The following is a 57671-nucleotide window of genomic DNA, read 5'->3' as shown; positions in this document are numbered from 1 at the left end:
ACGAAGTCCTGTTGGTCCTGGACGCGACCGCCGGCCAAAACGCGATCAGCCAGGCCAAGGGATTCAGCGACGCGGCCGGTTGCACGGGCATCATCTTGGCCAAACTCGACGGTTCGGCCCGCGGCGGAGTGATCTTGCCGATCCGCCGCCAATTCGAACTCCCCGTCAAATTTGTCGGACTCGGCGAAAGCATCGAAGACATCGCAGAGTTTGACGCCGACAGTTTTGCCACCGCCCTCTTCGCCGATTGACATGCTTCACCTCCAATCCGAATCGACGCAACGTTGGCTTCAGCAAGTCGACGAAAACCTGCCCGAGATCTTGATCGATCACGCCCATTGCGAGCGCAAGGCGGCTTCGACGGCGATGAACCTGATGAACTCCTACACCGACAATCGGCCGCTGTGTGTCGAGATGACGCGGATCATCCAGGAGGAACTGGAACACTTTCACATGGTGATGGAGGTGCTCGATCGCCGCGGCATCACCTTCAAACGACTCGCCAGCGGTCACTACGGACGCGAACTCAACGCGCTGACGCGGCAGCGCGAGCCCGAGCGCGGCGTCGACCGCTTGCTGATCGCGTCGCTGATCGAAGCCCGCAGCTGTGAACGGTTTCGATTGCTGGCCGATCACGTTCGCCCACGCGACAGCGAACTGGCCGATTTCTATGCCGGGCTGTTCGAATCCGAAGCCCGCCATCACACGACCTACGTCAAGTTGGCCGAACAATTCGCGCCACGCGCCGAAGTCCTCGAGCGACTCGACCAACTGTCCGAGCAGGAAACGGCGATCATCGCCAAGGGCAGCCCGCTGGCGCGGATGCACAGCTGATCGAATTGTTTCACGCCGCAGTCGGCCGGGGTGAACGATTAAAGGCGATGTTTCACGACAGGGAATGGCCACGGAGGCCGTGCCGTGAAGTCACATCGCCGCTGGTGAATCTCCGTTGTCACGGTAAGGCGTGGCGATATGGTTGCCTGTAGCGGAGGCCCGGGAGGATCGACGGAGGACGTGCCGTTTTGACGTCACCCTCCTGGCAGGAGGGTCGAGCGAAGCGAGGGGAGGTCGATTGGTTGTGACGGAGTGATTTCGAGCCACAACGAACCCTCCCCGGCCGCTCGTCCCTCGCGTCCGACCCTCCCTAAAAAGGGAGGGTGACTTCAAGTCTTGCATCTTGAGCGGTCAAGCACAGGTTGAATCGGTGGAACCGATTCTTGGTCACGACGGAATGATTCCGATGACGCAACAGACGATCACGGGAGATTTCTCAAATGGATGCTTTCATCAAACGATGCGTTGTCACGGCGGGTTTACTGATCACGTCGCATAGCCTGGTTGCGGTCGACGCTGCGGCAGAGGCCCCCAAAATCCAGTTCGACATGCCGGCCGTTGCCACCGCGCTGGACTCGTCCCTGCCCGGACAGCCGCGTGAAGTTTCGGTCGAGTTGGTGTTGTCCTCGTTGATCGGGGGGCGGATCGATGTTTCGCCAGACGACGCACCGCCGATCGACCATCTGCTGGTTCACTGCAGCTTGCGTGACCGCTTGCCCGTGATCGATTTCTCACCCAAGACGGAGTTGCAATCGGATTTCGCCGGCCCGATCTCGGTGACCACCAAGGACGAGCTGTCCGATGCGTTTGGTCTGAGCGTCGACGGCGCCGTGCCGCACGTCGGTGCCGGACATTTCGGCGCCGACGATTCGCGCAAACGATCCGATCAGACACAGTTCCAACGTCAAGCGCCGTTGCAAGCGGTGATCGCATCGGGCACCACCGATCGCGGACGCGGCGTGTACTTCAAATTCCGCTGGACCGCCCAGCAGGTGCTCGAAGGGGAGAAACGATTTCAGATTTCATTCGCGGTGCCCGAATCCTGGCGTGGCGGACTGTTGGATCTAAACGTCACCGCACACGGCGTCGATCGATCTTTGTTCGGGTCGACAAAGCTTCGCGCCGTGGCGAAGCAAGACTTTGTCGTCGCCGTTCATCAGCAAGGCGATGCCGAGGCGGCCACGATCGCGCTGCGGCTTGCCAATCTGGATCGCAAGCTCGCGACATTCGCGCGACAGCACCCGAAGTCCGGTTCCAATGCGATCACACAACTCTGGCGCCGCGTCGTCCCATCCTCCACCGACCAGACCACGCCCTCGCAGTGGTATCACGGTGTCACCAGCAACCGGATCAACCCCTACACCGATCAGCAGATTCGGTCGTTGCCGATGCAAGTGCGTGTCGCCGTGCTCGGATACAGCGATGCGGCACGCGAATTGTTGGAACTTGGTCAGGGAGGGTCCTGACGGCGCGGTGTCGCGCTACATCGAAACGGGAATCGCGATAGAATCTGGGCAGTACCGAGTGAGCCAAACGCCAGCGTCGGGTATTTCAACAGCGCGTTGGTGTCTAGGCTTTAGCCGATCTTTGAGTGGGCAACGAGGGGCCGAGATCGCCTAAAGGCTAGACACCGACACACGTGGAATCCGGCGCGCCTCGTCGTTTCAACGACCGGTACGTTACAACCGATTCCACGGTCTCGCCATTCAATCTCGCTTCTTCCCACAACGCGACCCACTATTCATGTCTGATTCGGAGCCGAACGAAGTCGACCGCGGCGTCGACGCGTCCATGCGGATGTTCGAAAAATCGAAGGTCGGCGATGCGCCCGCACTGCAGCCGATCAAACCCTCCCGCGTCCTACTGGTCCTCGATGGATCCGCCCAAGACCAATCGGGCGTCGCGGCGGCGGGGTTCCTGCGCGAAACCTTCAACGTGGAAACGCTGGTCTTGGACGCCCGCCAATCAGCCGACGGAGACGTCACCAGCGCGGTGATCGAGTCCGTCTCGGGGGCGCGGCCGATCCAGCGGACGGGTGAAGAATCTTACGACATGATTCTGGCCGCACTGCAAACACACGCGGTCGACCTGGTGATTGTCCCCTGTCCGTTTGGACGCGATTTCGACAAGGTCGGCACCGATAGCGCCGGCACGGTCATCGACGTGTTGCTCTCGCGCTGTCCCTGTCCGATGCTGGTCATCCGCCGCGCCGACCAGACGCTGGAACAATGCGTGCATCAGGTTTCGGTCGTCGTCGGCGCTGAATGCGACGTGGAATTAAAAGCCGCCGCGTGGGCGTTCGGACTGTCAGCCGACGATGCGACGGTGACGCTGGACCTGGTCGTCGAGAAAGAACAGTACGAGAATATTAAATCGATCGTCGAAGCCCTTTCCGACGGCGCGACGCTGGACCCCGAATCGTTTTCCGACGCGTTGACCAAGACGCACCACTCGATCCACGGGGCGATGGCGAAGACGGCGACCGAGTTCGGACGCAGCTATCACTTGCGACCGCTCGCCGGCGAGGTCGCGCCGCCCAATCCGTTGCAAAACCGGGACAAAACGCTGCTGATCTTGCCGCTGGAAGTGGACGATCGATTCGGCCAGGGATTCGCTCAAGACCGGATTCGCCGCAGTCCCCATCCGGTGCTGGTCGTCCCCAGCCATGTACCGCAGGGGTAAGCGACCCCAAAGTCGCTTGCCGAATGGTCTTGTTAGCGGTAAACCGAGAACGACGGCACGGTGGCGATCACCGAACCCGCGGTGGTCGGGATCGGGGTGCCGAGCCCGTTGTCCGGTTGCAGCACGTTGGTTCGCATGCCGGACTGGGTGGAGCTGCGGAGCGGGGGTTCGCTGGTGGAGCGGCCGACGGTGTTGGACGCGATCGCCGTGACGGGCTGGGTGGCATAGGTCCCGTCGGTTGCCGTGGAAATCGGCTGCAGTCGTGCGGCGATTTCCGGGGCGACGTTGGATCCGATCGTCGGTTGCGGCATTGCGCGGGCGACCAGTTCCAGTCCCCTTTGTTCGGTGGTTTCGTAGCGGACGGTCCGTTTGGGCACGTCAACGGTCCGCCTTTCGGCCACCCAACGCGTTTGCGTCGTCGCGCGGTTGACGACTTCGCTGCGGGCTTCCCAGCGGGTCTCGGGGACTTGCCGATAGGCGACGGTGGGTTGCCGGAAGGGGTTCCAGCGGCCTTCGACGTAGGGCATCCATTTCATCTGCGTCACCGGCGAATAGCTGGTGCGGACTTCCGGGCGGATTTCGGTGACGGTTTCCGGACGGTGCACGACGGTTTCCTGGCGTTCGACGCGGTCCTCGACCACCGGACGCGTGATCCGTTGCGTCACGGTACGATAGATGTCGCCGGTCACCGGGTCCCTCTGCAATTCACCGGACGGGGCCTGGGCTCCAGCCCCGCCGGACAGGGCCATCGAGCCCGCCGCGACGAACAAGGTGGCTGCTGTCTTGCGTAACAATTCCGTTTTCCGGACGTTCATGCTCGTTCCTCCCCGCCCAAGACATTCCATGCTCGGCGTGAATGGTTCAATCTGATGAGAAAGGGCCGGCGACTGAAAGGCTTCCGTGCCACTCGATCGCCACCTTTCCAAAATCGGTTCGGATCCGTGCCAACTCGAAACAATACCTTCGCCGGAACAAAAAAAGATGCTCGATGAAAAGCTCCTCCGCCTGGTTCAGTGCCCGATTTCGGGGCAAACGCTGCAGATTTCGCCCGCCGCGTTGATCGTCGCGTTGAACGAAAAAATTGCCCAGGGATTGGTCCGCGATGCCTCCGACCAGCTGGTCGAAAGTGCACTGGACCAAGGTCTTACCACCGCAGATGGTGCGCGTCTGTATCCCGTCCGCGGCGGGATCCCCACCCTGATCGCCGACGCCGCGATCGAGTTGGAACGGCAAGAAGTGGGGTAAGCTTCCAGCTTGCCGATAGGGTCACGCTTCGGGTGACGTCTGGCAAGCAACGCATGCGTTACTGCAGCGTCTATCGGTAGATGTCATGCGAGAGAGCCATGGACCGTCTGGCAATCGGCTTCCCTGGATCGATCGAACAGACGATCTCCGGTACCACAGCAATGGATCACACCCACGGATGGCAGTGCGTACCCACGGATCCCAGGCTGCTTTTCATCCGTGGGTTCGCTCTGCCATCCGTGGGTTCATTTAAATCGGGCACTCGGGGCTGTCTTCAGGCTGACGCTTCCAGCGTCGCACTGCAACGCGCCGGTTTGACTCCGCGATCCAATCAGACGGATGACCGGCGCATGACGTTTACCGCTAGACGGTCCATTACGACGAGACGTCGTCGGGATCGCAAGCTGGAAGCTTACGCCACGGTGGTGCACCAGTGGTGCAGGGCTTTTTCGTAGCAGTCGATGCCGCGTTGCAGTTGGTCGATGGCGATCCATTCGTCGACGGTGTGCGCCTGGGCGATGCTGCCCGGTCCGATCACGATCCGCCGCGACAGTTCTCCCAGCACGCCGCCGTCGGTGGCGTAACAGACGGTTTGGGATCGAGTGCCGGCGATCGATCGAAATTGCGTCACGATCTCGCTGTCGGGGTCGGTCCACAGTGGGTCGCAGCCGGCGATCGGCGTCAGCGTCAAACCGAGCCGACGCGCGGCCGCGTCCGCTTCGGCAACCAACTCTGCACCGTCGACCTCCGGCATCGTGCGAAAACTGACCCAAGCGTCACTGCGTTCCGGCGTGATGTTGACAACGTTGCTGTGATCGCTGACGCCAAAGTTCCACGACAGCACCGGCGGATCGAATCGATCGTCCTGCAGCCTCGCATCATCGCGCGTCCGCTGGCAAAGCTCCAGCAGCTTGACCAGCATCGGCACCATCGCCTCGTTCGCGTTGGTCCCAAAGTTGGTCGCGCTGTGACCGGCGCGACCACGGCTGTGGACGGTGAACCCCTGGATCCCCTTGTGCGCGTACACGACATTCATCTCCGTCGGCTCGCCGATCACCGCGACGGGATCGGCGCGGACCAGGTCACGATAGCCGTCGCAATGATCGACCATGTGTTTGGCGCCGTTGAATCCGACTTCTTCGTCGGCGGTGCAAACGATCCAGATCGGCGCGGTTTGCTGACCGACATCGACGCGCGCGACCGCGGATAGCATCGCCGCCAGCGAACCTTTCATGTCACAGGCGCCGCGACCATAAACGCGTTCGTCGGTCACCACGGCATCAAACGGTCCCGCAGCGGCATCGTCGGTGCGAGGAAACGGCGGAGCCGGGGCACCGACCCACTTCTTGGCCGGCACGACATCGGTATGACAAAAATACGCGAGCCCCTGTTGCGACGACGGCGCCGCGTGGCGAACGACAGACGTCTCGTGCGGCTCGACGCCCGATGGTTTGCGGACCGCGACCAGGTTGGACTTGCGCACGCCGCGATCGTCCCGGTAACCACTGTGCCACAGCGTGAATCCCATCCGGGCGAGCGTGGCCGCGCACCAGTCGTTGATGTCGACGTTGCTTTTGGCGCTGACTGAGGGAAACGAAATCAATTGCTCCAGCGTCGTGATGGCCGAAGCGATCGTACCATCGGGATGCGGAGCTTCGATCGAATGTGGCATCTATTCGGGAAACAATTCTTTGGCGACTTGTTGCAGCATCGCCGTGTCAACTTGTTCGAGCTGGCCATCGATGGCGGCGAGCTGGGCAAACGTGTCGTCACGATACTCGACGCGCCACTTGGGGTGAATCAGACGATACAACGCTTGACCGGCGATCGTGTCGGGACGTTCGGGAGAAAGCGAGAAAGACGTGATCTTTTCGGTCAGCCGCGGCGGCATGTCATCAACGGTGAACGATCGGGTTCGCTTGTTGAACTGGATCGCCAACATCGTCGGCGAGACTTCAACGACGATCACCGGCAGACCCTCGACATAATCGAAGGTGCTTCCCGTGTTGAGTGTCGCCAACCCACGGCCGATCGCACCGCGATAAAAGGTGGCCAAGTCGGCGATGTCGTAGAGGGTGCTGGCGCGCTTGGATTGATCCGCATTGAGATCAAGTTTCAGCAACGCGTCGGCGGCGGGCTTCATCTGATCCCAAGCGGCCGAACGGATCAGCTGTTGGACCGCTTCGATCTTGGCCTGGTTGGCGGCGATGCTCTCCGGAGTCGTCGCGGGCGCGGGACTCGGGGTCGGAGTCATCGGCGTCTCGGGGATCGACATCCCGACCGGCGGCATCATGTTTGCCGGCGTCGGATTGGTCGGTGTTGGACTCGTTGGCGTTGGCGTCGGAGTGGTTGGTGTCGGACTGGTTGGCGGATCGACGTTGCTCGGTCCGCTATCGGGGTTCGTCGGCGGGACGCTGGTGGGATTGCGCAGCGAATCTGCGATCCCGCTGGCGGCCACGTTGCCGAGCACGCCATCGCGATCGGCCGCGGCGGGTCGCGGTCGACCCGGTTCCGGCATCGGCTCGGCGACCACGATGCCGTCGTCTGCGGGCAGACCGTCCGGACGCAACGCGATCTGTCCACCCTGGGTCAGGAATTGCAACAGGCCGACGATGGCTCCCAACATCACCAACACAAACACGGCGAACAGAAACAGTCCGGTCTTCTTGCGACGTCGTTTCTTTTTGGGTTTCGGTGGCGTCCATTGGATTGGTGCCTCCGCGCCGTTCACCTGATTGGACGTTTGACCGGCGGCGTGATCGCTGGCAGCGGATGGAGTCCCCAGCGGTGGTGTCCCCAACGCTGAGACGGGTGCTGAGGGCGCGTTGCCGCTGCGATCGGTTCCCGGCGTCGCCAAGCCGGGTGGAACCCCCAGCACGGCGGCGGCACGCGTGGTCGGCGCCCCGTCGGTCGGAGATCCGGGCGCGGAGGTCGGAAGGGGCTTTGAGCTGGGCAACAACGACGCCAAGGGATCGTCCGGCTGAGCACCAGTGCCTGGGGCAGTGCCAAAGGCGGTGTCGGGTGAAGGCTTCGCTGCCGTGTCGACCGCCACACCCAGGCTGGCGTCCAGGGCACGACGTTTCTGCGGATCTTCCAGCTGTTTTCGCGCCGCTTCGGCGAGTTTAGCGGCCTGTTTCCAGACGAGCGGATCGGCGGTGGGCTTTGACTCCTTCAATCCCTCGTAGACGCGTTGCATCGCCGCGGTGATCTTCTCCGCGTCCGGTTCTCCGTTTTTCAAACCGAACACTTGGTAGGCGTTGGGTTTGCCGGCCGACGTTTGAATCGGCAACAGGTCGGAGAGTTTCGATGCGGACATTTCTTTGGGGGCGAGGGGGGATCGGGCGTGTCGGCAGACTATTTTAGCCCGCTCGGGGCAAGCTGGCATTGCCGAATTGCCAGATCCAAAATCCCCAGGCAGACTAAATGGGGGACGCGTTCGTGTGGGGCTCGCAAGTAGGGCGAGAGCGTCACCGCGTCCCCGCCGCTGAGCACGATCCGGAACGCCCCGTCCGCGTCACCGTTTTCGCGTGCATCGGATGTTTGGGGTGATTCGGCGTACTCCCTTGCCAGTCGTTCGACGCCGCCGACGACGGCCGCCAGCACGCCCAATCGAATCGCTTGCCGGGTATTGGTTGCCGGTGCCATCGCCCGACCCCCGTCGGGGACGGTTTCCAGCGTCGCTTGCTGAAGCCCCTCGGTCCCCGTCACCAGGGCGGCATGTTGCAACCGGATTCCCGGCAGAATCGCCCCCCCGGCGAACACCGGTGGAGCGTCGGGAGAGCGGCGGACGCAGTCGACCGTCACGGCCGAACCGGCGTCGACGACGACCAGCGGCGGGTCGAAGCGGTTGGAGGCGGCATAGGCACTGAGCAGACGATCGATCCCGACTTTCTCCGGCGCGTCGACTCGGATTTGCAGCGGGACATCGTGTGACGACAGGTGACGCCAATCCACTTGCCGCGGAGGACCAGACATGGACCGACGCGATTCCCAGCAATCGCACACGGCATCGCGAAGGGGACGGCTGGCGGCGTGGTTGACCGTCGACACCCACCACGAAACCTCCGACCGGCCGGTTTGCTGCTGCACCCAGTGACAGACCTGTTGGTCCCACTGCGGCTGGTCCAGTGGAAACGTCTGGTAGCAGATGGAGCCGTCGGGGGCACTGGAATTCACAGCGCCGGCGAGCAGGTCGGATGTGTTGGCCAGCGCGACCTTGATCGCCGAGTTGCCGACATCGATCGCAGCAATCGTCTCAGCCGGCGTCACGGCGCGTCCTCGGCGGAGGAGTCGACGACGGGGTCAAAGTCCTTGGCTTGGTGCTCATCGGAAAGCTGTGCGGTCGCGCCCCGCAGGTGTGGCGGTACCTTCCGTTTTTCGGGCGCTTGCTGGGACTCACGCAACACCGGAATGTCCTCTCCGGCGTCCAACAGTGCCTTGCGGCGCTGCTGGACCCGTGTCATCACCGCTTCGGTCAACTCCGTCAAACCGGCTCCGGTGATGGCACTGATCAGCAGCACGGGCCGGCCGGTTTCTTCGCGCAGTTGCTCGGCGACCTCGGTGGCCTGCGGCAGCTCGCTCTTGGTGACGGCCAAGATCTCGTCGCGCTCGCCGAGCGCCTGATCGTAATGCGTCAATTCCGAGCGGATGGCCCGATAGTTGTCCAGCGGGTCGGACTGGTCGGTCGGTGCGGGTTCGACCAGGTGGACCAGCAATCCGGCGCGTTCGATGTGCTTGAGGAACTCGTGGCCCAGCCCCAGGCCGTCGCTGGCGCCTTCGATCAACCCCGGGATGTCCGCCAAGACAAAGGAGCGTCCTTCATCAAGGTCGACGATGCCCAAATTGGGATGCTTGGTGGTGAACGGGTAGTCGGCGATTTCGGGGCGGGCGCTTGTGATCCGGCTCAGCAGCGTGCTTTTTCCGGCGTTGGGTTTGCCGATCAGCCCGACATCGGCGATCGAGCGCAGTTCCAGAATGACGGTGCGGACTTCACCCTCCTCGCCACGCTGGAATTCACGCGGCGCCTGATTGGTGCTGCTTTTGAAATGGGCATTCCCCTTGCCGCCCTTGCCGCCGCGTGCGACGACGAAGGAATCGCCGTGGTGTTTCAGGTCCTTGATGACATACCCCTGCTCGGCGTCGATCACCAGGGTCCCCGGTGGAACGTACAGCGTCTGGTCCTCGGCCTTTCGCCCGTGGCACATCGCCCCCCGGCCTTGCCGTCCGCTGCCCGCCCGAATGAACTTTCGATTGGCAAACGCGGCCAGGGAATTGACCCCCAACCGGGCTTCCAGAATCAGGCTGGCGCCGTGTCCGCCGTTACCGCCGTCGGGGCCCCCGCGCGGGATGTATTTTTCGCGGCGCATGCTGGAGCAACCGTCCCCGCCCTTGCCGGCGTGAAGTTCAATTTGGACGCGGTCGACGAACATCGTTGTTATCGAAGAGAGTGGGAAATGGAATCCATCACTCTAACATGGCGGGGCCGCGCATCGCAGTGACCCCACAGCGGTTTTCGACGATTTCAAAGTGGTGCAGCAGATGTCCGGCGGTGAGCCAAGCGAGGGCGCGCACATTGATCCGCTGGCCGGCGACGGTCCCCGAGCCGTCCCAGGCGCGCGGGGAAAGCCGCTGCAGCAGCCCCAGATTCGCTTTCCTCAGGTCGCCCAGTTCGGCGGCCAGGCAAGAGAAATTCCCCAGTCCGAAGCGACTGTCGGCGGAGACGTTTTCGTCCCAATTGGGCAACGTCGGCCCACTTCCGTCGGCCAAACACATCATCCGATAGCCGAACATTCGCTCCGCGTTGGCACAATGCTCAAAGACCTGTCGGATGGTCCACCGGTATGGGGCGTGGATGCGGTCGACCTGTTCGGTGCTGATGCTGCTGGCCAAATCGCAGATCCAATGCAGCTGTTGTCGCAGGATCGCGATCGCGCACTCGCCTTCGACGCGGGCGATCAATTGGCCGTGATACTCGCTGTCGAACTCCTCGGATTCCGGACGGCGACTGGCAAGACGATTCATGGGGTGGGGTTTCCGTGCGGGGGAGGGTCGACCAATTGTTGCAGGGCGATCGCGGTCGACGCAATCGCCTGACCGTCGATCGTGTGCGGCCCGAAAAAGGGGTGAAACTGGAGGTCGACGCCGGCCGCGGCAAGCAAATCACGAAGCCGCTCGGCGGACTGGAACGGCAGGATCGGGTCCTGGGTTCCGTGCGACTGATAGACAGGGGTCTGCTGCAGTCGAGACAACGATTCGGTCCATTCGTCCTGGCAGATCACCGATCCGGAGAATTGGATCAACAAATCGGGCGCCGGAATCGGGCCGCGCAGTGCCGTGTCCATCGCCAGCATCGCACCCTGGGAAAACCCCCCCAGTGCGAATGGAATCGCGTCGGCATCGCAGCCCCGTTGATCGGCCAGTTCGTCGCGGGCGGCGTTGACCAATTCCGATAGGGCCCTGCGAGATTCCTCCAAACCCGGCGGGGTTTCGTGGTGCAGCTCCTCAAATTGTTGGGCCTGGATCGCGTCCATCATGCGCGTCATGTTCAGCATCCACCAGGCCCGCCCGGAAGGCATTCCGAGTTCGTCCAGGCTGTGCGGCGCGATCGGGAAAATGAAGCGAAATGATTCGGCGGTCTTCCCGAGCGCCTCGATCCACTCGCCGGCGATCCCGACCAGGTCGCTGCCCGGGGCGCCAAAGCCGTGGCAAAGGATCGCCAGTGCCGAAGGCGTCTGGGCCCGGCCGGCGTCGACCACGTAGCTGTCCAGTGATCCGTAGCGAGTTTTCCGTGGTTGGTTCATGAAGCGTTTGTCGGCGTGCAATTCCAGTTGACGCCCGAGAGTCTAACGCTCCGACCAGCCGGCGAGTAGCTACTCGATCGGCCCATCCGACTTCAGCGAGTGGTAGCTGGCGATTGTCAGCTTGTCCGCCTCGGTTTTTCCACTCGTCCAAATCACGCTGCCGCCACCGCTGGGCACGTCAAAACCGTTGTTGACGTATTGATCGCCGTTGGCGTCGTACAACGCTTGCACCGAACCGTCGGCCATCAAGCAGTTGGCGATGCCGTTGTGCAGCGGCATGATCCCGCGGTAGTCCTGGCGGGTGTAAAAGTTCAACTGCTTGTACCATCCGGCGGTCCCGATGCGGGGTTCACCGGCGGAGAAAACGGGCGTTTTCAGGAAATTCGGGTTCGGGGTCTCGGGGGTGCCGTCGCCGTCCAAGTCCATTTGCAAGGTGCTGCCGACCGGGCCGCCGACGATCGGCGTGGTGTACAGACTGCCCGCCGGCAGCCGATCGCCGATCGACGCGCTCAGGTAACCCGAGGGCGTGGCATCGCAGAGCAAGGGGACCGTTGACATGGGAGCCCGAGAGCCGTCCAGGTATTGCGTTTCCAGCGGCCCTTCGGTCACGTTCCTGCCACGCGGGTCCATGTCGGGACAGAGGGGATCGATCCGTGCCAGGTTTCCGTCGGGACCGAGATTGAATTCCGTCCGCAACATGAACCAGGACGCGGCGTAGTTGGTGTTGTAGCCCTCATCGATCATCTTTTTCTTGACCACCGCCGTGCGTTCGGGCGTCTTGGGTGGGATCGCCTGGTTCGCGATCTTGCGTGCGATGTTGGAAACGACCACGCCGGACGAATCGGTGTACGGTTCGCTGCCGAGCCGCTCGGATTCGTCGAAACAGGCATCGGCGACAAAATTCGTCAACGGCAATGCGACCATCTCCTCGACGGCTTTACTGCTCCGCGCCGAATTGCTCGGGCACAGCATCTCACCGGGCAGGATGCCCCGCGTCACCAAGTCGGACACCCAACCCACTTCCGTCGGCACGCCGTCACGTTTGAAATCAAAACTCCCCGAGCAAAACGCGCCGCTGGGGGTTTGCGTGCTGCGCGAAATCAGACCGATCCCGAATTGACGCAAATTGGATTGGCAAGCGGCCGAACGCGCCGCCTCGCGCGCCTTGCTGAGCGCGGGCATCGCCATCGACGCCAGCAGACCGATGATGGCGATCACGACCAGCAGTTCGATCAGCGTGAAACCAACTCGCGACAGAGAACGCCGCACGTGTTGGGGGTTCATGGATCCGGCCTTTAGAATTCGAAAGGTAGAGAGAATCGAAAGGTTTTGACAGTGTTCAATCAATCGGTGAAGGTGCTTCCTGGAACCAGGAACGACAATGCCAAAACGGTTTTCTCACGACTTCTTCACGGCTCCTTCATGCTTCCCACGCTTGAACTTCTCCTCGTTGCGGCGGGGCACTGGCGGAGCGGACCCGCTGCGCTGTTCGAACAGAAGGGGGCAAAAAATGGGTTGGTCAAAAAATCGAGCAAGAAAAACAGTTGTTCCCTACGCGCTTCCAACGCTCCCTCTTCCATTTTTTGACCCATCCATTTTTTGACCCTTTTTCCCGACGAAAACTGCTTTCAATGACTTTCCAGCCCCAACCTCGCGACCATCAAACTCGGCCGCTGAAACTGTTAGACTGTCCGCGTTATGACACAAATCGAGAACGAATACGACATCGCGGCTCAGTGGCGTCTCAGTCGCGCGCAGCTCGAATCCCTTCAGCTCAACCGGCTCAACGCGCTGTTGCGCGTCGCGATCGATAACCCTTTCTATCGCGAACGCTTTGGCTCGCTCGAGCTCCCGCTGCGATCGCTTGACCAGCTGTCCGAGTTACCGCTGTTGACCAAATCCGACGTGGTCGCACCCTCGCCGGGCGATCCCGGACGAGTGTTCGGATTGCCGCGTGAGTCCTATTCGCGGTTTCATCAAACCAGTGGAACGAGCGGCCACCCGATGCCGGTGCTCGATACGCAGCAGGATTGGCAGTGGTGGCTGGATTGCTGGCAACACGTTTTGCATGCCGCCGACATTCGCCGCAGCGACGTCGCCATGATGGCGTTTTCGTTCGGCCCGTTCATCGGCTTTTGGACCGCCAGCGACGCCTTGGTCCGGGCCGGCGCATTGGTGATCCCCGGCGGTGGAATGTCCAGTGAAACGCGACTGCAATTGATTCTCGAACAACGTTGCACCGTGGTCTGCTGCACCCCGACCTATGCGTTGCATTTGATCGCCGTTGCCGAAAAACTGTCCATCGATTTGACGCAGTCGTCCGTTTCACGATTGATCGTCGCCGGTGAACCGGGCGGCAGCGCCCCGGCGATTCGTTCAAGGATCCAGGCGGGCTGGAACGCAACCGTGATCGATCACAGCGGGGCAAGCGAAATCGGCGCCTGGGGATTCGGAAACCGTGACGGCACCGGTCTGCACGTGATTGAAACCGAATTCATTGCCCAGCGACTTTGTTTCGATGACGCCCACCCCAACGGACGTGTTGCCGGCGAAGGTGAGCAAGCGGAACTCGTGCTGACCGGATTGGGACGATACGGCGGTCCGGCGATCCGCTATCGAACCGGCGATATCGTGCGGGGCTACGAACAACACGACCACCCCTGCCGGTTCTTGTATCTCGATGGCGGCGTCCTCGGACGCAGCGACGACATGATGGTCATCCGCGGGGTCAACGTGTTTCCCAGCAGCATCGAATCGATCGTTCGGCAGGTGGATCCGACGGCCGAGTTCCGGATGATCGTGACCAAGCAGGGCGAAATGGACACGCTCGCCGTCGAAGCGGAATTGAGTGCACCCGATTGCCGGCAGCTTGCCGAATTGTTTCAAAAGCGATTGGCGATGCGCGTGGAAGTGACCCCCGTGGCCGCAGGGTCGCTGCCGCGTTTCGAAGCCAAAGCCAAGCGGTTGGTTGATCGCAGACCCAAGTGACCAGTGGCTGTCGGGCCAACGCGACGCGTCAGCGACCGGCGTGTCGGACCGGCAACCATGACGCGCCGCTGGCTGATGGCCCATGCCATTTACCTGGGCTCTGAAGGTGTTAGCGGAACGGCGCGAGCCGTCCGGTGGCGCTTCAATCACACCGTGAAAGACCGGAGGGCTCGCGCCCTACCGCTAACAAAAAACACCCCGCTTGGCGTCAAAGTTGATGGCATTGGGCTGACGCCACGTGCATGAGATGCGGAATGCTGAGATGCGGAATGCAACGCGATGCGTCAATCCGAACCACCTTTTCCCCCTGGCGTTAATCCGCCAGATCAGCATTGACCCTGGCGTCAACACGCCGTAGGATCTCGACAATGTCGCGAACTGAAACTCAGTGACGCGATAGGGTTGCACTCGAAACCAATAAAAAACGCACGGCGCCCGAGAGCGCCGTGCGGTGCTGGATTTCCAAACTTGCCCCTTGGGCATCCGGCATTGAGTAGTGGGTCTCAGCCATTTCTGATCACTTTTGCCCCAAGTGATCGTTTGGCTGAGGCCTTTTTTCTTACTCCTTGTGGATGTTAGGGACACCCAAAAATCGCTGCCAGAGCAGTCGGGACTAAAACGCAGAATTCAACAGTTCTTTGTCGTGTCGAAGGCCTCTGGAGTGGGGTGTGTGTGCCACCGTCTCGCCGGCTGGGACAGGTGCTGACCCCTTTTCCGCGGTACCCTAAGAATAAAAGTTGACGAAGCACTAGAGCGGCAGTGTCTTTAGGAACTGCTGACCGAATCGGCCGTAGTCCTGGCCATCGACGTCTCCGTCCCCGTCACTGTCAAAGGCGGCGTCAAATCCGACCATGCCTTCGGATTTCAAGAACGTCAGACCGAACCGGCCATAGTCTTGGCCATCGACGTCACGGTCTCCATCGCTGTCGCCGAGCAAGCGAAAGAACTGATCGGTCGGGTCTTCACCGAACACGACGTCACGGGTCATTTGTGCAGCGCGATCGTCGGCCGATTGGACCCCGGAAGCACTGACGACAAGCTCGTAGTTTCCGTCGACCAGGGAATTCCCACCGGGGCGAGTGACGACCGAGGGTCCTGGCAGAAACGTCAACTCGATTGCGGTCACGCCGCTGGAGTGATCCGCGACGTAGCTGAACGATTCGATGAGCTGGCCGGTGTCACGATTGCGAAGTGTGAACGCATTCTCGGGTGCCTGGACGATTTGGTTGAATGCCACGCCGACCGAGGTGACTTGTGAGCGATCGTTGCTGCCCCCGTTGATCTGGATGTCGTCGATCGCAACACGTGGCTGATAGTCGACTTCAAACGTTTCGGTGCGTGTCCCGCCGTCTTGGTCATCGATGGTGACTTTGACTTCGTAGCGGCCTGGCTGTTTGTACTGGTGATCGATGCTGAATGCGGGGGCGTCTTGGAGATTGATCGGTCGTCGCGTTCCATCGCCGAAGTCGGCCATGCCGAGGTGGAAATCAAAACCGGGATCGCCGAAGCTTCCGCTGACGACGATCGAACCCTGATCGTCGGTCGCGACCGACATCGCCGAAAGGTTCGGTTGGATATTCGAAACGTTGAACACCAAGGGTTCCGAAATGCCGACAAGTCCGTCATTATCGGTGACCTCCAGCGTGATCTCGTATCGACCTTCGTCGGGCAGTGTCAGCACCCAATCGGAGATGGTCGTGATAGGAGGAAAGGCAGCGGGCACCGGAAAACCTAGTCCCGTATCGCTTTGAATCTTCCAATTGAACTTGGCGATCGAATCGTCAGCGGCGTCGGCGACTGTCGCAGCGATGGTGACCGCGCTGCCTTCGGCGATGGGCAGATAGGTCGACGCGGTGAGCGTCACGACGGGAGCGGCATTGTTGGCTGTGACGGTGACTTGATCGCTGTACACCGGGCCCGTGCCGCCAGAGCCTTCATTGGCGGACACATCGATTTGGTAGACGCCGTCACTCGGCGGCGTCCACTGCAGCGTGTCGGTCGACTCACCGGCGAGAACCTCGCCGTTGACCCGCCAGACATAGTTGCCGAGCACCAGATTGGATTCCGCCTGGAACGTTTGCGTTTGGCCCTCGTCGACGACCCGATCGCTACCGAGATCGAGCGAACGTGAGACGACAAAGTCCACCGTGCGAGTCAGCATGGTTTCGTCAAAGGGGACACCTTTGTAAATCCGCAGGTGGTCCAATTTGCTATGCCCGGAATCACCGGTGCCATTGTCACCCATGATCAATCGATTCCCAAATCCGCCAAACTCTCTTCCTGTCAGTGGCAACGCATCAGGGTTCAATAGTTTTCCGTCACGCCAAACATAAAATGTGTCTGCTTGACCGGGCGGTTGAACGATGCGGAAATCGTGAAAGGCATCAGTGTTGGTTTCCGTTGACAGCATGATTGCCGGCGAACTGTTCCAGATAACACTGTTCTTCTTGATCAGCAAGAAACCGTTGATGTCCGAGTCTTGTGGGGCGACCAGGACGCTCATCGAGCTACGATTCCCCTCCGGAAAAACCGGGTCGTCAATGATTTTTACTCGCAAATCGATCGTGTACCCGGATTGGACGGTCATGCTCAGGGACGGCCAAATCGTTGTCGTTTCGAAATTTTCGCCGATGTATTGGTCTTCCCCATTGCCACCCAATAGCGTCAAGATGCCACCGGAAAGAGTGGGGTTACCGACCAAGGTCAAATCGCCGGACCCGTTGTTGTCCAGATCGATTGTCGACGGATCAACATCGAAATCGTATTGGTATCCCAGATCGTCGCGCAGTTCGACGGATGCCGGATTGCTCGTCAAGGGGGCCGGCAGTACCACTTCGATGCGATCGCTGCCGATGTCACCATCGATGCGGTAGTTTCCATCTTGGTCGGTGAACGTACATGCGACGACACTGCCACTGTCGGTGACCAAATGAATCACGGCTCCCCGAATCGGATCCCCTTCCTCATCGAATACCGTTCCGCGAACGATCTGCCCAATGCCATCGCCCAAGACGTCAACGGTGAATTCGCTCTGGCTCTCACGTCCCAAGCCGTCCCGCGCGACGACATTGATGCGAGGGCTCCTCGCCAGGTTGCTGGGATAGTTGAGGACCAGCTCCGACCCGACGACTTGGACGGTCACACTCGGCAGATCACTCGTCGCGGTAAACGTGACGGCGTGGCCATCCGCATCGACGAAGCCTCCCCCGATCAGAGTCAGGTCAATGCGAGTCTGCTGGATCGTGACCGAATCGATCGGCGTGATCAATGGCCGTGACGAGTTCGGCGTGACGTTGACAACGGTTTGAGGATTGGCATCCGCGATCTTGCCGAGAAGTACATCACGACTGTAGGCGTTGATCGGGCTATTGAGTAGCGAGATTGCTGTCTCCGGCAATTTCGGTGGGGCCACGGAATCGAAACGCACCGCATCGGCGATCGCGATCGAACCACTGGTCGCTTGCAAGGTCACCTGCAGCGGTCCGCCGGCAGAGGCAATGTCGGGAGCAAAACGTCCCAGCGACAACCAAGTTCGTCCGCCGGACAACGAGCTGTTCGGACCACTTGGTGGTCTGGATTGGTCGACAAGCACCGTTGTCGGCGCGCCGCCGTACGAAACCGCGTATTCGACGATCGCATCCACATCCGCCACGGCGGGCCAAGTCACAAAGACTTCCATCTCGTCCGTCGCTTCGATTGACCACGTCGCGGTTCCGTCGCCTTTCGTCACGCGATAGTCGTCGTTCCAAGCGGTGGCCGATTCACTGACCGAAGAGACTTCCGAAACAAATCGTTCCCAGGTTCCGGTGTAAGTGTCAACGTTGTCGTCATCCAAGACGGTGACACCGGCGAGTGTTCCCAGATCAACGATCGGGTTCGCGTCCAACACCAATTGCTTGAGGTTCGGTAATCCGTCGATCTCAACCGAAGTGATCTGATTGTCCGACAAGTCCAATCGTTCGAGATGTGTCAGACCTGGCGGAATCACGGTCAATTCATTGCCACTCAAGTCCAAGACGCGAAGATTGACCAACAACTCAATTCCCTGCGTTCCGGTCAACCCGAGTTCCGACAGGTCTAAAAGCTCAAGCTCAGCCAACTCGCTGGCGTAGAACGGTTGGCGAGCCACCTGACTGCCATCGGGCGTTGTGGTGACGACACGTCCCAAAGCTCTTGCGACGGCGAGTTTGAGCATCGGATCGACGGTCCCCTCCTGAAAGACGATCACGTCGGGACCCACAATTACATCGTTGCTGGGATTGGTGTCCGGAACAAAGGACTCACCGAGTTCCTGATCCAGATCGAACATTTCGACGACTTCGGCCTGGAATCGATCACGCCCTTCATCGCCAAATAAAACGTCTAGTCCCTGTCCACCGATCAACAAGTCTCGACCGGAGCCGCCATCGATACGATCGCGATCCGTTGCCGGATAGGCGTAGCCGAAATCGGGTGCGTCGAATTCAATTTCGAATTCGATATTCGTAATCGAACTAAAACTGCCCGGCCGTTCAACGCGCAAATAGTAGGTTCCCGCCGGCAGGTTTCTTAAATCCGTGATGGTCTTGTTCTGGCTATAGGCATTGCCATCGAGATCCAAGATGGACGCAGTGATCGGGCTTTGTTGCTGATCGGTTTCACTGGTCAACATTTTGATGCGAAGGTAGTCGCCACCGGTCGTTGTACCCTGGCCGTCACCGCTGGTTGTGAATCGAAACCAGGATGTTTCGCCGATTCCCAGGACAAAGGGATCGTCCGCGTTTGACGGGTCCGGTGAACGAAACACTTGCGGTTGACCGCTGCCCAGATCGACCACCGTACCGGAGCGGTTTTCCAGCACCGTCACCGGCGCTGTATCGTTCGGCAAGAATGTCCGATCAATTCCAGGAATGAAGTAGACCCGGCCCGCATCGGGCTGGACGCCATCGAGGATTCCGTCGACGCCGGCCGCACCAATGAACAGATCGTGCAAGCCATCGGCGTTCAAATCGGCAAGAGGTCCGTCCGCCAACGAACCGGCAAAATCGCCGAAGGTCGCCCCCGACAAATTTTGGAGATTCAGGTCCCAGAAGAGCGGTTGCCCGTAAGTGTTGTTGAGCACGTCGCCGGCACTTTCAATGTCACTGATGATGACGATTTCGCCACGATCATCGCGCCGGATGACAAAATTGGTCCCCAACGTCACGATCGATTGGCTGGGCGCTCCCACGACGAGGTCGATCTCATCGCCGAACAGATTGCCCGCCGTGGCGTACAAGGGGCCGGCGATCGCGGTTCCATGAATCAGTGCGCTGGCACCTTGACGCGAAACACGATAGGCCGCGTCGTCGTACGAATCGGTCAATTCGAGGGCCGCACCGGGAAAGGTGCCGAAATTGACATCGCCGTGATAGACGAGCAGCCCGCCCTCCAATTCACCCGCGCCTTCCAGCGACCGTGAGATCGCAAAATCACCATAGCCATCCCGATTCAGATCGCCCAATCCAAAGACGTCCTGTCCCAAGGCGACGCCATTGATGACGACGTCGCTATCGGTCACAACACTGAAGAACCCGTCCAGCTGGCCGGGGACTCGATGCTGCGTTCGTCCCCCCATGATCAGATAGGTGCGGCCGATCGGCATGTCGTCTGAATCGCGCAAAAAGAGGTTGGGCGAGGCGATGGCGAGATCGTCACGGCCGTCACCGTTGAGATCGCCGATCGCTTTGGTGATCACCGTCGCATCGGGATTCAAGCGATTGCCTGCGGGCACCACAAAATCGTCCGTGTCCCAATCCAAAATGTCGGCTTGTTCGAGTGGCAATTCCTGCGAACCATTCGGCTCGCCAAAGCCGAGTACGAGAGCACGCGCTCCTTCCAGAGCCGGATCGAATGAGACCAAGACTTCGGCGGTCCCGATACCATCCCAATTGATCAGCGACGTCGAAGTGGTCACGGCACGACCGCCCGAATCCAAATTCTGTCCCTGCAATAACTCGATCTCAAACACGGCGGAACTTCGATCGAGCTCGCGGTCGATGCCGAAGCCGCCACTGTAGATCTCCAGGTACGAAAACAATCGGTTTTGAAGCACCCCGTTCTGAGTGACCTCGCGAATTTCTTCACGAACCAGAACCAGATCATTGGCACCGTCGCCAGTCAGATCACCGCTGCCAGCGGCAATTTTCCGATCGCGAATGATCAGGTTGGCGAACTGCTCGACGGACTCGATGCCATCAAGCTCGAAGGGGCCAAAGTAGACATAGCTCACCAATTCCCCTTCGATGGCCACGTCATCAATGCCGTCGCCGTTGATGTCACCGATTGATCGGCCTGCGCTCAACCGGTTTCCCGCTTGAATGCCTTCAATCGTGACGGCATCACGCAACCGACTCGATGATTGCAAGTCAAATCCCGGAGGATCGGTACTTGGTTCCTGAGCCACAGATGGACTGGCGAGTCGAGGCGAGGCGAACTCGGCCGTCAGATGGGTGTCCGAAAGGGATCCATCATCAACTTCGGTGACCGCTCCGCCATAAGCCACCGACAATGCCCGACCGAGCTGTGAGAAAATGCCCAAATCGGAAACGCCGTCATCGTTGATGTCGCCCACGGAGCCAAATAGAGGCAAACGTGTCGGCAAGGACGCTGCAACATTGGGTTTTAGGTAAAGCGAGTCCGGCGATTCAAACATCAAACGATGGGCGCCCTCGAAGTCGGCGGGATTTCCCCGTAGATCGAGATCCGCATCACTAACCCATAGATCCGTGACCCAGTGCAGGTTCGGTGCGCCCGTGTTATCGGCCACCGTTTCGTTTTCGATCAACCGCGATGCCGCCAGATCCACCAGCCCGTCGCCGGTAAAGTCATCGACCGGTCGTAACCCTTGCGTTGCGACAGTGACGAGGTCGGGTGCGGATCGCAGGTTGCCGAGCACAAGGATACTGTGATCCAGGCTTCCGCCGCTGATCACCGCGTCGCTGGTTGACGAAGCGTCCAGTAGACCGGCCAGTGCCAAGTGGGCGGTTCCAAAGGATCCGGCGACATCCAAGGACATTAGATTGGATAGATCGCTTCCTCCAAAAACAATCTTCAGACGATCCGGCCCCAGGATCCCGACATCCATAAAACCGTCGTTGTCCCAGTCACCCAGTGACGACACGTGACGCAGGAATGCATCGGCTGTTGGTGTCACATCGAGCGTCACGATGTCGGTGACGGCAGTGGCACGGAAATCGTCACGCGGCCTTCCGGCGAACAAACGAGTCTGGTCAGCATCTGTCACCACCAGATCGTCAAACGCATCGCCATTCAAACTGCCAACAATCGCACCGCGAACCGGCGATTCGGACCGGGGCGAAAAGGCAAACCCGCTGATGGCGGTGGTGCGGCTGAATTCCGTTTCCAAATCAAGGAAATCGGGATTGCTCGCGGCGCCAAACAAGATCGTCACTCGGTTGTTACTGCCGGGCTCGGTTGTCGAGAGCACAAGGTCGCCGAAACCATCACCGTCTAAATCGCCGTTTCCGGTCACAAACGTAACAGTGTTCTCCGGTGCGGCGACCCCGACGGGATCGGCGAGGTGGCCGGGCAGTCGCAAGATGGTCCCTGAGCTGGTTTCAAATCCTTCGATTCCCAGGAAAGCATCGGGGTCCAAAACACCATCGTCGCCGTAAACCAATCGAGCATACGTGTAGGCTTCACCCGATTCGACGACGTTCTGGACCGCCACAATGTAGTCATTGATCGGGTTGCCTTCGGAGTCCACGTCACCATTGAAGTTTCCAACGGGAATCACCACCCCTTGTCCGCCCAAATTCCGACCATCGACGATCATCTGAATCTGTCCTGCGGTGCGAGCAAATCCACTTCGGGGATCCGCTTCGTGATCGGTCAGTTGGGAGAGCGATACCGAGGTCGTCTGGCCGAACGAATTCAGCAACTCGATGGCGTATCGGCGTGACGTGTTGAGGGGGGCACTGTCGTCGGGAGTACGATTTTCGACACGAATCAGGTAGTGCTGCGGGGAGTCGGCAAGTTCATCAACCGGAACGAGTGAAAGCTCGGCTTCGCTGCCGGTTGCCTCGGCATAGAAAAGAGAAAAAACAAGCGGCTCCAAATCGCCGGATTCCAATTCGACGATTCGAATCATGTCGCGTGTCAGGGTCGCGGTTTGTTGTCCGGCAAACTGCTGCATCGCCGCGGGAGAAACGGAATACCAATCGACCAAATCACCCTGATGAAAATTCAGGTTCAATGGTGCATTTGTCTCTAAGAATGGTGTGACGTCCGCCGCGAATTCAAACGTATCATTGACGCTCGCACCAAACGAACGCGTCACGAATTCGAAATCATCGGGCGTGATTCCGGTCCCTCCCATCAGGATGTCATCGCCGAGTCCCCCTGAAATCTGATCGTTTCCGGCGCCGCCGGCGATGAAATCGGAGCCTTCATCTCCATCAAGCCTTTCCCCAACGGGACCACCCAACAAACGGTCATTGCCTTGGCCGCCGACGACGTGAATGTCGCGGAAGAGGCTGGCACCGACTTGAACGTCTCCTTCTTGGATTCCCCAAGCGGCACCGGTGCCGTCACCGGGGAACACAAACGGCGTCTCGCCACCCGCATGCCAGGTGTCGTCGCCCGCCCCCAAATCGACTTCGAGCCCTTCGACATCCGTTGCAGCGAAGAAATGAAACTTTCGCAGCAGTGTTCCAAAGGTGCTTTCGCTCCCGGTTGCAGATTTTGCAAACTCCTGATTGGCGGTGTCCCAAACCAGCGTCGAGATTTCATAACGATTTAGCAAAGGGTTGAACCGAACCGCTGCGAAGTCGTTGATCGGTCGGTTCGTCGTATCGAAATCCCCGCCGAGGAAGACCACACGATCGTCGCCGGCGGCGCCCGCGTAGCGATCACTTTGGGTCGGCAGAAACGTCGTTGTGGTACCCGCCAATGTCGGCAGGAAGTCGGGACTGGTTTGAAACGTGTCGTTACCGTCTTGGCCGAACAGCAGGTCGCTCGCGCCGCGGTCGTCTCCACCGGTCAGCACATCGTTGCCGGGACCGCCGAAGATGAAGTCTTCTCCGGGACCGCCTTGCAGGACGTCGTTGCCGGGGCCGCCGAAGATCACGTCGCGACGCTCAAACTCGACGATCGCACCGAGATCGAGCAAGGATGGCGAGGCATTGCCCGGGAAATCGAACGAGAGCTCATAGATCGTCGTAGCACTGTTCGATTCGACCCGCAACGTGTATTCGACTCCGGCGGTCAAGTCGTACCCGCCCGCCACCGGGGTTTCCGCCGTCGTGCTGGCACCGGCGAATAGATCGAAGGTCATCCCGTCATCGATGCCAAGGCTCTCGATCGAAATGTCGACCAAGGCGTCAACGACGACCGAAAACTTGTAGTGGTCGACGTCATCGGGATGATCGATCGTCAGCCCCGTGTAGGTTGCACTGCTGCTGAGCAATGACGTCGGTGCCGCCGTCGCGGCGGCGGGCAGGCGCAGCCAGCCCCTGGCCGGATCAATCAATGGGATCGAGATCGATAGCGAAGTGTCTTCGGCCAGACTCGTCGTCGACAATGCGATCCGTGATCCTATCGCACGCGTCGCGATCACCAATCCTGACGCAGCGGTCAAGCCGAGTTGTCGATTGATGTCTTCAATCAAATCGTCGATCGACTCGTTCGGCTCGGTGCCGATCGCGTCGCCATTGGTCACGCTTGCCGGAACTTCGACCAACACGTGGTCTTCGAGCTCATTGACAATCAAGTAAAAACTCGCGTCCTCCCTCAGGATGCCGGTGGGCGATAACACGTCGCGCGTTCCCACGATCACTGCCGGTCCCATCAATGGATAAGCGCCGTCGCGATCATCGTTTCGATTGCCGATTTCATCGGTTTGGTCGATCAGGATCGCACGTCCGGAGGCGATCAGCACGCGATCGTCGCCTTCGCCCGCATCGACCCAAACGGTCTTCTGAACCGTCGGGCCGACATTGATGATGTCGTCGCCGCCGAGAGCGTCAATGATGATCGCGCGGAAGTCGTCTTCGGGCGGCAGCAATCGACTTAGAGTCTCCGCATCGCTAAATTTCTCATTCAGCGCTTCGCCGCGGGCGAACGGATCATCGCTCAACAAGCCGTCGGCCGAGAACACCGTGTCGGGATCCCAGATCAAATTGCCGTCGTCGTCGGTCGCGCGAAAGTCCAACCGGACTTGGGCGTCAAAGCTGGTCAGTTCGCCATTTCGGGTCAACCGGGTGACCAGGTGATGACCGAGCAGGATGCCGGGTTCGGTGACAAAGTCGACCGAAATCTCGTCCGCGGCGTTCGTTCCGCCGACATACCAGACTTGTCCGGTCGTCCGTGCGTATACTTTCCACTCGTCATTGGCGTCGCCACTGTCGAGCGATTCAAACGGCATTCCCGTTCGCGTGTAAAGCTGATTGTTGCCTCCGGCACCGTACAGCAAATCCAGCCCCGTTCCGCCGAACAGTTCGTCATCGCCGGGCCCGCCGATGATGCGGTTCAGCCCGGTGTCTTCGAGAACTTGCTGGCCGCCCGCGGTTTCAAACACGCCAAAGTCTTCGCTTCCCACGGGACCGGGATCGGACGACCAGGCGTACAATTGGTTCGTCCCTTGGCCGCCGAGCACATCATCGTTGCCTTGACCGGCGAAGATGACATCGTGATCGGTGACGCTGCCATTTCCATCGTCGCCCCACAAGCGGTCATCGCCGGCAAACCCCGAGATCAAATCGTCACCGCGTCCGCCATCGATGCGATCACGACCCGCAGAGCCGATCAGTGTGTCGTTTCCGGGTCCGCCGGAGATCGTTGAGACCCAATCACGACTGCGCGTCAAAAGCGCGGCGACATCGAGAGCCTCGGCACCTTGAACGAACTCGATTCGATCGTCACCGACTCCGCCGTCGATGCGAATCTGTTCGACCAGGGGACCTTGGGTATCGGCCCAGTTGGCGATCAATTCCGCTCCGTTGTAGACGACCTTCATCTGACCGCCCGGCGCCGCGCTGATGCGAACGTCGTCATTGGCGGACGTGCCTTGGATCAGCATCACGTCGGTCGCGTTGTCATCGTCGACTTCACCGTGCCCGTTGAACATGTCGCCGCCGGTGACCTGGTAGCCGGGATCCACGTCCAGGACCAGGAAATCGATGCCTTCGCCGCCCAGTAAAGTGTCGTTGCCGTCCTGGCCTTCCAGCCAATCGCCGTCGCCGCCGCCCCGCAGCAAGTCGTTTCCGCCGCCGCCATACATTTGGTCCTGGCCGCTGCCGCCGATCAAGGTGTCATCGGCACCGACGATTGCCGCGTCCGGATTGCGGCTGACATTGGGTCCGACGGCCCAATCGCCGCTGATGTAGTCCGCGCCCGACTCGCCGAATAACAATTCACTCCGTAGGTTGCCGTACAAGAAGTCACTGCCGTTGCCGCCAAACAGTTGGTCGCCCTTCGCATCGTCCGCGGTCGTTGTCGCCGCCCAAGCATACAGCGAATCACTGTCATCGCCGCCGAACAGCCGCTGTCCGTCGGTCGACCCTCCGGCGTCACCGCTGCCGCCGTACAGGGTGTCGCGGCCGGCATCACCATAGAGCTGATCGATCCCGGGTCCGCCATGCAGCACGTCGGCGCCTTCACCGCCGCGTACGACGTCGTCGCCGGCTTCGCCGAATAGATCCGAGTCATTGCCGCTGCCGCCGTCGATGTAATCATTACCCTGTCCACCCAGGATTCGGTCGGCATCGCTGCCGCCGAACAGCCAGTCGGTTCCCTGGTCGCCGCGAATCAAGTCTCGACCGTCGGCGGCGATGCCGCCGACACTTTGCCCGCCGAGGATCGTCGGCACGAACAACTCGATCGGCAAGACGTAGTTGCTGTAGCCGGGCGTCCCCGTGGCGCCATCGACCAGGGCGGTTGCTTCATCATAGCGCGATGGTTTTTCAAACAGAGACGGATCGCTGAGCGAGAAGTAGGATGCATCGTGGGTCGCGATGCCTCCCCAGACCAAGTCATTGCCCAGCCCGCCGCTCAAGTCATCGTCGCCCAGGCCACCGACGATCACATCATCACCGGCCAGTCCATCCACGACATCGTTTCCCGCGCCGGCATCGATAAAATCGTTTCCGAGCGAACCGTAGACGGTGTCGTTGCCGCTGCCGCCACGGAGGACGTGGCCGGGCAAAACCGAACTGCCCGAGGCGTCCTCGTCGGCCACGAGCAGGTCATCACCGGCACCGCCATCGATCTCGTCGACACCACTGCCTCCACGAAGCGAATCGTTGCCCGCATCTCCGCGAATCAGATCGTCACCACTGCCGCCGTCGAGATCGTCGTTCCCTGCGCCGCCGGAAAGCACGTCGTTCTGACCGCCACCGACCACGGTGTCGTCGTCGTCACCGCCGTCGATGTTGTCCATGCCCGACTGACCGAGCAACAGATCGTTTCCCGATCCGCCTTCGATTCGGTCGTCACCCAAGCCGCCTTCGATCCGATCGTCAGCGGATCCGCCGCGCAGCGTATCGTTGCCGCGACCACCCTTGATCCGGTCGGCGCCGTCGTGTCCGTCGACGTCATCGGCGCCGTCGCCGCCGAGGAGTTGGTCGTCACCGGATCCTCCGCGAAGTGAGTCTTCGTTCTTGCCGCCGTCGAGATAATCCGCACCGGCGCCGCCTTCGAGCGTATCGTTGCCGACGCCACCGGTTAACAAATCGTTGCCGTCCCCGCCCACTAAAAGGTCGTCTTGGCTTCCACCTGTCAGCGTGTCATTGCCGTCACCGCCGTAGAATGTGGTGACGCCGCCGCCCGCGGTCAAAGCATCATTGCCCGCACCGCCGTCGATCATGACGGGAATCGTGACGGCGTTTGCGATGGTCAGCTCATCATTTCCGGCTCCCGCGTTACCCCTAATCGACGTCACGCCGAGGATGTCTCCGGTGCGCATGCCCTGTCCTTGAACGACAATAGATCCCGGTTGTGATCCGGCAAGCACTCGGTAGTTGTCATCTCCGCTGGTAAACTTGAGCGTCAATTCATCGCCGCTTCGGCTCGTCAATGCCGCGAGTGCTAGCTCGGGATTGTTGCGGCTGAGATCAAAATCGGCCAGTGTCACGCGGGCAATCTGAAACTCGTCCGAGACGAACAGCACGCGATAGTAAGCATCCAATCCGGCTTGGACTTTGCCGCCAACGTCAAACACATGAATCGGTGAGAGCGATAGGTTCTCCAACTGCTCGGTTGCCCGCACGCGCCCGTCGTTGTTGTTGTCGTGCAAGTTGAATTCGACGTTGGCAAAGACCCCGCCGTTGACGCCAGCTTCGGCGATCAACACGTTCAGGCTTGCCCCGGCCGTCAGACTGCCGCGAAGATAAACCTCCGCGACATCGGTGCCTGTTCCGTCGGGATTCAAACGGTCACTGACGAAGAACCCGTCGGCCAACCGCGCGAGATCACCGCTCTGAAAGAACTGATTGATGCCCGACGTGTCATAGCCGAACGCAAAATCGGCTCCCGCGGTGATGCGTCCGCCGAAGTTGGCAAACAGCCCCGGAATCGGCGTCGGGAACGATTGGTTGTAGTTGAAGTCGACTTCCAATTTCGGCGCGTCGAACAAAAACAGATCGACGTCTTTGCCCAACAGCAACTTGAACGCCGTGGACGGTTTCTCCAGCAGCGGAAAACTCAACACGCTGGCGGTCTTGGACAGGTTGCTCTTGAATCCGCCACCCGGCGTTGATCCGGTTCCGATCGAATCCAGAACCGGTTCTTCGCTGAACGAACCGATCTTCAGTTCCTTTCGTATCGTGTCGTCGGTTGCGGCACCGGGTGAGTACGCACCCAACGCATCCGCGGCGACACTGAACTGCCCCAACGCGACCCATTGGTTGGACGTGTCAAACGCGTCAGGGCCGGGCAGACTGGTGATCAAGTCATTGACGTTGATCACCGAATCGAGAAACGGTTTGACTCTGGCATTCCCAAAGGTTGTGGCAATGTCCACCAACGTCACGTCGCGACCGGCCAGATCACTGATCACGGGAAGACGCTGCTCTAGCACATCGATGACGGGCTGGATGGGCTCGAGCACGTCTTGAACTTGCCCCAACACCTCGCCGACGAACCCGCCAAAGAACTCGCCCAAGTTCATTTGGACGTTCTCGAAATTGACCTTCAGCGGTTCATTCGTTGTCGGAGTAAAACGCGTGTTCGTGGGGGCATCGGGAGCGGCAAGCCGGCTGCCGAATCCCCAATCGACTCGCAGATTGGTTCGCAAACTGGGCAGGATCTTTGAATCGCCGACGCTGGCCGTCAACAACAGGTCGGTCGTCGCCGACGCGACCAACTCATGATCGACAACATCCGAAAAGCCACCGGCGAACATTTCGCTGAGCGTCAACGTGTTGCCGCCGCTGGGATCGACGAAGGTGACGAAGAAGTCACCGTCGAAGCGAGTTTCACCCGCGCCCTTGGTGGCATTGATTCCCAACAGCGCCAGTTGTCCGCTCGCGTCGATCTCGGGAATCGTCGCGTCAAACGAAACCGTCAACCCCGAATCGGCCGTGTCAAAATAGAATCCTTCGGTCTTGCTGACGCCAAATCCGAGTCGAAACTCGAATCCGAAATCCAGTTGAACTTCCGCATCGATGTCAAAGTTTAATCCCGGAAGCCCCAAGTCAAAGTCCACCGGCACATCGATCGTGTCGATGGCCTTGCTCAACAAGATATCAAAGTCGACTTGATCGCCCGACGTCACGACGATCACGTCGGCGATAGAAATAAGGCTGTCACCGCTGAGGTCTGCCAACAGATTCAACCCGTCGGGGCCGAGGGCCGCAAAGAGTCCTTCGGCGACTTTCGTGGCGCCCTGATCGGCCAGATTCGAGACGTGACTCAACACCGATTCTTTGATGTCGACCAAGAAGTCGGCTTCGTCGGCCAGTGCGTCGCCGATGATCGGCAGCGGCACGCCCAGCACATCACCCTTCATCGTTTCGATCAGCAAATCGAACGCACCTTCCCAGCCGCCGACCAGTGACAGCAGGTTGTCACCGATGTCTCCGATCGCATCGATTTTGTCTTGAAAGGCTTGTTTGACGTCTTCGGCGTCAAAGACGGAATCGGCATTGAGATCGACCGGGTTGTCAAACGACGCGTCCCACAATCCGAATTGCAAGACGGGGTTGGTCAAGTCGGCTACGTCGATTTGGAGATTGATCGGTGCGGTCCCCAAGGGCGCTTCGATGGGCAATCGCACGAACGCGCCGCCGGTTGCCGTCGTGGTCAGATCCAGCGACTCGTCTAAGAAGAAGTAACGCCCGTCGGCATCATTGAACGCCAATTCAAACGTCGCCGGTGACAGCGGGTCGGTCGGAAACGCTCCGGGAATTCCGATCCCGGCAACGCCGTCGACGACTCCGATGCCGAACGGACCGAGCGAAGCTTCGAAGTCGATGTCGCTCGCCGAGGCGCCGGCACGGAGCGTCAGTTTGGTGCTGTTCGGGTCCGCCGGATCGGTGTACAGGAAGGGCTTGACGCCTCCCGAGTTGATTTGCACGCCGAGAGCCAGTGTTGCCACGGCAGCGGCTGAAAGCATCACCTCGGATGTCGCGCCGACGTCAACTAAATCTCCGATGCCCCCCAGCCCCAAGTCGTCCAAGCCTACCGACACCGGATACTTGGCTTGGACCATCTTGTCCAGCATCAAATCGAATCGTACCGAGATCGCTGGACTGTTGGACGTGTCGATGACCAATCCGATGGCGTCCGCCGGCAACCCGGTGACCTGCTCCAGTTTCGACTCCAATCCCTGCAGGCTTCCCGGTCCGGAAAGCTGCAATGTGTCCAGAATGGTCGACACGCCGGAGAGGAAGTCTTCGAAGTCTTCCGCCGGGACATGGATGTCTGGCATCGAGACTTCGAAGTCGAGCGTGTCGGCGAAGATGTGTTGCAAATCCTGCAGCGAAAACTTTCCGTCATCTTCTCCGCCCGGGTCATTGATCGGCGTCAGATCGCTCACCGAGGAAAAGAAGTCAAGCAGATTCGGCAGCGAGATATCGAACTCTGGAAAATCGATTTCGGGTATGTCCAAGTTCGAAGTCAGCGCGCCCGCCCGGGCTATTTGATTGACACCGTCACTCAACACGTCCAGCGTCGTCGAACCGATCGATTTGATTGCGTCGGTCAGGTCCGTCAGCAATCCTCTCAGCCCCGCCACGTCGGGCAAATCGACGTTCAAGATCGGTAGTGTGATCGAGTCGACCGAGAGCAGACGCTCCAAACCGTCGATCAACCCGCTCAATATGTCGGCTGCGTCAACGTCGGAAAGTGCATCTAAAACCGAGTCGATCGATCCGCTGAGCGCTGCTTGGATGTCACCACTGAAATCGGCGATGGTTGCCGTGAAACTCTCACCGGATGATCCGTAGTCATTTCCGCCGACGCTGCCGAAGACCGGCAGGGTGAATTCGATCAACCCGTCAACGTTGGTTTCGATCGTCGACTGCAGCCCTGCGAACATCTCCGCCAATGTCATTCTGGGTTGTGGCAAGGCGACCGACGTCGAAACATGGCTGGGTACACCCGCTTGGTCGAGGAGTTGTCCGCCATCGATCGAAACTTCGGTGAATCCCAAATTGGCGGTCGCCGAGAAACCCTCGCTCTGCATCGCGACTGTTCCGCTGGCAATCGGCGCCCCGGCGATCGATTCGGCAAACACGTGATCCGCGATCGTATCGCCGTGTAGGGGCAGTCCCTCGATGACGGCGGGTCCCTGTGCATCTTCGGTGGCAGTGAACTCGCCCAGTATTCCGAGCAGGAAGCCGGTCAACGAATCGCCGGCTGCTCGTACCGCAAACTCCGCCCCCTCGTCCACGCTGCGATCGGTCAACTGCAATCCGACCGTGATGCCGTTTTCTTCGCGAAGTGATGCGGTTAATTTCGGCGAACCATCCGGCAGCGTCGGTGCAGCGTTTTCCAAACGGGCAACGACATCGTCTAGATCGACGGCACCGTCGAAATCAACGGCGAACTCGGATCCATCACGCAAGCGAATCGTCACGTCGTGGCCGGCTTCCGTTTCGATCCCCAACGCGACCAGTGTTGTCGCAGAGCTGATCGTGGTAGCGGCGTCACCGGCACCGAGCGGCCGCATATCAATGCCCAATCGAAAGCTGCCGTTGACGGTGGGCGTGAAAGTGACTTCACCCGCGGCTTCAAAGCCGACGAAGTCGCCGATCTCGAAATTGAATTCGAGGGCATCGTCCGTTCCCAGTGAGAACGCTTTGCTGAAGTCGACGTCAACGGTCAGTGTCTTCGTCGCCGGTTCATAGTTCGGGTTGCTGATTCCCGCCGAGGCTCCGAAATCCAACGCGTCCAGTTCTTGTGCGTTAGAGAAGGCCAATCGACCCTCGTCGCCGACCAGTTTAGAAACGATCAACTCGTCGAAGACATCCTTCCATTTGACTAGGTCGGCATAGCGCAGCGTGTCTGCCAGGGGCAGGTTGCCGCTCAGTTTTTCCTGTGCAAAATCACCCAGCCATCCGCCCAATTGCTCAATGCCGCTGGCCAGATCCTCGGCGGATACGTTTGCGAAATCCTGCAAGCCGCCATCGGGTGCAAGAACGAGTTGCGGCTGCGACTGGCCGGCGAAAACCGCCGCGCCGGCCAGATCGAGGATCGTCGAGCCGTCGACGAGAGTCTGATTTCCGACGGTGCCTGACAGACCAAGATTGATGTCGAAATCACCTAGCGTCAGCGCGGTGACTAACGTCTCAAAGGATTCGCCAAGCAGACGGGCCGCCGAAACGGACTCGCCCGACTGTCCGATTCGGTTCTGCAGGGTGGCGTCCATGTTCACCGAACCACTGGCGGAAACACCCAAGAATCCGACGTTGGCGCCGAAACTGACCGAATCGTTCGCCGTGAATTGATTCTTTGCGTCGTCAAACCTGACCGCAAACGCGTCGAGCGGCGATGCGGTTTGGCGGCGATCGATTTCAATTTGCAGTTGCCAGTCCGTACTCGAGTTCAGATCGACTTCGGGTAGGTCTTCGCTGGCCGTCAAACCCGCATCGACGATTTCGTCACCGAGCACCAATCGATGCGTCTTCGGCGCCGGATCGTTCTTCACGTGGACGTTCAACGAAAGCAGTTGATCCGACGACGAACGGGTGACGGTCATGCCATCGGTCTGCAAGGAGTCGGCAACCTCGTTCCACGTCGGTCGTGGATTCGCAGCCAACAGAGCCTCCACCTTTGATTGCAATTTGTCGCGAAGGACCCCATCCAGGTCGGCCGAATCGGCGAACGTTGATTCCAGTGCGGGCATCGCATTGGCCAAGGGTGTCTCCGCTTCCAGTCGGGCACCGAACTGGGTGATTGCGGCAAATCCCTGACGCAAGGCTTCGGTGGTCTGGTGGTGCAACGCGTCGAGCGACCCAAACGATTCAAGGGCCATCGTGACCGGTTCGCCGCGAAACAGCGTTCCGCTGGTCGCGGCAATCACGGGCGATCCGTCCAACAGCAGATCGGTGGAGGGGCGGACGTCAAATTCGCCACGGATAAATCCCGAGGACGTCGCAGTGAGCTGCGGCGTGCCCGCCAACTCGGACGTGCTCAATCGATCGTCATTGCCGGTGTCTGCGCTGACCGTCGCGACTCCCGCGATCGCCAACCCGCCGGCGTCGGATTCTAACGAGAGCAATCCGTATTCGATCTCCGGCAAAAAGGTCTTCGTGTCTTCGCTGTGCGGAGGGAAACCGAGCAAGGCCAAGCCGCTGTCGCCGGAAAGGGCGATGCGTTGCACCGACGGCGAGACGCCGCGGAATCCCAGGCGGCCACCTGCGTCAACGGCCGTCAGGGCACCGGAAAAACCGGCGTCCATCAGCGGTTGACGCAGCGCGGCATTGAGCCGATCGACCAGCGGAGTCACATTTCCGGCGGTGTTGGCCGGAAGCGTCGCGGTGACGTTGGACGCATCGTTGATTGTCAGCGTGAACGTGATGTCTCGGTCGATTGCCGCGAATTCCGGCACCGCGCCGGTCGCAGTCACTTCGGCCGCATCGACGACGCTGAAATCCAGCCGCCCGATCTTGGTAAAAAATTCTCCACCGGCATCGACGCCGAACTGCAGCGCCAGCGTCACTCCGAACTCGGCCGAACTCATGCTCTCGTCGAACGACAGCCCCACGCCGTCGGCCGAGGAACCGAAATCGGGTCGATAGTCAACCGTCTGCTGGAGATAAACCGTTGTGTCAAAGACCAATTCGGTGCCGAGGATCGCACCGGTCGCGGGCGCCACCACGGCGGACTGATTTTCCAAGAACCCCACCACGTCATCCGTTGTCACGGCGCCTGATGCTTGTAGATACGACGTCAGTGGCGTGACAAATTCGCTGGTCAGTTTCGCAGAAAAATCGAGTCCTTGATTGAAGGATCGTCCGAGTGCCGCCAGCGGCCGGGACAGCAGCGGAGCGGATTCGACGTGCTGGGCGAAACCTCCGTCGGCAACTGCGAGTGCGCCCAGACCATCCCGCAGTTCCTGGTTCTTTTCCGGCGAAATCAAGTCGCCGGCGAGCAACTGGCGGGCTTCTAGTTTCTCGATCTTTCGACGGCGGTTGGTGAGATCGGACGTGTGTCGTCGTCTGCGATGTCTGCGAAGTAACATGAAATTGGACCAGTGGGGGGTCGAACGAAATCGCTCGGGAAAAAACGGTCAAGATCTCGCGAATTGAAATGAAATGAACAGCCCCTGTTCCGTCTGCTGCCAACCGCCTGCAATGCCCGCCAACATAATCGACCGCTCGATCTTGCACCGCCGCATCACCCAGCCTGGGTGGTATGGTGACGCTCGTGGGAATCCCGTTGATCAGCCCTTGGGATCTGCGAGGGATGACCGAGATCGCACGCGAAATCACTTCAGCAGGGAGCTTCACTTTCCGACCAGGGGATCTGGTCAGTGAATACCGGCGTGGTCTGGCGTCGTACCCCTTAAACAATTCTGTGTCGCCGGTTTTATTTTTCTTCTACAATCGTGTGGAATCACTGGACGTGCACTTTTGATCAGTGACCAGCTCGACGATTCCGTGCTGCAAACCGTCGCGTTGCTGCGGCTGGAAGGAGACAGCGTCGACGAGATCGCGCAGCGTCTCGGATGTGCCAAGCGGTCGGTCGAGCGGCGATTGAATCTGATCCGAACGATCTGGCAGTCCGACGAGCAATGATCAGCCGGATCAAACATCATCATCACGGCGAAGCATGAGCCCCGATTCACCTCTCGACGACGTTGAAGCACTTCGCGCGATCGAAGACGTCTGCACGCGATTCGAAAATGCCGATCCGAGCGAGCGCGACATTGAAGTGTTCTGTCAAGGATTTTCCGGCGAGCAGCGAACCGCATTGCTGCGTGAATTGATCGGATTGGATATGGAATTGCGGCGCCGCGCGGGCCAATCGTGTCAACTGTCCGACTACACGGGATTCACAGAGCTGAACCGGTCGCTCTTGGAGGCCGTTCCGTCGACGTTTTTGAACACAAACTTTCAGAACTTGGTCGACGACTCAGCGAAACCCACCTCGCCGCGCTATCAGGTCGGCGAGTTGATCGGCAGTGGCGGGATCGGCGACGTCTACCGAGTCGATGACACCTTTGGCCAACGCCCCCTGGCGCTCAAAACGCTCAAACGCCAATTCCAAGCACACCAATCAGCAATCGATCGCTTTCATCGCGAAGGCCTGCTGACCGGAACGTTGCAGCACCCCGGCATTCCACCGGTCTATGATCACGGGACGCTCGAAGATGGCACGCCCTTCTTCTCGATGAAATTGGTCGAGGGTCAAACGTTGCAGCAAATCCTAAAATCGCGACAAGCACAGCGCGACGACTTGGGGGACTTGATCGGGATCTTCGAAAACGTCTCGCAGACGATCGCGTATGCCCATTCGCAAGGCGTCATTCACCGGGATTTGAAACCGCACAACATCATGGTCGGCCGATTCGGTGAAATTCAGGTCATGGACTGGGGATTGGCAAAACGGTTGGGCGGCGATTCCGAATCGGATCAAGACGTTGCGACCGAGCCGACACGCAGCGCTGTCGAGACGGATCGATCGGCGGTCACGCAAGACCCGTCATCTGGCGAGACACCGCACGGCAGCGATTTGACCACGGCGGGTGATATTGTCGGGACGCCGGGCTACATGGCGCCCGAGCAAGCGCGCGGCGATGTCGATTGCATCGATGCCCGCGTCGATGTGTTTGGCCTGGGAGCGATCCTGTTTCAAATACTCACCGGTCAAACGCTTTTTCAGGGCGTCTCACGTGACGAAACCATCGAGCGAACCCGTCGTGGTGAATTGGTCGACGCGATGCGTCATCTCGACCAACTGCGAGGGGACGACACCCTGATTCTCCTTTGTCGTCGCTGTTTGAATCCCGACCCGGCCGGCCGGCCTGTCGATGCGGCGGAGGTCGCAGGGGTCACGCAAGACTATCTCGCGGGCTTGCAGCACCGAATACGCCAAGCGGAAATCGAACGCTCTCGTTCGGAAGTTCGCATGATCGAATCACGCAAACGGCAGCGATGGATCGTCGGATTGACCGGTGCGTTGGCGGCCGTCGCGATCTTGTCGTCGGTTATCGTCAGCGATCAGTGGATCAAAGCAAAGCGGGCTGCCGCAGCCGAATCGATGGCGCGTGACATCGCGGAACAGGAAGCGGAGGCGACGACGGAGGTCAACGAGTTTCTCGACGAAATTCTGACCTCAAGTTTACCAGAGCGTCTCGGCCACGACGTGACGCTGCGAGAAGTGATCGATCATGCCCTGCCGGTACTGGATGGCAAGTTTACCGGCCGGCCGCATGTCGAAGGATCCATCCGCAGAACACTAGGGGAATCCTATCGTTGGCTTGGCGAGCCCGACATCGCAGAACGGCAATATCGACTCGCATTGGCGGCATTTGAAGATGCCAACTCCTACAACGAACTCGAAGTCCTGGAGACCAAAGACCGGCTTGCCGGCGTGTTGCGTTCACGCGGCGACGAGGGCGACTTCGCAGAATCAAAACGATTGAGAACCGAAGTGCTCACGCGGACGCGAGAACTGCTCGGTGAATCTCACGAACGAACGATCGCCGCGATGAACAACTTGGGCACGGTGCTGATCGAGATGAACGAACTTGACCAAGCCGCCGAACTGTTTCGAGCCGCCTTGCGTCAAATCGATGCCTCACCCCATCCGGAACAATACTCCCGACCGGCGTTGTTGGTGAATCTGGCGGACGTCGATCGAATGAAAGGCCAGTGGGATTCCGCCGAAGCTATCTACCTGGACGTGCTCGGCGACCCACAAGCTTCCACGTACGAAAGCGACCTCGCGATGATTCAGTTGGGACAAATGTTCCAATCGGCCGAGCGATACGACGCGTCGCTTCACTATCTGCGTCAGTCGTTCGAAGTCCGCGAACAATATTACGGACCGCGGCATCCGCTGACCTTGTCGGCGATGCGAAAAATGTCGCGTGTGATGGACGAAGCGGAGCGATACGACGAGTTGTTGGAGTTGCTCGGCGAAAGTCTGGATCGACACGCCCAAGAGTATTTGCCGGCGGCGGGACCCATCTGCGAGGCGCGATCCCTGATGGCCAAGGCCCTGATCGGTCTGGGACGTGTTGAGGAGGCTGAGCAATATCTCGAAGAAACCATCGAACTGATCAGCAGCGAGCGCGGCGCCAAACACAAGTACGCTCTGGCCGCAAAAAAACAACTCGACGCACTGCGGACAGCAGACTAGCAAGCAGTACCAAGGCGTTCGGTCGAAGGCAGACAAGAAAATTGTTGACAAGAAAATGATTGATCGTGCCAAAATCGGGCCCGGAACATTTTCCTGTCACCCATTTTCCTGTCTATTTTTCTGCCCCCCATCTTTCTGCCAACTGCCCTCTGCAAAATCGACCGTTGCGCCACCCCCGGGATCGTCTCTTCGCTACAAGGACCTGCACTTTCAAGTACGATTCGACGATTGAAATGACCGACACGCCACGCCAGACGAATAACCACCCCGGATCGACGATCGACGCCGAAATCGCTGATCTGCTGGATCAATACCTCAGAGAGCGCGAGCAGGGTCGGGCCGTCGATCGCGACCAATGGCTCCGCGAGCACCCCGAATACGCCGAGCGATTGGCCGAGTGCCTACGCGCGGCGGAGTTGTTCGGCGGTGCGGAAACCGGCGGATTTGATCTGCCGGCCGAGCCCGTGCTTCCCGAGTCGATCGGTGATTTCGAAATTCTCTCCGAACTCGGCCGCGGCGGCATGGGCGTCGTCTACGAAGCCCGCGAAAAATCGCTCGATCGAATCGTCGCCCTCAAGGTGATGCGGTTCGGGATCGTCGACCCCCAGGCGCTCGACCGGTTCCGTCGCGAAGCCGAAACGGCGGGCGCGCTCCATCACACCAATATCGTTCCGGTTTACGCGACCGGACGCGAAGGCGACACGAGTTGGTATGCGATGCAGCGGATCGACGGCGAGAGTCTGGCCGCGCGGATCGGACGCTTCCGACGAGAGCAGACGCCGCCGCCACTCGATGCGATTCTCGACGTCGGAATCCAAGCCGCCGATGCCCTCTGCCACGCGCATGAGCGTGACGTGGTCCATCGTGATGTCAAACCGGCCAACTTGATTTTGGATCAGGAAGACCGCGTATGGTTGACGGATTTCGGTTTGGCCCGGCGACTGGTCGATGCCGGCGCGACGGTCACCGGCGCGATCCTGGGCACGCCGCGGTACATGAGTCCCGAGCAAGCGGACCTGCGTTCCACCGACGTGGATCATCGCAGCGACATCTATTCTCTCGGCGCGACGCTGTACGAGATGGCGACCACGCGGCCGCCGTTTGAAGGCGACGATCCGTTGTCGTTGATCACCAAGATCCGGAATGAAGACCCACCCGCCTTGCGCACCCTTCGCTCCGATCTGCCTCGCGATTTGGAGGTCGTCCTGCACAAGACGATGGAGAAAGACGCATGCCGCCGCTATCAATCCGCCGCACAGTTTGCGGACGACTTGCGTGCCGTTCGTGACGATCATCCGATCCACGCCCGCCCGCTTTCGACCTTGGAAAAAGCGGCACGTTGGACTCGCAAACATCAATCGCGTGTCCGAGTCGTCGCCGCCGCGATGGCGGTCACGGCGGTGTTGATTGCCGCACTACTGTCTGGAATCGATCAGTGGCGTGAACGTCAACTGGGATCGTTTCGCGTTCGCGCCGGCGGTGGACCCTACGAAGCGACCATCGTTCCGGTCGGTGAATCGGCCTTGTCGGATGCGACAATGGAAGTGACGCTTCCGATGCAAAACCATCGACAGCGAATCGCCGGTGACTATGACATGATGGTTGCACCGACGGGCCGATGGAGTCAGACGCTACGGTTGCCGATCACCCGAGGCATGCCCAGCGAGTATCGAATCACGAGCCGGCCTGACCCGTCCAAGCAGATTTCGATCAACGATGCAGCGGTCGTGACCGTCTCCGATGAATCGACTCCGGCGATCCTGTGGCGACGCGACGGCGTGCTGAAACGCGTGACATGGGACGCCGACCGACAGTGGGAACTCGACGTCCATTCCATCGACACCACGCTGACCGATCTCGATGGATCAAACGCAGACGAAACCGAGACAATCCCCGTCAATTTTGCCGACACACAACCGCCCGCAAATTTTGATCCCGGGCATCGTCACATCGACGACCAACCGCTGTTGACGCAAGGCGTTGCTGCACTGCGCACTCCGATCGACCTGGACGGCGATCAACGAACCGACACGCTGGTCGTCGCAACGGATCAACAAGCCTTGTTGGCGGTCGATCATCGCGGAAACATCTTGTGGTCGCGGTCCTACGCCTTTGCCAACCTGCCCAGCAAATCGACGTTGCCGAATCCGTACAACCCTCGCGCCAGACTCCGATTCCCGGGCATCTTCGATCTGCAGGATGTCGGCGATCGAGACGACGACGGAATCAGCGACCTGTTCGTCATGTTCGTGCACTATCGAATCGCTGTTCAGACGGATGTCTGCTTGGCCGTCGTCAGTGGAAAAACCGGTGCTGTGATCCGGCGGCATCATCAAGTGGTGAAGACACCCGCCAACGGATTCTGGCCGGCCGACGCCATTTTTCATCCCGACAAACACCAGTATCGATCGTTCAGCGGTCTGTCGTTCAGCGCGGACTCGGCGTTTCGCGCGGGGCATCGTCAGTTAGGTGATTTTTTTACCAGGCATACACGCAATGGAACCCCGATACGCGTCCCGGTCCCCAGCCCGCCCCAAGTCCTGCGTCACGACGACTCGCTGCACGTCGTCCTGTTGATCGGAGACCAATGTCATCTCATCGATTGGGATCAAACACCCGCGTCCGCGGTGACGATCACGTTGCCATTCATGCCCGCCCGAGCGCCCCGAATTGCCAACCCGCGCGGTGATGCAAGATTGATCTTTCACGATCACCAAGAATCTCGGAATAAGACGGCTCGATTCAGCGGCACGGAGATCTCCGCCTATGACTTAAGTGGCGTGCAGCAATGGAGTCGGCAAATGGATCATGTCCAGTGGCGGAATTCGATCGACCGCAACCACGCCGATTGGCCCTACGTCACCGACATCAATGGCGACGGAGCGGACGAACTCATCGTGCCCCGCAGCGGATACCGCAACGGCGTCGATTTGGGTGTGCAATTGTTAGACGCCGCGACGGGCATGCCGATTTGGACGGACCCGACGCCCTACACGGCGTTGCGATCCGTTGACGATGGCCTGTGCCGAATCACCGTGACCGATGACATCAATGATGACGGGTGCAGTGACATCGCCACGGCCGTCATCGCGGCAGAGGGATCAAGGCAAGCAGCGGCAGACCTTCCCGATCCAACGGCTTACGTTTACGTCGATTGGATCTCGGGAAAATCAGGCAAGGTCTTGGGCTGGGCAAGGCATCGGATTCCTGTGTTCGGCGACCAAATTCGCGTCGCCCAGATCGACGCGATTCGTAGCGGATTTCCCGAGACGCCATCGGGTACGATCGAAATTGATTTTGTCACCGGTGACCGCAGCTTGGACGTGATGCTGGAGTCAACGGTCATTCGTTTTCACCCCAGCCGTCCGACGCCCGTCGCCATCGCCGCGGGGCTGGATGTCTGTCCCAGTCCCACCGATTCGACGTCACCGGTGCGCGTCTACCGCCGCCGCGGTGGTCCCTTCGGCGTCGGTGAAGATCACCTGGTCCTGTTGCGGTCCCAGTCGTCGCCGCTGATCCGTTTGGGCGAGACCACCTTGCTGGCATCGTGGGCCGGTGCATCGGGCCGACCCCTGATTGCCGCGTCTGGGTTTCAGCCGACCCGCACCAGCGTCATCGATGCCGTCTCTGGTCAGACGGTATGGAACAGCGATCGCGCCGACGGCGGCACCTGGATACCCATCAAACATCATGACGGACGCGTTGATTTTCTGGTTCAGGATCAAACCGGAAACGAATCGCCGTCGCGACTAGTCGATGGGGAAACGGGCGCTGAATTATGCCGCTTGCAGGACGACGTGGGGGGCCGAGTCATCCTGGTGGAGTCGCTTGATGATAGAAAATCAATTCTGATCGTTGGCGATGGCCGACTCGCCCGCCGCACACCGGCTGGCGTGCTGGTGCAACCGGTCAATGCGTTTCAAATGTCGCTGATCAGTCGAACGACCGGCGAGATCCGTTGGTCGCACCCCTTTCTGTTCGGAGCGTCCCGCATCAACACTCCCACCGGTTACGACCATCTCAAGTTTGCGGACGTCAACGGCGACGGCGTGCAGGACATTGTCGGTCCCCACTCGCACGACGACCAACTGTTTCTCGCCGCCTGGGATGGTTCCAACGGCGAGATGCTTTGGGAACGTTCGGTCTATCAGCGACCGACTCGAAGCGATTATTGGATTCCGTTTGCATTGGTTGCCATCGATGGCCAAACACACGTCGTTTACTTGGGCGCCACATCCGCAGAGAACACGTTGCGAAAATTGGTGCTCTGTGGGCCCGACGGTAAACTCGTTGACTCGATCGAGCCGGAGAACGCGGAGTCCCTCGTTTTCGTTGATGGTGCCTACGCGAGCCGTTACCTGGCCATCGCCGATGCGACGAGTTCGGACGGCGCCCCGATGCTCGCCCTGAGCCGCGAAGCGAACGGGAAAGCGAGCTGTCAGATCTTCGACCTGAGCGGCAAGCAATTCCAAAGCATTCGGCAGTTCAACGAAACGGCGGAGAATTTTTATGTGGTCGGCATGTGGTTTTTTGACATCGACAATGACGGCGTCAAAGAACGCGTCGTGATGGACCGTGTCACTCCGCCGCAGGACGAATCGACACCCACGTCTGATCGCCGCCCGTCACTTGTCATCCGCTGCTACCCGATGCTGCAGGCTGATCCGCGATGCCGGATCACCATTCCCGATGCCAACGGCATCCAACGGGTCTACTGGAAATGGGATCACAATGTGCCGATCAGTTGGCTGCATCTCGACCAAAACCGTCTCGTCGCGATCGATTGGTCGCGACAGCAGATTTTGACCGAAACGAGTAGCGATCCAGAATCACCCTCAAACGTACCGCTCGTTTGCCGGTACGATGAGACGCACACTCGAATGGTTTCTCCAACGCTCGATGGGATCGCATTTCAAGACCTCCATTTCACAGCACCTCACGAAGCCGTCGTGGTGACGACGCATCGAGAATTTGATCCGCGTCGCATGCGGCCCTTGTTCGCTTCGATCGGAGGGGACATCACGCTGGGGCAATGGGGGCTTAATCTGCTTCGCGGCGGGCTCGCGTTGGGTATCTTGTTGATCCTGCCGCTTTGGTATCTAAAACGGACGCTGGCAGAACGACGCTGGAGTCTCGCGTGGTTGTTGTTGGCGCCGTTGCTGGTCGGCATTTGGATGGTGATCTGGCAAAGTCCATGGTTGCGCGAGCCCAACCTATTGATCAATCTATTAAACGGCGTCACCGCTTGGATGTGCGGCGTGGCATTGTTGATCGCATTGCGCGACAAACAAGACGGCCGGGGAGATTCGATCCGCTTGATGCTTTCGGTCGGTACGCCCGTCGTCTTCTTGGCCCTTGTCGTGTTTGCCTATCTGCTGCGTCCCGACCCGCAAAATTTGCGTCATACCGTCGACGTCGCAGGAATTGCTCGTGTCGCGTTGTTTAGCTTTGCCGTCGTGGTACAAATCTATTGGATCTTGCGAATTCTGGCTTCGGCAGTGCACCGGATCGGTAGACTGCTGGGGAGGCAAGCGGCGACGTGAAAGGCGGCGACGAACCGGCATCACAAAGCGAAGACTCATTGCGAGCGACTTGGTCGATCGGACCGCTGCGGCCGTGGCTGAAAATGCTCGCCGAACGCCAGTTGTCGCCCGCACTTCGCGGTCGCATCGACCCGTCGGATGTCGTTCAACAAACGTTGGTCGACGCCTGGCGCGGACATGAAGGGTTTCGTGGCACGACGCAAGCCGAACGGTTGGCTTGGTTGCGCACGATCCTGAAACGCACGCTGATGCGTTACGACCGCGATCAATTGCGTACGATCAAACGTGGGCAGGGACGCGAACAACAATTGCAAGCCGCCTTGGACCGTGACAGCATTCGGATCGAACAGCTGGCGATTGACCGGGAACCGAATCCGCGCTCGCGCGCCGACCGGGCGGAGCAAACATTGCAATTGGCCGCGGCTCTTGATCGACTGCCCAACGACTATCGCGAGGTGTTGACGCTGCGGCACATCGACGGTCTGTCCCACGATCAGATCGCCCAGCGGATCGGACGCTCAAACGCCGCGACACGGATGCTGTGGATCCGGGCGCTGGAGAAACTGAAAGCGGTTTATGGTGAGTGTTGAGAACGGGGAGAACGAGAAGAGGGTCAAAAAATTGGGTGGTCAAAAAATGAAGATGGTGCCACGGTGGGGACTTACCCGGTACTTCGAATTTTTTGACCAGCCCATTTTTTGACCAGCCAATCTTTTGCCCCACATGCCGCGGGGCTACTCGTTGACGTCGATCCGTTTCAGGAATTTAAAGATGTCGCTGTCGGTGCTCAGGATCAACGTGCTGTCCTCGTCGAGCATCTCCTGATAGGTCTCCATCGTTTTGATGAAGGCGTAGAACTCGATCGATTCGGGGCTTTGGTTGTAGGACTTGGCATAGATTTCCGTGGCCTCGGCGTCGGCGGCGCCTTGGATTTCTTGGACTTCCTTGTAGGCCTGGGATTCGATTTCCAGCAAGTCTTTCTCCTTGCGGCCCATGATTTTGGCTGCCTCGCCGGCGCCCTCGCTGCGGAAGCGTTCGGCGATTTGCTGCCGTTCGCTGATCATCCGTGAATAGATTCGGTCTCTGACGCTCTCGTTGTAGTTGATGCGTTTGAAACGAACATCCAACAGTTCGATCCCCAAGTCGGTGACCTTGCTGGCCGCTTGCTGAAAAATTTCTTCCTCGATTTTCGCCCGCCCCTTGTTGATCGGATATAGGATTCCGATGTTGCCGGGCGCGTCGGCGATGGTCTCGTCGCGGACCGGCTGGCGGTCTTTGGTGGTCCGGACCAACTCGATCAATTCGTGCTTGGCGATCGCATTGCGGGTTTCACTGCCCAGGATGTCGTCCAATCGCGATTGGGCGCTGCGTTCGTCTCTGAGACGCAGGAAGAACTGTTTGGCATCATTGATCCGCCAGCGGCCGAAGGTGTCGACGACGATGTACGTCTTGTCCTTGGTGGGCATTTCATTGGGGCGGCCGTCCCATTCCAGGATGCGTTTTTCGACACGCGTGACTTCCTGGATGAGCGGCAGTTTGAAGTGCAAACCGGCATCGCTGATCGGATCACCGACCGGTTTGCCGAACTGGGTGATGATGACCTGTTCGGTTTCGCTGACCGTGTAGGCGGCACTGTAGGCGACCAGTCCGACCAGGATCACGATGGCGGCGACCGCGGGGAATGTCAGACGTTTCATTTGGATCTCCGTGCTGCTTGCGGTGCCAGATTCAACAGCGGCAGGATCTGGTTGGCCTGGTCGTCCAAGATGATTTTCTGCCCCAGCGTCGGGACGACTTGCCGCATGGTTTCGATGTAAATGCGTTGCTTGGTCACTTCGGGTGCTTTGGCGTATTCGGCGAACACGGCGTTGAATCGCGAGACATCGCCCTGGGCTTCGTTGACCCGTTTGAGCGCGTAACCTTCGGCGGCTTGCGTCTTCTGATTCGCTTCCCCGCGTGCCCGTGGGACTTCTTTGTTGTATTCACCGTTGGCGACATTGATCATCTGCTCACGTTCCTGTTGTGCTTGATTGACCTCGTTGAAGGACGGTTGAACGGGCATCGGTGGATTAACGTTTTTCAACTGCACCTGGTCGATGCTCAGTCCCAGTTCGTATTTGTCGACCAATTCCTGCAGATGCAGCAACGCTTCGACCTCGATTTCTTGGCGGCCGATCGTGATCACTTCGTCGACCGTCCGATCTCCGACGACGGTCCGCATCACCGATTCGGAGATGTCACGAAGCGTTTGACCGGGATTGCGAACTTCGAACAGGAACAGTTTTGGGTCCCGGACGCGGTACTGAATCACCCATTCGACCGTGGCGATGTTGAGATCGCCGGTGACCATCGTGCGTTCTTCTTTTTGTTCGTCGGAATACTGTGACGCATCGGTCGCCCCGGGCGTGCCGAAACCGTATTCCTGTTTCAATTGACGCTTGACCCGAACGAAGGAAACCTCGTCGATGCCGAAGGGAAATTTAAATCTCAACCCGGGATCGACCGTTTTGACGTAGCGTCCGAACCGCAAGACAACGCCCTGCGATTCCGCCTGAACGGTGTAGACGCTTGTGAACAGCAGCGCAAGCAGCAGGATTCCGGGGATCAGCCAAGCCACATAGGGCTGAAGCCGCTCGAGATCAGACCAGTCGGGGCCGCGTGGATTCGAATTGCTCATGAATCGATGGAGTCATTTGAAAGGAGTCACGTTCCGCGGATTCTGATCCATGCCTCCCGCCGTCATCAGCAAGAACCAAGGGTCACCGCTCAAAAGGGTAGGTCTCAGCCGCCATCTGGTAAGGCTCTCAATCCCAAAAAAATCGCGATCTTTCTCAATCAAATCCGACTCGCGCCGTCATCGTCGGGGGCGAAGCGCGATGCGGACGGCGGCCGAGGGATGACGGCTATGGGACCACCATCACGCCGGAATCGGCCTGCGGGCCAGCCACGGGGCCCTCCACCGGTTGCATTACCGTGATGTCCTCGACGCTTTCGACGTCTTCCACCGGGACGCGGTTCATCCCAAAGTCTTCGACGTACTGAGGGATTGGCTTCACCGGTCCGCGGTTCTTGTTAAAATCGCGGACGGGCGTGAACAACAGGATTCCACCGACAATGACAAACCCCGCGGTGGCCGTAACGGTGATCCAAAGCAGTGGTGATCGCACTGCACCGGTCACGCCGGCTCCATCGCTGACGTTGGCCGGTGTGCGGTAGGGTTGGGCCTCTGAGAGGGATGGCTCGCCGGATTCGGGCCTGCCAAGATCGGGCTCGTGTGGCGACGAACCCGCCGAGGGCTGATTGTGATCTGACATTTTATTGTCCTCTCATCTTGAACCTGAACCAGCGGACGATCGAAACCAAGCTTCGATTATAGGGCGGCCGTCTCCTGAATCTCTGCCGATTGTATCGCGTGATGAATTCTTTTTACATTTCGCCCGCCTCGATCACGCCCACGCGTGTGGCAAAGTGCGTGGCGATCGGGTTCGTGTTTTGGATCGGCTTTCTGATCCTGAGTCCGTTTCCGCACTATTTGCCGCCGGATTTCGAATACGGGTTTTTGAGCAACAAGGCCGACTACTTCTATCGCTCGGGCTACTTCATCGGTTTCTACTTGCATATCGCCGGCGCCCCGATCGGATTGTTCGTCGGTGGGTTGCAGATGAGTCGAACGGTTCGAGAGCGGTATCCATGGGTTCATCGGTTCGCAGGCACGGTGTACGTCACCGCCGTGTTGGTTGCGGCTGCTCCGGGCGGCTTCATCATGTCGATGAAAGCATTCGGCGGATGGTCGACCACACTCTGTTTCGGATTGCTCGCGGTGGCGACCTGGTGGTCGACGTTGATCGGTTGGCGAGCGGGCCGGCGGTTCGATTTTTTAAGGCACCGGAACTGGATGCTGCGGAGCTATGTGTTGTTGCTCTCCGCCGTCGTGCTGCGGCTGGGGCATTTTGCGCTTCGGACGCTCCAGCTAACGCCGGAGTTGACTTATCAGATCGCCGCTTGGGTCAGTTGGGTGATCCCGCTGATCGCGTTAGAGTTGGCTCTTGGCATCTACGGTCAGCCAACGCTGCGACGCGGAGACCGTGGCGTGTAACGGTTCAAGGACGTCGTCGTCATCATCATCGGTCAGATAGTCGGTGATGACGCAATCGATCAACTCCATCGAGCGGTTCCGAACGAGGACCGGGGGTTCGGTTGGAATCACGGCTGTTTGCTGTCGCGCCAGATCGTTCAAGACGTACAGTGCATCCCGTGGCGTGATTCTGCCGTCGCCGTTGGTATCCAAAAACGGCGTTTCTGAACGGCCCGGCTCGCCTTCGGCAGATTGACGCCGGGCAATTGCATTGACGATCGCCAGCACGTCGCGCGGCGTGGTCTGGCCGTCGGCATTTGCATCGGTCGGCTGAAAGAGGTTGGTCAGCGTCTCGGTTGAGAAGAACTGGGGACCGTTTGTGGATTGAAACGAAAACAGCCGGTCGATGCGTTGTGGATCAAACAGAATGGCGTAGAGCCCGCCGGCACGCAGCGACGCCGTGGTCACTCCTTCGTCATGCCGGCCGATCGCAAAATGCTCGCCATTGAGCACGGCCACGGTCTCGTCGAGCGACACTGTTCCGATCGGATGAAGGGAAAGCAGGGTGTCTTCGACGGCGCGAAAGATGACCGCGGTGTACTGGTTGCTTGCCGGAATCGTGTGCAAGCGATCCGTCGGATCGATCGTGATGAAGTTGATCGGGGTCGAGGGTTGGAATGCTTGTTCAAAGTTCAACGTGATACGTTGGCTATCGCGATCGTCGCGCGAGTTCCCGAGCACACCTGATCCCGGTCGAACCATCACCACGATGTCAACGGTGCCACTGTATCCATGGCGTGGCATGACGGTTAAACGCCCGTCATCATTGATCGTTGCGGTGGCGTTCCTGCTGCCCCCGATCACTTCTGCGGAATAATTCACCGCATCGCCTTCGATATCGGTGCTGGTGATCTGGAGCGTTGCGGCTTGGTTGTTGGGGTAAGATTCCGCGACGGCGATGGGATTCAAAAAAGGCTGGCTGTTGTGGTTGTCTTGCGACACCTGCACCGCAAAGGTTACGCTAAATGTGGCTCCCAATTGGTTGGTCACCGTCACCGTCACGTTGGTCCGGCCGGTCGCGTTGCCGGTCGGTTTCAGCATCACGACCGAATTCTCGTCGTCGGTGAACACTTCGACGGTCTCGATCGTGATGTCGCTGGTCGGACGATCGGTGGGATTGACGGCGTGTTCACTGATCGCCTCTCGAACCGCTTCCCCTTCGACCAGTTGACCAAACACGCTGTAGTTGAAGTCCAAGAATCGCAGCGGGCCTTCGGTGACAAAAAATTGACTGTTGTTGGTGTCGTCGCTCGCCTTGGCAAACGACAGCACACCCGTGCGATTGTGCTGAAGTTCGGGATGATAATCGTCATCAAAGTCGGCCAACGTCGAACCGCCGTTTCCGATACCGGTCGGATCACCCGCTTGAATCACAAAGTCGTCAACCACACGGTGAAAATCGATTCCGTCGTAGAACCCCGATTCTGCCAATTCAATGATCCGACCCGACGCCACCGGTGCCCGCTGTTCAAATAACTCGAAAACCAGATCGCCATACGTTTCCAGGTCGATCCGGATCGAACGGTTGCCGGCGATCACTTGTGCATCAAGCAGATCGGGGTCGGCGACTGAAATGGTCACCGTCAGCGGACCCCCGTCGGGATCATAGGCATCGATGGGAACATGAAGCGGCGAGCCGATCGACACGGTCTGGTCACCGATCGTCTCGAACACCGGTCCGCCGGCAGTGGGAATCGGCACGCCGCTTCGCCGGCTGAGTTCGGCCAACGGCTGAATTCCGATGGCCCGAGAACCGTCCGGAAATTCCCACGTCGGATAGGCCGTGATGGCTTGATCAATTCCCGCTTGCGAAATCGATCGATCGGGATTCGTCATTTCAACAAACGGCAATTCGTTTGCGCCGTCTTCAAACAGTTCGGCCTGCAGCGTGCACGCCGGACACCAGGCCGCACTGTACAGCACCACGCCCGCTGACGCTAAATCCTTGGCGAACTGAACCAGATTCTGCTCCATGACGGCATCCCCCGTCGTGCGTGGCGCGTGTGCCACGTCAGCGGCGGAATGTTCGCGTTCGGAGATCGGCTGTGCCGCCAGCAACCGTCGCCCCTCAAGTTGCTCGACACGCAAACGACGGTGCCGAAACCGACTGTGTTCGGTGGACGGTGGCAGGGTGTATTGCATGCCAGGGGAGGATCGATCCGAGGAAAGGAAACGCGGGCAAGCGCCTCAGCATAATCAGCGGGTGGGGCGTTTGGGGACGTTTCAATGTCCCGCGATCGTCGCCGCACAAGCGTTCGGGACGGGGTGTCCCAGGGTGCTTGGCCAGATGGATCGAGAAAGCGCACGCAGAAAACGTGTGATTCCGGGCGGTTGTTGAGAATTTCCGCGGAAACCGAGGGCAAGTGCTATTTGACCTTCACGCCTTCGATTCGGAAGACGGCCATGTGGGTCGCGCCGCGGGGGCCTTTGCCGCCGGGGTACTTGTAGGTTTCCGAGTCGAGCACGAACTTGCCTTCGACCGTCACGGGGCGGGTCGCAAAGTCGGCGGTGTTGCCGTCGACCATGTTCACGAAGACACAGTCGTAAAGTGCCGCGCCGGGGCCGAAACAGCATTCTTTGTTGTCGCGGACGAGTACGAACTGCTTGAAGCCACGGTCTTGATAGGTGCTGGCGGGCAAGATGTAGCCGCGGAGTTTCACGTTCTTGCCGTTGATGGTTTTCAGGCGTTCGGTCCACATCGATTCGTCGAACGCGCCGTCTTTTTCGATGTCGAACTTCAAGTCGTCGAAATTGATTTCGCCTTTGGCCAACTGGGACGCGGAACTGAGTCGGATTTCGACCTTGGGCCGCGTTTCGGGATCTTCGGCCGAAGCCCCGTTCAAACTGACTGTCAGCGCGCAGACCACCACCATCAGCAATGAAAATCGGAATCGTGGAAGGTGGTGCATTTCGCTCGCTCGGTGGTTGGTGTCGCCTAATTCACTTTGTTCCCTTTTAACCGGTAGAACACTGCGTTGTCAAAATCGGTTTGTTTTCGGGGCACTTGATTGAGCGTGAATTTGCCGGCCAGTTTACGCCGCGTCATGCCGCCCTCGATCGTTTGGCCGCCGGTCAGCGTGACTTCGACCATCTCGCTGCTCTTGGGCTGGCCGCCGAAGCAGCAGGTCCCCAGGTCGCCGACCAGGACAAATTGACGCAGCATTCCGCCGCCGCTGGACGGATGAATGTAGCCCTTGATGAAGACGTCCTTGCCGTCGATTTCGAACGCAGTTTGCGTCGGTCGGTCGGGTTCGGCGTCGAATTTCAGTTTGTAGAACGGGACGCGAATGTGCCCCGGCGGGACTTCGGTCAGGTAGACGTAGGTGTGCATGCCGATGCCGCCGACCAACAACAAGGCGTTGGCTGCGACGGCAAATTTCGCCAGCCCCAGCCCGCTGAACTCATTGGGATAGCGTCGAATCGACCGAATCGAGATCAGCGAGAACACGACACCGAGCATCGCCAAGGTGAGCAACGGCTCGAACGGCGGAATCAGTCCCAACAGCGCGACGACGAACAACAGGATCGCTGCGATCGCGCTGCGGCTGAGCGCCCGATAGGGAAAGTCCACCTCATCGGCGGACGACGACATTTGGAGTTCAGTAGCCATCGATGGTTTGTGGCAGAGTGGTGGGGGATCGTCGACGGCGCTCACGCAAGCGGCGATGCTTACGCCACTTTGACCCCAGTGGCGGGGCCGCCGGTCAACACCAGAAACAGTGCCAAGACGATGGACGCCAAGGCGACCGTGATTACGTACCCCAGGTCCCAAGGGTTCGTTTTCTGTGCCAGGAGGGTTCGATTGCCGAGTTCGTTGGCGGTGACGTCGGTCGCCGCCAGAGAGACCGGAGCCGCAGCGGATGGGGCCGTCGCGATCGGGACGACGGCGGCATAGCGTGCTCCGCGTTGGGGCGTTTCAAGGGCCGGGCCGGATTGCGAAGTCGCCTCTTCGGCCGGCTTGGCGCGAACCGGGACCGGGATCGGGAAAAACGTCTTCGCCCGGCGGACCGCTTCGGGGTCAATTTTTTCGAGCTCCTCGATCGCCGCTTCGGCTTCGGGCAGGGGGCAGGCACGCATGTAATTGATGACGGGCACGCGGAGCCAGTTTTTGTCCTTTTCCGCTTCCTTGAACAACGTCGTCAACCGCTCGATCTGGCTCCAGTCCTTCCATTTGGCCAAGTCCGGAATCACCATGTCGGCCAGTTCGCCCCGGTCGAGGATCTTGTGCAGCGATTCAACCAGCGCGCTGCGGGGGATCACGTCGCCTTCGGTGCCATGAAAGCGAATCGCCATGATCGCAGCGTAGCTTTGGGGGAAGGGGGCTTTGTGGTTCGCGATGAACAGCTCATCGATCAGCGGCAATCCCGCCTCGCCGGCCAAGGTCAAGTAGCAGGCGATCAACGCGTCCAGGCCGCCGGTGACACTCTTGGCGGGGTTGCGGAGCATCGCTTCGAGCATCGGTAGGTCCTGCTTGCCGCCGCAGACGCCCAACATGGTGAAGTACAGACGTTTTCGGTCGGCACCGATTTCAGGCTGTTGGACCCACTCGATCAACTGGTCATGATCCATGTCGGGACCGATCTGTTGAATCACGTCGTAGGGTGCCGACGCAAATTCGTCATAGGCATCGCGTGAAATCAACGCCTCTTCGTCTTCCAGGTAGTCGCGGAAAAAGCGCAACCGTGCGACGTCGTCATCTTTTACCTGGCTGGCTTTGACGATGTAGGCTTCGGCCCGCTCGCTGACCGGCAGACAGGACCATTGCAAGTTGGGCGGGTCGACACCGGAAAGCAGGAATCGGCGTCCGACCTCGACTTTGCCGTAATAGATCGCGTCCACTTCCTGACCGACTTTGACATGTTCGGATCCCTTGATCACCTTCTCGATCCGCATCTTCACCACGCCGGTGGTCAGATTCCGCGTCAGCTCGCCATCGAGACTCGATGCGATCACGACGGCGTCCATGGTCAGCGATTGCTGGCGGATGGTCTGCTGGACGGACTCGCAAAACGGACAGGCCGCCGCGGCGGACCACGGCAAAATCACTATCAAGCCCAGCAGAAACGCGGCAAGGGCCGCCGGCCTCGCGATCGGGAAGGTTTTTGAAATCGTCAAAGTTTGACAGCATGACAGCAGGTTCGACCGGAGGCTCCGCCGTGACGGGTCTGACGGGAGTGGGCCTGACTGGAGTGGCTGAAGCAGTCGTGGGGAGGGACGCATTCGAGTCTGGTGGGGTTGGAGTGGAGCAATGCGGCGCGGCTGATAAGCCAATGCTTGCCGTTCAATAATAGGTGCTAAACGCCCCCGGTGAGAAGGCACAAATCGTTTCTCCTGGAAATCCCGGCACGATCGACTCAACCCATCCAGCTGTTTTTGCCGATACGACCGAAGATCCGGGCTATCCGCCCAGGAGCCGATGATCCAAAACACCCGTAAGTTTCGGCGTCGGCGGACACTTTTGAAACGACCAATGAACCGAGCCGATTGGCGACGCAGTTTTCATCGCGTCCCAGACCGGCCGACAAGGGGGAGAGCAGGAATGCTTCGTCAGTTGATCATCGCCGCCGTTCTGGTGGCATCGGCCTTCACTTTGGCCGGCGACGCGTCGGCCGACCAACGCGCGTTCGGCCAAGCCTGGGGCGGCAGCGCGAGCACACGCGATTGGAACCGATTCTACCACTATCCCTACGTCTATTACCCCCAGAATTTCTGGGGTCAGGAATACTATCGTAGTGCGGATAGCATGTACCACCGTTATCCGCCGGAGATGCGAATCCCGGTCTACAACAAAAAGTGGCACAACTACTACCCCAGCAGCCGCCGGTACCACTCCGGTCACCACTTCATCTTGGACGTGTTTTAGGGGCGGCAGCAGCGCGCTGGGCAGGCGTGCATGCCAACGGGTCGAGAAGCGTAGGGCATGCTGTGCATGCCACGGAGCCGTCAGGCACAGCCTGACCGACGCCAATACTCAAAAACCGCGAGCGATCGGTTGGAAGACGCACGAACCGCGTCACCGACAAATGTGGCGGTTTCCGCTACCATCAGTGTCATGGCCAACAGCACCAAGATTCGTCCGCTCGGTCGTTTAATCGACAAAGCGAACTCGCCGTTCTGGGTGATCGGCCCCGACGGGTGTCTGGTGTATCTCTCCGCGGCGGTCGGCGATTGGTTGACCGTCGAACCGGAATCGCTGATCGGGCGTCGTTGCTTGGCCGGCACCAGCATCACCGATGATCCGCTCGATTTCCTGGCCGCGTCACTGGCGGCGCCCCCGGGAATCTTGAAATACGGAACGGCGTCACTGCTGATCCAACCCACGTTTCCCGGTGCCAAGTCGCGCCGCATCGCGGCGCTGGACACGCGATTCGTTCGGCTCGGCCGAGACGATGAAGCCATCACGTTGGCCGTCGCGGGCAGCTTCCACGATCACGTGGCCGACCCGGTCATCGATGCCGCGGTCGTGTTGCGACGACAGCTCGACAGCTGGCGCCGTCGCCATGAATCGATCGCCCAGGGCGTTTTCGTCGGCAACTCGCGCCTGGCCCAGCGGATCGGCAAACAAATTCGTCTGGCCGGTTCGGTCCGCAGCGACGTGCTGATCCTCTCCCCGCCGGGTTGCTTCGCCGAATCCATCGCAGCCTCGGTGCACCAACATTCAGCAGCGGGTGAGCCGCTCGCCACGATCGACGGGCCGCTGATGGACGCCGAGTTGCTCGATGCCAGCCTGGCCGCGGTGATCGTCCACCTGGCGGATTCGGATACCTCAACGGCGACCGCGATCCTCAAGGGAATCGACCAGACGCCGCTGGAGGCTCAGCTCCGCCTGGTCGAACATCTGCGTGAGTCGAAACATCGATTGCGGTTGATCGCCATCGCCGGCGACCGCGCCGAAATCTCAACGACGGCCGACACCGAACCCCATCCCGAACTCGACGTGTTTCTGGAAGAATCGCTGCCGGTGGGGATCATGCCGCCGCTTGCCGACCATCTCTGTGGGCTGGCGATTCGTCTCAATCCACTCGCCGATCGAATCGCCGATCTGCCGTTGATCGCGACCGCCATGCTGGATCGACGGCGGGCCGGTGGAGACGGTCTGGCGGATCGCTTCGCCCGCGCCGCGCTCGATGCCATGGTGATCTACCCATGGCCCGATAACTTTCGCGAACTCGACCAAGCCGTTCGCCATGCGATGCGAAGCTGTCCCGGCCAAGTGATCGGACTGGAACACTTGCCGCTGGCGATTCGGTCGTACCGTCCCAACGAATCCGTGCCGAAACCGCAGCAAACGATTGATCTGGATCAGGTCGTCGCCCGGTTTGAGTCGGACTTGATCCGCGAGGCGTTGGAAGCCAGCGACGGCAACCGCGCCGAAGCGGCACGAAAATTGAACATCTCGCGTGCCCGTTTGCTCCGCAAGCTGGAATCGATCGATGATGGAGACTCGCCGTGAATCGTTTCGTGGCCGTCGCGCCGACCGGTCAGGCGATCCCGTTTTGGGTCTGCGAATCGGGCCGCCGCTGGAGCGACGCGGCCAAGCGATTCGTCGGCCCGTTTCAGCACGACGCCGACACGGAGGCGTGCGGTCAGGCTGTGGGATCGGGCCGGCCGACGTTCCACGTTCAGGTCTTCGAAGCCGCCAAAATTCGAGCACTACTGGCGGGCCAATCGGACCTCGTCCTGCTCTGGGAACTGTCCGCCGAGAACACGTCCGCGGTCGCCTTGCACATTGCCCAGATCGGCGCCTCGCGACCCGATGTGATGCAATGGGCCGCGATCGATGACGTTTCCCCACATCAATCCGCCAGCCTGTCGCTGCGGATCCGGGAACTCGGCGTGTCGGCCGTGCTGCACCAGCCCCAAGATCTGGCGCTGCTGGCGCGTCTCGTTCGCCGACGCTTTTCAACGCCGATGCAAACGCGTTGAAGCTGCGTCCGTTTCTACGACGTCCGAACGTGTAGGCGAGATTTAAAAAAATCGCGAATTCGGCTCATGAACCCGATTGATCTTGCCGCAGCCCGACCAGACCCCTATCTGTAGGGCACGATGGGCGGCGCGGATGCCGCCCGGAACCCCAATCAGGATGTTTCGAGCGGTGCTGGATCGGATCAACGGACGTCTTCTCAGTGGCTTGTGTATCGCAGCGGCGGTACTCGGGATCGCTGGTTGCAACCAGAACCCGTACCTGGCGGGGCCGGCGACCTATCCCCCGCCGACCAGTTCGTTCGGACCGACGGTCTCGCAGCAGGGCGTCAACCCGAACGACTCGCGGATGGCCGAACTCAATCGGCGGGTGCAACTGCTCGATGACAACAATCGCCAACTGCACACGCAACTGGCCCAGAGCGAACAGCAGGCTCAGGTGTATCGCGAGGAATTGAACCTCGTCCGCAAACAGCTCGCCGACACCAACCAACGGCTCGAAACCGCGTCGATCGCCGCCCGCGAAGCTGAGAACAAAGTCCGTGGATTCCAAGCTTCGACTCAAATGCGGGGCGGGGCTTCGATCCAGCCCAACACCAACCTCAGCCGGCTCGCCTCGCAGCTCAATCTCGGCGGGCTACCCGTTCAACAAGACGGAGACCGGATTCGAATCGCGATCCCCAGCGACCAGTTGTTCGCTCCGGGCACGGCACAGCTGATTCAGCAATCGGCGCAAGTGCTCGACCCCGTCGCCGCACAACTGCGAAGCCTGTTCCCGCGTCAACGGATCGGGATCGAAGGCTACACCGACAACGTTCCGGCAACGGCCGGTGGCTCGGCCGCCAGCCATCAACTCGCCTCGGCACAAGCCTCCGCGGTCTTGGACATGCTGACACGACGCGCCGGCATGCCGCTGGGACAATTCTTCATCGTCGCCCAAGGTGCCAATCGTCCCCTGCAACCCAATGCCTCGGCGGCAGGCCGAGCGGCCAACCGACGCATCGAACTGGTGATCTACCCGGAAACGTTTTAAGAAGTTTCAAGTTTCAAGTTCCAAGTTCGTTCAACCTGAAACCTGAAACCTGAAACTTGAAACTTGACTCTTGACTCACCCTACTCCGGCGGCAGATCGGCTGAAATGTCGAAGCGGCGCCAGCACCAAGCCGTCACTAGGATGGCGCTGACGGCCAACAGCCAGGTGCCGGCGACGGCGCCGAAGACGTAGACGGGGACCGAGATCGGATCGCTAAAGATCGATTTGCAGACCGACACCCAAACGAGCAGCGCCCCGACGGCGGCGGCGATCAATGTCGCCTTGCCGAGAAACATCACGTTGGCCCTGACGACCATTCCGAAACCCTGTGCGTTTTCGTGGTGCGGGTAGGCCAGAAACAGCGCGTTTTCGGTCGCAAACGTGAACACGGCCAGCGCCGAAAGCATGCCGCCCCAGCCGATGATCTGGGGCCAGCCCGGGCCGGCGACCGTTGCTGCGATCCCCAATGTCGTCCACTGGAATCCGACCGTGATCACGATCGGCAACGTCAACTGGCCGAGCACCGCATGGATCGGCCGCAGCGGTAACGATCGCAACAATAACATTCGCTTCAAGTCGCGTCGAAAGTCCAATCGCAGTGCCGGCGGTGCCAGCAACATCGTACTGAGCGCGATCCCGGCAACGACAAATGCCCATTGGTTCCCGACACGCCCGGTCAACAGCGGTGAAAGACAGAGCAGCGTCGGGACCAGGAAACTGAACAGAATGGTTCCGTAGTAGCGGCGGATCGAGAGTGCTTGTCGCCAGACCAGTGCCACCGATTCGCCCATCCGCCGCGGCAAAATGGCTTCGATGCGATCGGCCAACGTCTCGTCGGATCGCGCTCCGGCCGTGTCGGCGTCGCGGCTGGCCGGTGAATGGAAATCCCCCGAACGCAAACGTGCCTGTTCGCGAGCCAGCGTGGATCTTTCCGCCCAGCCATCGACACGCACCAGGGCCAGGATGGCGAACGGCACCAGCATCACCGACGCCAGCATTTGGACCGCCGTGTGAGTGGTGATGTCGATCGTGGTTGCCAACAAGGCGGCCGGACGCCAACCGATCGCCAGCCACTGAACCGCGTCGCAGGATGCGATTCGCCCGATCGCGCGAAAACTGTTCAGCACATAGACACCCGGCAAGGAACCGCCGGGCGTGATCGCGGCCAGTTGGCCAAAGAACTGAATGATGGCCGCCAGCGCGATCGCCGACAACGCGATCCGCGCCCCGATGAGATGACGTCGCGAAAGCCCACTGACGAAACGCTGCCAAATCATCCGCACCGTTTCCAGCAGGACCAGAGCGGCGAAGACACCGGTCGCCAACAGACCGGCGTGGCGGACATCCGGTGCCAGGGCGACGACCAAAAAGAACGTTTTGAGCAGCGCCGAAAAGAAGACCGTGTTGACTTTGTAGGCCGCCACCGTGGAACGCTTCAGCGGCGCGCCGCCGAGCCACAGATTCTCCGCCGCGGTGTATTCCATATCGACCTGCTTGTCGGTCCAGACACATCGCACCGCGTGATAAATCAGGTACAGCACCATGCCGCCGGAGAGCCACAGTCGCAACGATTCCGGATCCGCGGTGCGCCGCGACGCCAGGATCAAGAAGCCGTTCAACACGTAGGCACACAGAAAGATCACGGCGATCGCCGAAGCCACGATGCGGCGCGGAGAACGCATGCGATTGGCCGCACGTCG

32 protein-coding genes (2 of these 32 only partly in view) are annotated in these 57671 nt (G+C 59.8%); 15 read left to right on the top strand and 17 right to left on the bottom strand.

All coding sequences use genetic code 11. The features are described from left to right. From ftsY to Enr13x_RS33985, 4 genes are all read left to right on the top strand, one after another. A protein-coding gene (gene ftsY / locus Enr13x_RS34000) for a signal recognition particle-docking protein FtsY (protein ID WP_145391350.1) crosses the window boundary here: on the top strand, positions 1-251 show its end. It extends 820 nt beyond the left edge of the window; the window shows 251 of its 1071 coding nt (coding positions 821-1071); its start codon lies off the left edge, out of view; the stop codon is at positions 249-251. 1 nt (position 252) lies between these two features. After that, entirely contained in the window at positions 253-834 is a 582-nt protein-coding gene (gene miaE / locus Enr13x_RS33995; protein WP_145391349.1) for a tRNA-(ms[2]io[6]A)-hydroxylase, read from the top strand. Positions 835-1274: 440 nt separating this feature from the next. Further along, complete coding sequence (locus Enr13x_RS33990; protein WP_145391348.1) at positions 1275-2300, top strand: hypothetical protein; 1026 nt, start codon at positions 1275-1277, stop codon at positions 2298-2300. A 277-nt stretch (positions 2301-2577) separates the two neighbouring features. Further along, complete coding sequence (locus tag Enr13x_RS33985; protein ID WP_145391347.1) at positions 2578-3516, top strand: universal stress protein; 939 nt, start codon at positions 2578-2580, stop codon at positions 3514-3516. Between the two features lie 32 nt (positions 3517-3548). On the opposite strand, the gene Enr13x_RS33980 is transcribed toward Enr13x_RS33985, so the two are convergent. After that, entirely contained in the window at positions 3549-4331 is a 783-nt protein-coding gene (locus Enr13x_RS33980; protein WP_145391346.1) for a hypothetical protein, read from the bottom strand. A 166-nt stretch (positions 4332-4497) separates the two neighbouring features. Between Enr13x_RS33980 and Enr13x_RS33975 the strand changes: the two genes are divergently transcribed. Further along, positions 4498-4761, top strand: coding sequence for a Trm112 family protein (locus tag Enr13x_RS33975; protein WP_145391345.1), 264 nt, complete (start codon positions 4498-4500; stop codon positions 4759-4761). 412 nt (positions 4762-5173) lie between these two features. Here the strand turns inward: Enr13x_RS33975 and Enr13x_RS33970 are convergent, their stop codons facing one another. From Enr13x_RS33970 to Enr13x_RS33940, 7 genes are all read right to left on the bottom strand, one after another. Continuing rightward, entirely contained in the window at positions 5174-6433 is a 1260-nt protein-coding gene (locus tag Enr13x_RS33970) for a M20 family metallopeptidase (protein ID WP_145391344.1), read from the bottom strand. Continuing rightward, positions 6434-8077, bottom strand: coding sequence for a hypothetical protein (locus tag Enr13x_RS33965; RefSeq protein ID WP_145391343.1), 1644 nt, complete (start codon positions 8075-8077; stop codon positions 6434-6436). A gap of 38 nt (positions 8078-8115) precedes the next feature. Beyond that, the gene (locus Enr13x_RS33960) at positions 8116-9030 is read right to left on the bottom strand and encodes a type III pantothenate kinase (protein ID WP_145391342.1); all 915 of its coding nucleotides are present in this window, start codon (positions 9028-9030) and stop codon (positions 8116-8118) included. Next, positions 9027-10190, bottom strand: a complete 1164-nt coding sequence (gene obgE / locus Enr13x_RS33955) for a GTPase ObgE (RefSeq protein ID WP_145391341.1) — start codon at positions 10188-10190, stop codon at positions 9027-9029. The genes Enr13x_RS33960 and obgE overlap by 4 nt, the downstream gene beginning before the upstream one ends. A 34-nt stretch (positions 10191-10224) precedes the next feature. Further along, positions 10225-10782, bottom strand: coding sequence for a DinB family protein (locus tag Enr13x_RS33950; protein WP_145391340.1), 558 nt, complete (start codon positions 10780-10782; stop codon positions 10225-10227). Continuing rightward, positions 10779-11561 carry an alpha/beta hydrolase gene (locus Enr13x_RS33945; protein WP_145391339.1) on the bottom strand — a complete coding sequence of 261 codons (783 nt, stop codon included), beginning with the start codon at positions 11559-11561 and terminating at the stop codon, positions 10779-10781. The genes Enr13x_RS33950 and Enr13x_RS33945 overlap by 4 nt, the downstream gene beginning before the upstream one ends. 69 nt (positions 11562-11630) lie before the next feature. Next, the gene (locus Enr13x_RS33940; protein WP_197455556.1) at positions 11631-12845 is read right to left on the bottom strand and encodes a DUF1559 family PulG-like putative transporter; all 1215 of its coding nucleotides are present in this window, start codon (positions 12843-12845) and stop codon (positions 11631-11633) included. 414 nt (positions 12846-13259) lie between these two features. On the opposite strand from Enr13x_RS33940, the gene Enr13x_RS33935 reads away from it, so the two are divergent. Continuing rightward, positions 13260-14549 (top strand): phenylacetate--CoA ligase family protein, encoded by a 1290-nt coding sequence (locus Enr13x_RS33935; RefSeq protein ID WP_145391338.1) that lies wholly within the window; start codon positions 13260-13262, stop codon positions 14547-14549. Between the two features lie 748 nt (positions 14550-15297). On the opposite strand, the gene Enr13x_RS33930 is transcribed toward Enr13x_RS33935, so the two are convergent. Beyond that, positions 15298-34212 carry a leucine-rich repeat domain-containing protein gene (locus tag Enr13x_RS33930; protein ID WP_145391337.1) on the bottom strand — a complete coding sequence of 6305 codons (18915 nt, stop codon included), beginning with the start codon at positions 34210-34212 and terminating at the stop codon, positions 15298-15300. A 391-nt stretch (positions 34213-34603) separates the two neighbouring features. Here Enr13x_RS33930 and Enr13x_RS39230 point away from each other — a divergent pair, with 391 nt between their 5' ends. The 4 genes from Enr13x_RS39230 to Enr13x_RS33910 all read left to right on the top strand — a co-directional run bounded on the left by Enr13x_RS39230 (position 34604) and on the right by Enr13x_RS33910 (position 43470). Beyond that, positions 34604-34768, top strand: coding sequence for an ECF-type sigma factor (locus Enr13x_RS39230; protein ID WP_231743943.1), 165 nt, complete (start codon positions 34604-34606; stop codon positions 34766-34768). Positions 34769-34802: 34 nt separating this feature from the next. Beyond that, positions 34803-37337 (top strand): serine/threonine-protein kinase, encoded by a 2535-nt coding sequence (locus Enr13x_RS33920; RefSeq protein ID WP_145391335.1) that lies wholly within the window; start codon positions 34803-34805, stop codon positions 37335-37337. A 233-nt stretch (positions 37338-37570) separates the two neighbouring features. After that, on the top strand, positions 37571-42880 hold the full coding sequence (locus Enr13x_RS33915) for a serine/threonine protein kinase (RefSeq protein WP_145391334.1): 5310 nt from the start codon (positions 37571-37573) through the stop codon (positions 42878-42880). After that, positions 42877-43470, top strand: a complete 594-nt coding sequence (locus tag Enr13x_RS33910) for a sigma-70 family RNA polymerase sigma factor (protein ID WP_145391333.1) — start codon at positions 42877-42879, stop codon at positions 43468-43470. Before Enr13x_RS33915 ends, Enr13x_RS33910 begins: the two co-directional genes overlap by 4 nt. 144 nt (positions 43471-43614) lie before the next feature. Here Enr13x_RS33910 and hflC read toward each other — a convergent pair whose 3' ends face one another. The 3 genes from hflC to Enr13x_RS33895 all read right to left on the bottom strand — a co-directional run bounded on the left by hflC (position 43615) and on the right by Enr13x_RS33895 (position 46194). Beyond that, positions 43615-44577 carry a protease modulator HflC gene (hflC, locus tag Enr13x_RS33905; RefSeq protein ID WP_145391332.1) on the bottom strand — a complete coding sequence of 321 codons (963 nt, stop codon included), beginning with the start codon at positions 44575-44577 and terminating at the stop codon, positions 43615-43617. Further along, the gene (hflK, locus tag Enr13x_RS33900) at positions 44574-45557 is read right to left on the bottom strand and encodes an FtsH protease activity modulator HflK (RefSeq protein WP_145391331.1); all 984 of its coding nucleotides are present in this window, start codon (positions 45555-45557) and stop codon (positions 44574-44576) included. Before hflK ends, hflC begins: the two co-directional genes overlap by 4 nt. Before the next feature lie 226 nt (positions 45558-45783). After that, positions 45784-46194 (bottom strand): hypothetical protein, encoded by a 411-nt coding sequence (locus Enr13x_RS33895; protein WP_145391330.1) that lies wholly within the window; start codon positions 46192-46194, stop codon positions 45784-45786. A gap of 101 nt (positions 46195-46295) precedes the next feature. On the opposite strand from Enr13x_RS33895, the gene Enr13x_RS33890 reads away from it, so the two are divergent. Beyond that, positions 46296-46976 carry a DUF2306 domain-containing protein gene (locus Enr13x_RS33890; RefSeq protein WP_145391329.1) on the top strand — a complete coding sequence of 227 codons (681 nt, stop codon included), beginning with the start codon at positions 46296-46298 and terminating at the stop codon, positions 46974-46976. Here the strand turns inward: Enr13x_RS33890 and Enr13x_RS33885 are convergent. The 4 genes from Enr13x_RS33885 to Enr13x_RS33870 form a co-directional block, all read right to left on the bottom strand. Then, the gene (locus tag Enr13x_RS33885; protein ID WP_145391328.1) at positions 46914-49157 is read right to left on the bottom strand and encodes a peptidylprolyl isomerase; all 2244 of its coding nucleotides are present in this window, start codon (positions 49155-49157) and stop codon (positions 46914-46916) included. The genes Enr13x_RS33890 and Enr13x_RS33885 overlap by 63 nt on opposite strands. Before the next feature lie 224 nt (positions 49158-49381). Beyond that, the gene (locus Enr13x_RS33880) at positions 49382-49924 is read right to left on the bottom strand and encodes a DUF3299 domain-containing protein (protein ID WP_145391327.1); all 543 of its coding nucleotides are present in this window, start codon (positions 49922-49924) and stop codon (positions 49382-49384) included. Between the two features lie 26 nt (positions 49925-49950). Next, complete coding sequence (locus Enr13x_RS33875) at positions 49951-50625, bottom strand: DUF3299 domain-containing protein (protein WP_145391326.1); 675 nt, start codon at positions 50623-50625, stop codon at positions 49951-49953. A 59-nt stretch (positions 50626-50684) separates the two neighbouring features. Beyond that, positions 50685-52061: a hypothetical protein gene (locus tag Enr13x_RS33870; RefSeq protein WP_197455555.1), complete on the bottom strand. Its 1377-nt coding sequence runs from the start codon at positions 52059-52061 to the stop codon at positions 50685-50687. Positions 52062-52554: 493 nt separating this feature from the next. Here Enr13x_RS33870 and Enr13x_RS33865 point away from each other — a divergent pair, with 493 nt between their 5' ends. The 4 genes from Enr13x_RS33865 (at position 52555) to Enr13x_RS33850 (ending at position 55971) form a co-directional block, all read left to right on the top strand. After that, positions 52555-52878, top strand: coding sequence for a calmodulin-binding protein (locus Enr13x_RS33865; protein ID WP_145391325.1), 324 nt, complete (start codon positions 52555-52557; stop codon positions 52876-52878). Between the two features lie 189 nt (positions 52879-53067). Continuing rightward, a complete protein-coding gene (locus Enr13x_RS33860; protein ID WP_197455554.1) occupies positions 53068-54468 on the top strand; it encodes a helix-turn-helix domain-containing protein in 1401 nt (466 codons plus the stop codon). Then, positions 54465-54941 (top strand): hypothetical protein, encoded by a 477-nt coding sequence (locus Enr13x_RS33855; RefSeq protein WP_145391323.1) that lies wholly within the window; start codon positions 54465-54467, stop codon positions 54939-54941. Before Enr13x_RS33860 ends, Enr13x_RS33855 begins: the two co-directional genes overlap by 4 nt. A 157-nt stretch (positions 54942-55098) precedes the next feature. Further along, a complete protein-coding gene (locus tag Enr13x_RS33850) occupies positions 55099-55971 on the top strand; it encodes an OmpA/MotB family protein (protein WP_145391322.1) in 873 nt (290 codons plus the stop codon). Between the two features lie 80 nt (positions 55972-56051). Here Enr13x_RS33850 and Enr13x_RS33845 read toward each other — a convergent pair whose 3' ends face one another. Further along, a protein-coding gene (locus Enr13x_RS33845; protein ID WP_145391321.1) for a hypothetical protein crosses the window boundary here: on the bottom strand, positions 56052-57671 show its 3' portion. The gene runs 60 nt beyond the window's last position; the window shows 1620 of its 1680 coding nt (coding positions 61-1680); its start codon lies beyond the right edge, outside the window; its stop codon occupies positions 56052-56054.

Origin of the sequence: Stieleria neptunia (assembly GCF_007754155.1) — a bacterium.
Taxonomy (GTDB): domain Bacteria; phylum Planctomycetota; class Planctomycetia; order Pirellulales; family Pirellulaceae; genus Stieleria; species Stieleria neptunia.
Note: the sequence above shows the minus strand (reverse complement) of the source record. Positions and strands in the feature narration are given on the sequence as shown.

What these genes read in the sequence shown, in the direction of transcription:
- Enr13x_RS33875 (WP_145391326.1), bottom strand. Translation starts at nt 50,625, where the DNA reads ATGGCTACTGAACTCCAAATGTCGTCGTCCGCCGATGAGGTGGACTTT.
- Enr13x_RS33920 (WP_145391335.1), top strand. Translation starts at nt 34,803, where the DNA reads ATGAGCCCCGATTCACCTCTCGACGACGTTGAAGCACTTCGCGCGATC.
- Enr13x_RS33885 (WP_145391328.1), bottom strand. Translation starts at nt 49,157, where the DNA reads ATGCAATACACCCTGCCACCGTCCACCGAACACAGTCGGTTTCGGCAC.
- Enr13x_RS33890 (WP_145391329.1), top strand. Translation starts at nt 46,296, where the DNA reads ATGAATTCTTTTTACATTTCGCCCGCCTCGATCACGCCCACGCGTGTG.
- miaE (WP_145391349.1), top strand. Translation starts at nt 253, where the DNA reads ATGCTTCACCTCCAATCCGAATCGACGCAACGTTGGCTTCAGCAAGTC.
- Enr13x_RS33860 (WP_197455554.1), top strand. Translation starts at nt 53,068, where the DNA reads ATGGCCAACAGCACCAAGATTCGTCCGCTCGGTCGTTTAATCGACAAA.
- Enr13x_RS33990 (WP_145391348.1), top strand. Translation starts at nt 1,275, where the DNA reads ATGGATGCTTTCATCAAACGATGCGTTGTCACGGCGGGTTTACTGATC.
- Enr13x_RS33935 (WP_145391338.1), top strand. Translation starts at nt 13,260, where the DNA reads ATGACACAAATCGAGAACGAATACGACATCGCGGCTCAGTGGCGTCTC.
- Enr13x_RS33850 (WP_145391322.1), top strand. Translation starts at nt 55,099, where the DNA reads ATGTTTCGAGCGGTGCTGGATCGGATCAACGGACGTCTTCTCAGTGGC.
- Enr13x_RS33965 (WP_145391343.1), bottom strand. Translation starts at nt 8,077, where the DNA reads ATGTCCGCATCGAAACTCTCCGACCTGTTGCCGATTCAAACGTCGGCC.
- hflC (WP_145391332.1), bottom strand. Translation starts at nt 44,577, where the DNA reads ATGAAACGTCTGACATTCCCCGCGGTCGCCGCCATCGTGATCCTGGTC.
- Enr13x_RS33970 (WP_145391344.1), bottom strand. Translation starts at nt 6,433, where the DNA reads ATGCCACATTCGATCGAAGCTCCGCATCCCGATGGTACGATCGCTTCG.
- obgE (WP_145391341.1), bottom strand. Translation starts at nt 10,190, where the DNA reads ATGTTCGTCGACCGCGTCCAAATTGAACTTCACGCCGGCAAGGGCGGG.
- Enr13x_RS33880 (WP_145391327.1), bottom strand. Translation starts at nt 49,924, where the DNA reads ATGCACCACCTTCCACGATTCCGATTTTCATTGCTGATGGTGGTGGTC.
- Enr13x_RS33940 (WP_197455556.1), bottom strand. Translation starts at nt 12,845, where the DNA reads ATGAACCCCCAACACGTGCGGCGTTCTCTGTCGCGAGTTGGTTTCACG.
- Enr13x_RS33915 (WP_145391334.1), top strand. Translation starts at nt 37,571, where the DNA reads ATGACCGACACGCCACGCCAGACGAATAACCACCCCGGATCGACGATC.
- Enr13x_RS33950 (WP_145391340.1), bottom strand. Translation starts at nt 10,782, where the DNA reads ATGAATCGTCTTGCCAGTCGCCGTCCGGAATCCGAGGAGTTCGACAGC.
- Enr13x_RS33980 (WP_145391346.1), bottom strand. Translation starts at nt 4,331, where the DNA reads ATGAACGTCCGGAAAACGGAATTGTTACGCAAGACAGCAGCCACCTTG.
- Enr13x_RS33895 (WP_145391330.1), bottom strand. Translation starts at nt 46,194, where the DNA reads ATGTCAGATCACAATCAGCCCTCGGCGGGTTCGTCGCCACACGAGCCC.
- Enr13x_RS33930 (WP_145391337.1), bottom strand. Translation starts at nt 34,212, where the DNA reads ATGTTACTTCGCAGACATCGCAGACGACGACACACGTCCGATCTCACC.
- Enr13x_RS33985 (WP_145391347.1), top strand. Translation starts at nt 2,578, where the DNA reads ATGTCTGATTCGGAGCCGAACGAAGTCGACCGCGGCGTCGACGCGTCC.
- hflK (WP_145391331.1), bottom strand. Translation starts at nt 45,557, where the DNA reads ATGAGCAATTCGAATCCACGCGGCCCCGACTGGTCTGATCTCGAGCGG.
- Enr13x_RS33975 (WP_145391345.1), top strand. Translation starts at nt 4,498, where the DNA reads ATGCTCGATGAAAAGCTCCTCCGCCTGGTTCAGTGCCCGATTTCGGGG.
- Enr13x_RS33865 (WP_145391325.1), top strand. Translation starts at nt 52,555, where the DNA reads ATGCTTCGTCAGTTGATCATCGCCGCCGTTCTGGTGGCATCGGCCTTC.
- Enr13x_RS33945 (WP_145391339.1), bottom strand. Translation starts at nt 11,561, where the DNA reads ATGAACCAACCACGGAAAACTCGCTACGGATCACTGGACAGCTACGTG.